This is a genomic window from Pseudonocardia sp. GCM10023141 (assembly GCF_042653605.1).
Map to the genome: position 1 here is coordinate 1 of NZ_JBHSIR010000038.1, position 56,384 is coordinate 56,384.

The window sequence follows — 56,384 nt, forward strand, 5'->3', positions numbered from 1 at the left end:
GGGAGAGTAGGTCGCCGCCGACATCAAATGTGATTAAGGGCCCCTCTGTCTTCGGACGGAGGGGCCCTTCTTGCGTTCAGGGCCCGAGTATCCCCGCCGGATCATGGCGGCGACGCAGCTGCTCGAGGTGCGCCCAGCGGGTGCCGAAATGGTCACGCCAGTCGCCGGGGGAGAACGCGACCGTCTCGATCGGATAGCGAACCCCGCCCCGCGAGCGGGCTCGTTCGAACAGCCGGCGATTGCGGCCGAGCATGTCGGCGGCGAACTGCGGGTCGGTTCCGGTGTGTGGCCCCGAGGTCATCAGCGTGAACAGGTACACCCACTCGCTGCCGTCGGGCGCCGGAAGTCGCAATGACGGTCGCGTCAGCGCGGCGCGCCGGTGGACGTAGAGCAGCACGAACCCGCCGGGTCCGACGTCTCGGGCCACCAGGCCGTCGACGACCTCACCGACGTAGCCGTCGACCTGCGAGTCCGGTAGCCAGACCGTCAGCCACGGCTTCATCCGCTCCGCCCAGCCCAGGCCGTCGCGAAGCCCGTCGACGGCGTCGTCGATGCGGGTGACGTGGTCGAGGTAGTCGTCATCGGTGACGGCGTCCGGTACGCCGCTCAGGCCGCGCAGCAGGTGTCCGTCCTCGGGAGGCGCGCTCGCGTCGTGGAAGGTGAAGGTGCTCAGGTGCGTTGTGCCGGTGGGCTCACCCGGCCGGCACCACTCGCCGTAGGCCTCGGTGATCTCGCAACGGTCGAGCAGTGTCCTGAGGTCGGCGAAGAAGGTGGCGCGGTCGGTATAGGTGCGGCTGTGGCCTCGCACCCGACCTGGTGCCGGGATGAGCGCCACCACCGCGCGCGTGATGACGCCGAGCCTGCCGAGACCGCCGAGCACCGCCTCGAACAGCGCGGGTTCCTGCGTGTCCGAGCACCGGTGCAGCTCGCCGTCTCCCGTGACGACGTCGAGCTCGAGCACATGGTCGATCTGGGCGCCGGCGCGGAATGCCGGCGGGACTCCGCCGACCGACAGCGTGCCTCCGATCGTCAGCGCCAGGTAGCCGGTGGCGGCCGGGATGGCGAGGTTGTGGGGACGGGCGGCGCGCGCCACGTCCAGCCAGGTGGCGCCGCTGCCGACGATCGCGCGGCCGGACTCGATCTCGACGGTATCGAGCGTTCGACAGTCGACCACGAGGCCGCTCGTGAGGCTCTGCCCTCCCGTGGTGTTGCCCAGCCCGCGGGCCACGACCGGGATCCTTCGCCGCCGGCAGAACCGCATCATGGCCTGCACATCAGCGACCGAGCCGGGACACAGCACGGCGGCCGGGGCCCGCACGACCACGTGTCCGGCGTCCTGGGTGTAGTCCGCGAGTGTCGCCGGGTCGCCGCGCACCGATCCGTCCAGCGGCGGGAGGTCGTCGAACGGGAACGTCGTGATCACCTCGCCACGGTAGGGCGTCAGCGCGGCGCGAGCAGGTCGAGCTGCTGCAGCACCCCGGCGACGTCCGGTGCCGCGATGCGCTGGACGACGTGCCGGGCCCCGGCCTTCGCGTAGGCGGCGAGCACCTCGGCGATGTGCTCGGCGGGTCCGGTCACGATCGTCTGCACCGTCTCCACCACCTCCAGGGGCAGCCCGTAGGACGCGCGGCAGAACGCGTCGACCTCGCGACGGCCGGCGGCGACGTCCCGGGCGACGCGCACCGTCACGAACAGCGCCGGCGTGATGGCGTCGACCGGCCGGTCGGCCGTACCGGCTGCGGCGTGCACGGTGGCGAGGCCGGCGGCGTAGTCGGCCGGGTCGGGCGGGTAGGGCAGCCACCCGTCGTAGAGCCTGCCGGCGCGGGCGAGCGCGGCGGGAGCACCGCCTGCCAGCCAGATCGGCGGCCCGCCCGGCCGGGCCGGTGGGGTGCCCAGCGGGACGTCGGCCAGCTGCAGCACGGCCCCGTCGAAGCTCACCGGCCCGTCGGCCGCCCACAGCTGTCGCCAGAGCGCGACCGTGTCGTCGAGACGGGCGAAGCGCCGCGCCCAACCCACCTCCGACGCTGCGTACTCCGGTTCGGACCGTCCCGGGAACCCGGCGCCCACGGCGAGGGTCAGCCGCCCGTCGGTGAGCTGGTCGAGGGAGGCGATGGCCTGGGCCGCGTGCACGGGCCTGCGCAGCGCGGGCAGCAAGGCGGCCGTGCCGAGCGTGACCCGCGACGTCGACGGTGCCACCGCCGCGAGCATCGTCAGCGGTTCGATCCGGGCCCCGATGAGGGTGTCGTTGGCCCACACCGAGTCGTAACCCAGCCGTTCCGCCCGCACCGCCACCTCGACGATGGCGCGGGCCGATCCGCTGTGAGCCGATCCGTTGCGAGCCGATCCGTTGCGGGACAGGGCCGTCGGCAACAGGACGCCGGTCTGCATGTCGTGATCCATGGTGGGAGAGCCTGGGCCGACACCGGTCGCGCGACAATTCCCCGGAGGGAATGGTGCACCCGCCCGCGGGCCCGTAGGAAGGTCACGTGGACTTTCCGGCAGCGCTGCGCGAACGACGTGCGCACAGCAGGATCAGCCAGCTCGATCTCGCCCTGCGCGTCGGTACGACCCAGCGCCACGTCAGCTTCATGGAGACCGGACGCTCCGCACCGGGCCGCGCCATGGTGGTGCGGCTCGCGGAGTCGCTCGGGCTGCCCCTGCGCGACCGCAACGGGCTGCTGCTGGCGGCCGGGTACGCCCCGGCCTATGCGGAGAGCGCGCTGGACGGCCCCGAGCTCGCACCGGTGCGTGACGCGCTGCGCGGCATCCTCGACGGGCACCAGCCCTACCCGGCGGTCGTCGTCGACCACCACGGTGGCGTCGTGGCCGCGAACGCCGCGTTCGGCGTGCTGACCCGGGGTGTGGCGCCCGCGCTGCTGGCGGCGCCGAACGCCTACCGGATCGCGCTGCACCCCGACGGGCTCGCGCCGCGGGTGCAGAACCTCGCACAGTGGGCGCGCCACGTCCTGGAACGGCTCGACCAGGCGCTCGCCCGGCGGCCCGACGATCGGCTCGCCGACCTGCGCGCCGAGCTGGGCTCCTTCGTCCCCGCTCCGGAGATCGGGCCCGATCACCTCGGGTTCGCGGTGCCGTTGCGGCTGGCGTCCCCGCACGGCGAGCTGCGGCTGATCACCACCGTGACGACGTTCGCGACGGCCGTGGACGTCACGCTGGCCGAGCTGAAGCTGGAGGCGTTCCTGCCCGCCGATGCGGCCACCGCCGTGGCGCTGGCCGCTGCTGCCGACAGCGCTGTCAGGTCACCAGAGCGCTGACGTCCGCGCGGAACTGCATCGACCGGTAGGGCCAGTTGGTGGCGGTGTTCCACTGGCTCACCACGAGGTTCAGCTCGGTGAGCGTGGACCCGGGCAGGATGTAGCCGCCGTAGAGCTGGGCCACCCGCCCGCGCGCGTGGTCCTCGTCGGGCCAGTTGCAGCCGTGCAGCACGGTGGCCCGCGGCGCGACGTGCAGGTCTGCGGTGGGGGAGTCCAGCGCGACGACGTCCATGCGGTAGTTGCCGTCGTCGAACGCGCAGAGCAGCAACCGGCCCTCGACGTGACGCAGCGACAGCTCCCCGAACCGACCGGGCAGCACAAGGGTGGGCGGCACGCCCCAGCTCCAGCGGCCGTCGCTCAGTCCCCAGCTCTCCCAGGCCCCGGTGTCGGTGACCTCGCCCTCCGGGACGCGGTGCAGGATCAGCCCGTGGGCGCGCTGGAAGCCCGTGGTGAACGCGTACACGTACCCGTCGCCGCCACGCTCCCAGGTGAGCATCTGGAACAGGCCGTCGTGGTGGTCACCCGGCCAGCGCGTGCCGGTGGGCTCCCACGTCACCCCGTTGTCGGTCGAGCAGTGCAGCTCCGTCCAGTGCACGGTGCCGAGCTCGCGGCACACCATGGCGTGCAGGTAGAGCGCCTCCCCGACGCGCAGGACGTCGGTGGGCAGCTTGGTGGTGACGCGCCTGCCCTCGTAGCGCAGGTTGTGCCGGTACCGGAGGAGCTGGGCCGCGTAGTCGCCTGGCCCGGCCGATCCGGTCCATTCCAGTCCGGTGTGGACGGTGTCGGGGTCGCCGAACAGCGCCACCGGGGAGCGCCAGCCGGGCCCCCCGACCGTCGGGCGGCGGAAGGTGTCGCCGAAGACGGAGACGAGCCGCCCGTCGGGCGCGGTGGTGGTGGCGCCCAGATCGGTGCCGCCGATGCCGAACCGGTCGGTGTGCCCGGGCCCGGTGAGGTCTTTGACCTTGAACCCCGGCTTCATGTGACGGGATCGCGCAGCACCGGGCAGCTCATGCAGCGCGGCCCGCCCCGGCCGCGGCCGAGCTCGCCGCCGGGGATGTCGAGCACCTCGATCCCGTTGCGGCGCAGGAAGGTGTTGGTGGTGACGTTGCGCTCGTAGGTCACGACGACGCCCGGCGCGACGGCGAGGGTGTTGCAGCCGTCGTCCCACTGCTCGCGCTCGGCCGCGTGGACGTCCTGCGCCGCGGTGAGCACCCGGATCGACGGCAGCCCGATCACCGCGGCGATGGCGGCGTGCATGTCGTCGGGCTCGTGGTCGGTGACGTGGAGTTCCTTGTCGTTGTCGCCGGGACGGATCGTGTACGCGGGGAGCACTCCCAGCCCGGCGTACTTCGTGAACGTCTCCGGGTCGACCATGGTCAGCACCGTGTCGAGGTGCATCAGAGCGCGGGTCTCGGGCATCCGCAGCGCGACGATCCGGTCGATGTCCGCGCCCGCGAACAGGCTGCGCGCCAACCGTTCCACGCCCGCGGCGGTGGTGCGCTCGCTGATCCCGACGAGCAGCGCGCCGCCGCCGAGCACCAGCATGTCGCCGCCCTCGGTGGTGGCCGCCCCGTTGGCGGCGCCGTCGGCCCACGTCGAGAACGCGGCGTCGGCGAACGCCGGGTGCCAGCGGTAGACGGCCTCGTAGTGCACGGTCTCGCGCATCCGCGCCTGCTTGCGCATGCTGTTGATCGTGACGCCCCGGCCGATCCAGGCCGACGTGTCGCGCGTGTAGAGGTGGTTCGGCAGCGGCTCGAGCACGAAGTCGTCGGGATCGAGCACGTGGAACGTGACCGAGCGCGGCTCGGGGATGCGGTCGAGCACCTCGCGCTTGGTGATGCCACCGATGAGGTGCTCGGTCAGCGTGGCGTCGTCCATCGCGTCGAAGCAGTTGCGCAGCGCGTCGATGGCCATCGGGCCGTACACGCGCTCGTCGAAGATGCCGTCGAGCACGTACTTCTTGGCCTCGGGAAGGCCGATCGTGGTCTGCAGCAGGTCCCCGAACAGGTGGACCCGCGCGCCGCGGGAGCGCAGCAGCGCGGCGAACGTGTCGTGCTCCTCCTGCGCGCGTTGCACCCAGAGCACGTCGTCGAAGAGCAGGCGGTCCTTGTTGCCGGGGGTGAGCCGCTTCAGCTCCAGGCCAGGGCGGTGCAGGATCACCTGGCGCAGCGGCCCGATCTCGGAATCGACGCGATACATGTGACCATCCTGCACCGGGGCAGGATGGCCGCGTGCAACTCGACCGACTCGACGGCGAACTCATCAGCCTGCTCGTCGCCGACGCCCGCCGCAGCTACGCCGATCTCGGCGGCGAGGTCGGCCTGTCGGCGTCGGCGGTGAAGCGGCGCGTCGACCGGCTGCGGGCGGGCGGCGCGATCACCGGTTTCACGGTGCGGCTCGACCCGGGCGCGCTGGGCTGGGCGGTGGAGGGCTACGTCGAGCTGTACTGCCGGATGAGCACGTCGCCTGCGACGATCCGCGCCGCCATCGAGCGCTTCCCGGAGATCGTCGACGCGAGCACCGTCTCGGGTGAGGCCGACGCGATCCTGCGCATACTGGCCGCCGACATGCACCACTTCGAGCAGGTGCTCGAGCAGATCGGGGCGCAGCCGTTCGTGGCGCGGACCAAGTCGGTGCTGGTGCTCAGCCCGTTGCTGCGACGGCCCGCCGCACCCACCCCGTAGGCGTCCGGGTGACACGCAACGATCAGCTGCCAAACCCCTGATCTGCGCAACACATCCCCGCCGGCGGGCAACAGTTGGCGATTGTCCGGCGTCGGAGCGGTTCCTACCGTTGACATCACCACGGCAACTGCGCCGCGGACATTCGCCCTGAGCTCTGGAGCGTGCCCGTGACCAGCGTTCTGTCCGACCCGAGCCCGCCCGTCGAGCGCCCCCGCCGCTCGGCCACCCGTCGCCGCTACCTCATGTGCCGGCCGGACCACTTCGCCGTCACCTATGCGATCAACCCCTGGATGGACCCCGCCGTCCCGGTCGACGTCGACCTCGCGGTGTCCCAGTGGGACGCACTGCGCCGGACCTACCTGGAGCTCGGCCACCAGGTCGACCTGCTGGAGCCGGTCGCCGGCCTGCCCGACATGGTCTATGCCGCCAACGGGGCCACGGTCGTCGGCGGCACCGTGCTCGGCGCCCGGTTCCGCCACCCCGAGCGCGCCGCGGAGGCCGCCGCCCACCTGGAGTGGTTCCGCGCCAACGACTTCTCCCGCGTGGTCGAGGCGGAGTTCGTCAACGAGGGCGAGGGTGACCTGCTCGTCGTCGGCGACCTCGTGCTGGCCGGTACCGGCTTCCGCACCGATCCCCGCGCGCACGGGGAGGCCGCCGCGGTGCTGGGACGTCCGGTGGTGCCGCTGGAGCTCGTCGACCCGCGCTACTACCACCTCGACACCGCCGTCGCGGTGCTCGACGCCACGACCATCGCCTGGCTGCCCGACGCGTTCACCCCCGCGTCGCAGCAGGCGCTGCGCGAGCGGTTCCCCGACGCGCTGGTCGCCGATCCCGTCGACGCCGCGGTGCTGGGGCTCAACGCCGTGAGCGACGGCCGCCACGTCGTCCTGCCCGCCGCGGCCACCGGGCTGGCCGCCGCGCTCACCGAGCGCGGCTTCACACCGATCCCCGTCGACCTGTCCGAGCTGCTCAAGGGCGGCGGCGGACCCAAGTGCTGCACCCTGGAGGTTCGGGCATGACGATCACCACCGCGCACGGCACGGGAACGGCGTTCCACGAGGGGCTCGTGCATGCCTACTCGGCCAACAACTACCACCCGCTACCGGTGGTCGTGGCGCGGGCCGAGGGCGCGTGGGTCACCGACGTCGAGGGGCGCCGCTTCCTCGACTGCCTCGCCGGGTACTCCGCGCTCAACTTCGGCCACGGCCACCCCGCGCTGGTGGCGGCCGCCCACGAGCAGCTCGACCGCGTGACGCTGACCAGCCGCGCGTTCGGCAACGACCAGCTCGGACCGTTCTGCGCCGAGCTGTCCGCGCTGCTCGGCACGCAGATGGTGCTGCCGATGAACACCGGTGCCGAGGCCGTCGAGTCCGGGCTGAAGGTGGCCCGCAAGTGGGGTTACGAGGTGAAGGGCGTGCCGGTCAACCGCGCCCGGATCGTCGTGGCGGGTGGTGGGTTCCACGGGCGCACCACCACGATCGTCGGCTTCTCCACCGACCCGGACGCACGCGGCGGCTTCGGCCCGTTCACACCGGGCTTCGACATCGTTGCCTACGGCGACACCGCGGCGTTGCGGGCGGCGATCACCCCCGACACCGTCGCTGTGCTGATCGAGCCCGTGCAGGGCGAGGCCGGCGTCGTCGTCCCGCCCGCGGGCTACCTGGCTGCGGTGCGCGAGATCTGCACGGCCGACCACGTGCTGTTCGTCGCCGACGAGGTGCAGTCCGGCCTCGGCCGCACCGGCCACCTGCTCGCGTCACGCGGTGCTGGCGTAGAGGCCGACGTCTACCTGCTCGGCAAGGCGCTCGGCGGCGGGATCATGCCGCTGTCGGCCGTGATCGCGAGCCGCGACGTGCTGGGCGTCCTGCAACCCGGCCAGCACGGCAGCACGTTCGGCGGCAACCCGCTCGCCTGCGCCGTCGGCCGGGCCGTGGTCCGGCTGATGTCCGACGACGGCCCCGGCGGCATGCTCGCCATGGCCCGCGCCCGCGGTGCGGTACTGGCCGAACGGCTGGGTGCGCTGGTGGGCCACGGCGTGGACGCGGTGCGTTGCGTCGGGCTCTGGGCGGGTGTCGACATCGACCCGCGGCTGGGGTCGGGCCGCGACGTCAGCGAGGCGCTGGCCGAGCGCGGGGTGCTCGTCAAGGACACCCACGGCTCGACGATCCGCTTCTCCCCGCCGCTCGTGATCACCCACGCCGAGATCGCGATGGCCGTCGACGCCCTGCGCCAGGTGCTGGCGGAGCTGCGCTGAGCCCGATGCTCATCGGTTCCGGGTGTCAGCCGAACGTCACGTCCAGGTGCGGCACCGTGGCGCTCTCGGCGGAGCCGAACCGCTTCCAGGCCAGCGTGTCGGTCTCGTCGGAGGCCCGCAGCGCGACGGTGCCGGTGGGGGCGCCGGTGTCCGACCAGCTCCGCACCAGGTCCGTGACGTCGACGGTGGTCCACCCCGCCGCGCAGGCCGGTTCGTGGCCACGGGTGTCGGTGCTGCTCGCCCACAGCTTCTGCAGCGCGGGCTGGTTGGTCCAGCGCGTCGCGGGCCCGGCCCCTGCCGCGGACCAGACCTCCCACGACCGCGCCTGGCACGACGAGGACCAGGTCTGGAACAGCGACAGCGTGGCCCGCGTGACCGGTCGCTTCGCGAGCCCGGACGCGTCGAACGTGAGGAAGCTGCGGGCGACGTCCTTGCCGTCGTAGGTGCCGACGCGCAGGTCGGGCTGGCCGGACGTGTCGCTGTACTGCACCGTCTCCTGCACGGTGGTGTCGAACGGCGCCGGTGTCGGCCCGGCGGGGGGTGCGGCGGCGACGACGTAGTCGACCGCCGACTCGCCGACGGCGGTGGGCATCCCCTCGGCGGTGGCGCCATCGACCTTCCCCCGCAGTGCCAGCGGCGGTACCGGAGCTGCCGGCGGCGCACCGGCGCGGCGCAGCGACGCCATGAACCCGGCACTCGTCGCCTCCACCACGAGGTCGTACCCGGGCGCGGCCTGCGCGTAGGTGGCGCGCGGCCCGTCGAGCGTCGGAGCGGGCAAGACGGTGGGCCAGTCCAGCGCGGTGCCCCCGCCGGTGGCGAAGCGCACCTGCGGGCCTGCGGGTGTCAGCAGCAGGTCCTGGGGCGACGCGAGCGGTCGCACCGTGCCGTCCCCGGCGGCGGTGAGGGTCAGGTTCACCGGCACCCACGCCGTGCCGCGGTGCAGCTGGACGGGGCCGGTGTAGAGGGTGAGGCCGGGCTTCCCGTCGGGAGCGACGACGGCCGTGGACGACTCGGTGAGTGGGCTTGCGGCGGAGGCTTCCGGCTGGGCTGCGTCCGCAGCAGGGGTGAGGGCGGGTGCCACGGTCAGCAGGGCTGCCGCGACCGCCGCGGCGACCATCGTTCGAGTCATGATCACTAGAGATAGAGGCAGTAGCACGCCGCTGACAAGGTCGCAGGGCGAGCCCACCACATCGGTGGCTCCCACTCACCTGATCGGGACGACCGCTGTCCGATGATCACCGCAAGTGGTCGAACGGTCACTCGTGCGTACGGGTTCACCGGGCTCCGCGGAACGGCCGCTCGCCGACATCCTCGTCCATGAGGAGCTCGGGCTTGAGTGATCCAAAAACTACGGTGAGTAACAACTCGGCTGCGGTCTCCGGAGGGTCGTCCGGGAAGTTCACGGCGCGCTGCATGAGGATGTTGACGGTCATGGCGCTGAGCTCGTCGGCGCCCGGATAGGTGCGCAGCTCCCCGGTCTGCTGGCCGCACTCGATGATCATGCGTAGCGAGTCGGGGATCGGGGCCAGCACGCGGGGGTCGATGTCGTCGTCGGGGTCGGCCGGACCGGCCACCCTGATCGTGTACTCCTGCACGGCTGCCCAGAACGCCGCCGTCAGCTTGCGGTTGCGGAAGGTGGTCCGGGACAGGGCCCTGAGCTGGTCGATCAGGGCGTCCACCATGGATCGGCCGGCGGCGATGTCGCGTTCTGCCTGCACGACGAGCGGGCGCACGAGCGGCCCGTAGACGGTGCCCAGCAGCGCGTGCTTGGTCGGGAAGTGGTTGTACGCCGTGGCGGGGCTGACCCCGGCCGTCGCGGCGATGTCCTCCATCCGCGTGCGCGCCCAGCCGCGCGACCCGAACGTCGAGTCGGCGGCGTCGAGCAGCGCCCGCCGGGTGCGGTCCCGCTTCGTCTGGGCCGCACGGGCTCGGGGATCTGCCGGTGGAGTGGCTTCGGAGGGAGACATCAAGCGCAGAGTAACCAATACAGCGCCGAACTGCTCTTGACTCCAACTTGGGTGTCACCCAAGATGACTACTTGAACGTCGAACGAGGTCCGATCACCTCAGGGCACGGGGGCGACCGGAACGCACGGCACGGCAATGCACGGAGGGGATCACCGCACGCGTCGACCTGCAGTCGGGGGACGAGCAGGTTGAACGGGTCTTGGCACTGGCGCGCGCCGTCCATCCTCTCAACACCATCGCAGTACGTACATCCCGCTCTGGCATGAATCGGGATGTGCGGTTCAGCGTGGCACCGGCGTCAGTTCGTCGGTGCAGGGGAGGGGAACCCGAGAATGTCCGTCAACGGCACCGACCGCACGGTCGCCATCAACTCCAAGCGGTTCCGATGAGCGCGCTCGCGCTCGCCGACATCCGCCCCGACGAGGTCATCACGACCGGGCTGACCGTCGAGCTGCCCGGTCCGCACGAGATCGTCACCGCTCCGGCCGCCGCGCCGGACGAGGTCGAGGACGTCACGTCCGAGGTCCTCGACGTCCCACCGGTGCTGGAGCGGCTCGTCGCCGCCGCGGTCGCCGGTGACGAACGCGCCAGGGCCGATCTGCTGGCCGAGATCCAACCGCTCGTCCTGCGCTACTGCCGCGGCCGCCTCGGCAGGCAGGAGACCGTCATCGGCTCGGCCGACGACGTCGCGCAGGAGGTCTGCCTCGCGGTCGTCAGCGCGCTGCCGAACTACACGATCAAGGGACTGTCGTTCCGCGCCTTCGTGTACGGCATCGCGGCACACAAGGTCACCGACGCGTTCCGCGCGATCGGTCGCAACAAGTGCGAGCCGATGGCCGACCTGCCCGACTCCCCGGTGCTGCACGACGGCCCCGAGGCGCGGCTGCTGGCAGGCGAGCTGCTCGAGCGCCTCGGTGGGCTCCTGCAGAACCTCACCCCGCGCCAGCGCGAGGTGCTCGTGCTGCGCATCGCGGTCGGACTCTCCGCCGAGGAGACGGCGCACGCCGTCGGTTCGACGCCGGGTGCGGTCCGCGTCACGCAGCACCGGGCGTTGAACCGGTTGCGCGGGGTGCTCGAGCCCGACGACCAGTGCGACGACGGTGTCGCCGAAACCGCCACGAACCTGGTCTAACCCGACGATCGCTCGGTACCGCCGGGGAGTAGCCTGATCGGCGATCATCTCCCGTCTGTGGCGGTACCGAGGAGGGCTTCGTGTCGGCTGGGCAGATCGCTGCGTTGATCGCGGCGGGGGCCTTCGTGGTCCTCGTGGTGCTGCTGGCCGTTCCGCTGCTGAAGCTCGGCCGCACGCTCGACGAGGCCACGATCGCCATCCGCAAGGCGCACGAGGGCAGCGCTCCGCTGCTCGACAACGCCCAGATGACGCTCACGTCGGTCAACACCCAGCTCGAGCGGGTCGACGGCATCACGTCCAACGCGCGCACGGTGAGCAGCAACGTCTCGGTGCTGACGTCGCTGTTCACCGCCACGCTGGGTGGGCCGCTGGTCCGCGCCGCCGCGTTCTCCTACGGCCTCAACAAGGCCATCAAGGCCCGCCGCGCCGGTAAGGACGCCGGGCAGCACTCCAAGCGCACCCGCAAGCAGCGCCGAGGCAAGAAGTGAAGCGCTTCTTCTGGCTCGGTGTCGGGCTCGCCGTGGGCGTCTACGCCTCGCGGCGCGCCGCCGACGCCGCCCACGCGGTCAGCCCGTCCGGGATCGGCGCCAACATCGCCGACGGCCTGCGCGAGCTCGGGGCCGGTCTGGGCGCCTTCGGGGCCGAGGTGCGCGCCGGCATGGACGCCCGCCAGCGCGAGCTCACCGATCTCGTCGAGCGCCGCACCGGCGCCGCACTGCCCAGCTTCAGCGACGCACTGGCCGAGGAGCCGGCCCCGCGTTCCGACGCGCGAGCGCGCCGGGCAGGGGCCAGGGGAGTTTCCTAGCTCTTCCCCGCTCCTGCCGTTGCCGCCTCCATCCGCACCCCGCATCGAAGGCAGTCCGCCGTGCAGACCCACGAGATCGCCCGCCGCTTCACCGACCACTTCCTCGAGGCCGGCCACACCCGCGTGCCCAGCGCCTCCCTGATACTCGACGACCCGACGTTGCTGTTCGTCAACGCGGGAATGGTGCAGTTCAAGCCGTACTTCCTGGGTGACGCCCCGCCCCCGTACCCGCGCGCCACGTCCATCCAGAAGTGCGTGCGCACCGGCGACATCGACGAGGTCGGCAAGACCACCCGCCACAACACGTTCTTCCAGATGGCCGGCAACTTCTCCTTCGGTGACTACTTCAAGGCCGGTGCCATCGAGCACGCCTGGAACCTCGTCACCGGCAGCCAGGACGCCGGCGGCTACGGGTTCGACCCCGATCGCATCTGGGTCACGGTCTACGAGACCGACGACGAGGCCATCGCGCTCTGGAAGAAGATCGCCGGGCTCCCCGAGGAGCGCATCCAGCGCCGCGACGGCCTGGATAACTACTGGGACATGGGCGTTCCCGGTCCCGGCGGCCCCTGCTCGGAGATCTACTACGACCGAGGACCCGAGCACGGCCGCGACGGCGGCCCGGTCGTCGACGAGGACCGGTACCTGGAGATCTGGAACCTGGTCTTCATGCAGGACATCCGCGGCGAGGACAGCCCCAAGTACGGGCACCTGCCGATCGGGGTGCTGCCGAACAAGAACATCGACACCGGCATGGGCATCGAGCGCGTCGCGTACCTGCTCCAGGGCGTCGACAACGTCTACGAGACCGACCTCGTCCGCCCGGTGATCGCGCGCGCCGAGGAGTTCTCCGGGCGCCGCTACGGCGCCTCGCACGAGGACGACATCCGGTTCCGGGTGATCGCCGACCACGCCCGCTCCGGCGTCATGATCATCGGTGACGGCGTGACGCCGTCCAACGAGGGTCGCGGCTACGTGCTGCGCAGGCTGCTGCGCCGCATCGTGCGCTCGTCGCGCCTGCTCGGCGTGCAGGAGCCGGTGCTCAACGCCTTCGCCGAGGTCGTGCGCGACGAGATGGCACCCACCTACCCGGAGCTGGCCAGCGACTTCGAGCGCATCTCCGCCGTGGTGGGGGCCGAGGAGGAGGCGTTCCTGCAGACGCTGACCTCCGGTTCGCGGATCTTCGATCTCGCCGCCGACTCGACGAAGCAGGCCGGTGGCACCCAGATCGGGGGCGACCAGGCGTTCCAGCTGCACGACACGTTCGGCTTCCCCATCGACCTCACCCTCGAGATGGCGGCCGAGGCCGGCCTCACCGTCGACGAGGAGCGCTTCCGCGCGCTCATGAACGAGCAGCGCACCCGGGCCAAGGCCGATGCCAAGGCGCGCAAGGTCGGCCACGGCGACGGGTCGGTCTACCGCACGGTCCTCGACAAGCACGGTTCCACCGAGTTCCTCGGCTACACCGAGCTGTCCGCCGAGGCCACGATCGTCGGGCTGCTCGTCGGCGGGCAGTCGGTGCCGGCCGCCCGCACTGGCGAGCAGGTCGAGATCGTGCTGGACCGCTCGCCCTTCTACGCCGAGGCGGGCGGCCAGCAGGCCGACACCGGGGTGCTGCGCGGCGCGTCGTTCACCGTCACGATCTCCGACGTGCAGGCGCCCGTTCCCGGGCTGCGGGTGCACCGTGGCGTCGTCAGCGACGGCGAGGTCTCCCTCGACGCCGCCGTGGTGGCCGAGGTCGACCGGAGCAGGCGCGCGGCGATCTCGCGTGCCCACACCGGCACGCACCTGGTGCATGCGGGCGTGCGGGGTGCGCTCGGTCCCGCTGCCGCCCAGGCGGGCTCGCTCAACGCGCCGGGCCGGTTGCGGTTCGACTTCACCTCCCCGACGGGGGCCGTCGGTGCCGCCTCGCTCGTCGAGATCGAGGACGAGATCAACGCGGTGCTGCAGGAGGACCGCGAGGTGCAGTCCTACGAGACGTCGATGGACGAGGCCCGCAAGCTCGGCGCGATGATGCTGTTCGGCGAGAAGTACGGCGACCGCGTCCGCGTGGTCGACATGGGTGACTACTCGCGCGAGCTGTGCGGTGGCACCCACGTCGGGCGCACCGGCGAGATCGGCATGATCAAGGTGTTGTCGGAGGGCTCCATCGGCTCCGGCGTGCGCCGGGTCGACGCGCTGGTCGGCCTCGACGCCTTCCGGTTCCTTTCCAAGGAGCACCTGCTGGTCTCCTCGCTCGCCGATCAGCTCAAGACGCCGCGCGAGGAACTGCCCGAGCGGATCAACAGCCTCGTCGAGCGGGTGCGCACGGCGGAGCGTGACCTGGAGAAGGTCCGGGCCGACGCCGTGCTCTCCTCGGCGGCCGCGCTGGCCGCCGGTGCCGAGGACGTCGACGGCGTCGCGCTCGTCGCCGTCGCCACGCCCGACGGCGTCGCGGGCAACGACCTGCGCGCGCTGGCCTCCGACGTCCGGGCCCGGCTCGGTTCGGCGGCCGGGGTCGTGGCGCTGTTCTCCGCGGACGCGGGCAAGGTCGCGTTCGTCGTGGCCACCACGTCGGCCGCGCGGGACCGCGGGCTGGCCGCCGGCAAGCTGGTGCCCTCGTTCGCTGCGGCCATCGGCGGGCGGGGCGGCGGCAAGCCGGACCTCGCCCAGGGCGGTGGCACCGACCCGGCCGGGGTCCCGGCCGCGATCACGGCGCTGCGGGCCGCGCTGCGCGCTTCGTGACCGGCGAGCCCGCACCGGTACCGACCGGGCCGGTGCGTGGCCGCCGCATCGGCGTCGACGTCGGCGCGGTGCGCGTCGGCGTCGCGCTGTCGGATCCCGACGGGCTGATCGCGACGCCGCTCGTGACGCTGGCCCGCGACGTCGCCGGCGGTGCGGACGTCCGCGCGCTCGCCGAGCTGGTGGCCGAGCACGAGGCCGTCGGGATCGTCGTCGGGCTGCCGCGCTCGCTGTCGGGGCAGGAAGGCCACGCCGCGGGGCTGGCCCGCGCCTTCGCCGACGCGCTCGGTGCCGCCGTCACGGTGCCGGTGGTGTTCTCCGACGAGCGGCTCACCACCGTGGTCGCCACCCGCCAGCTGCGGGAGAGCGGCCGCAAGGGCCGCAAGCAGCGCGCCGTGATCGACCAGGTCGCGGCCGTCGGCATCCTGCAGGGATGGCTGGACACGGCCCGTCCACGGTGAACCCAGACGATCACACAGACGATCACCTGGGTCGCCCGCTGGTGCCCGGGGCGCGACCGGTCGCGGTCTCGTCGCTACTGTGCTGGACCGTGGACGGCTCCGTGAGGCAGGCGCAGTGAGACAGGACGGGTGGGATCGCCCCCCTGCATCCGGCCCCCCTCCATCCGGCCCCCCTCCATCCGGCCCGCCAGAGCCCGGCCGCCCTGATGTCGGCCGACCAGTGTCCCCGCCTCGTCGCAGCCGGCCTTCCCACGCGAACCTGCCCGGCGCCCGCACCCCTGCCGGTGGTGACGCCGCCGCCCGCGCCCGCCGTCTGCGGCAGGCCCCGGCCGGTGCGAGCGACCCGACCGTGCGGTTGCAGGCCGTCCCGAACCGACGCGAGGCCCTCGGTGCCCGCCGGGCCGCCCAACGCAACCGCGCGCGGGCCCGGCGCCGCCGGTTCGTGGTGCTGGGCCTGACGCTGGTGGTGCTGCTGGGCGTCGTGATCGGCGGCGGGCTCTACGTCTACTCCACGGTCTTCACCAACCCCGACTTCGAGGGCACCGGCACGGGCGACGTGGTCGTTCAGGTGCATGACGGCGACTCCACCACCCAGATCGGCAATACCCTGGCCGACCGGGGCGTCGTGGCCAGCGTGGAGGCGTTCACGAAGGCCGCCTCCACCGATGAGCGGGTACGCGCCGTCCAACCCGGGTACTACCAGATGAAGGTGAAGATGTCGGCGGCGTCGGCCGTCACGCTGCTGCTGGCGCCGACCACCCGCGTCGGGCAGCTGGAGATCAAGGGCGGCGTCCAGCTCGACGACACCCGCGCCGGTGACGGCGCCGTGGTGCCCGGCGTGCTCAACCTGATCTCGCAGGCCACGTGCGCCACCATCGGCGGCGAGAAGAAGTGCGTGTCGGTGGACGAGCTGCGGGCCGCGATGGTCGGCACCGACCCGGCCGCGCTCGGCGTGCCGTCGTGGGCGCTCGAGGCCGTCGGCAAGGCCGATCCGGCGCGCCGCCTCGAGGGGTTGCTGGTGCCGGGCCGCTACGACGTCGCCCCGGGCACACCCGCCACGGAGGTGCTGCACGGACTGCTGACCACGTCCGCCGCGCGGTTGCAGGCGTCCGGGCTGGTGTCGGGGGCGCAGACCATCGGGTCCACGCCCTACCAGGTGCTCATCATCTCCTCGCTGGTGGAGAAGGAGGCGATCACGGCCGACATGCCGAAGGTCGCCCGCGTGATCTACAACCGGCTCGGCGTCGGGCAGCGCCTCGAGCTCGACTCGATGGTCAACTACCCGCTGGACCTGCAGGCGCTGCGCACCACGCCGGAGGACCGCGCGCGCCCCGGCCCGTACAACAGCTACGCCGAGGCCGGGCTGCCACCCACGCCGATCGCGGCCCCCGGCCGCGATGCGATCGCGGCGGCGATCGCGCCCGCGGAGGGGCCGTGGCTGTTCTTCGTGCGCTGCCGCACCGACGGCACGTCGTGCTTCGCCCAGACGCTGCCCGAGCACCAGGCCAATGTGGCGATGGCGGAGCAGAACGGCGCGATCTGACGCCTGCCGGGGCCGGAGCGAGTCCTCGGGTTGCAGGAAAGCCACTTTCCCGCAACGACGTTGCGGGAAAGTGGCTGTCGGGAGAATCCCCATCCGAAGGCGGCCTACCAGCGGGACCACCGGGAAACGCACCCGACACCCCCGCGCCGGCCCCGTTGCGAGAGCCCGCCGCGCCGGGCGAGTGATCAACGCCCACCGGTTCCGGTTCGATCATGAGCCAGTGCGCGCTCGACCACCGGCACGAAGATCAACGCCTACTGGGTCATGGTCAACACCGAACCAGTGGGCGTTGATCACCCCACCCGCACCGCAGCGCCCCACGCCGGGCCCTCCTGTGCGCCTCGGCGAGCATGATCCGCGCGAGCCGCACCGCAGCGTCGTCGACAGGGCCGTGGCGTGCGGCTCGCGCACCCCGGGAGGGCACGACCCCCTCGTGTTGAACTGCCGGCCCGGTGAGGGCGCCGTAGCGCGGGGCACGCCCCCCATCCGCAGCCGACGTCCCGGTTCTCGTCTTTCATGGCGGCCGCAGGCCATGACGGACTTTCCTGCAACGGCCCCGCGAAGGTGAGCCGGGCCGGCCGGCTGGGTGGAGCCGTTCAGTCCGCCGCCCGCCCGAAGAACCCCGGCGGCGGCATCGGGGAGGGGGTGGCCCCGCGATCGTGCGGTACCTGCGCCCGGCCCGCGAACTCCCGCGACTCGGCGTCGTCGAGCACCCGGGCCCGGAACGGGTCACCCGCCGCGCGGCGGGTGAGCGCGTCCACCGGCAGCTCGTCGTCCGAGGCGACGAGCACGAGGTTGCCGAAGCGGCGCCCGCCCAGCACGTCCGGCGCGGCGATCACGGCGATGTCGGCGAACGCGGCGGCGGCCGCCGCCACCTGCGTCCGGGCGAACGGCAGCACACCCCCGTCGGCGACGTTGGCGGCGTAGACACCGCCGGGGGCGAGCGCCCGGGCCGCCGTGGCGACGAACTCGGCCGTGGTCAGGTGCGCGGGCGTGCGGGCGCCGGCGAACACGTCGAGCACCAGCAGGTCGACGGCCGCGGGTGCGGCGCCGATCAGCGCCGCCCGCGCGTCCGACACGGTGACGGTGATGCCGCTGCCGTCGGCGGGCAGCCGGGATCGGACGAGGTCGGCGAGCGCGCCGTCGATCTCCACCACCCGCTGCGCCGAGCCGGGCCGTGTCGCCGCGACGTAGCGGGCCAGCGTCCAGGCACCCCCGCCGAGGTGCAGGGCGCGCAGCGGCCGCGACGGGACCCCCACGAGGTCGACGACGTGCGCGAGCCTGCGGATGTACTCGAACTCCAGGTGCAGCGGGTCGTCGAGGTCCACGTGGGACTGCGCGGTGCCGTCGATGAGCAGCGTCCAGCCGTGGGGACGGTCGGGGTCGCCGACGAGCTCGGCGTGACCGTGGTCGACCTCCGCCCGGATGACGGCGCGAGCGTCGCGGGGGGCGGGAACGTCGGGATCGGGCACAGCGTCATCCGGCACGGGGAACCATCATTCCCGGCGTAACAGCACCGTCATCGGCCGGGACTATCGTCGCGACGTCGTCGCCCGGAAGGATCTTCGATGTTGCTCTCCCCCCATGAGCAGGAGCGGTTGCTGCTGCACGTCGCGGCCGGGCTGGCGCAGCAACGCCGAGCTCGTGGCCTGCTCCTGAACTATCCCGAGGCCGTCGCCGTGATCAGTGACTGGGTGCTCGAGGGCGCCCGCGACGGCCGGACGGTCGCCGAGCTCATGACCGGCGGGCAGCAGGTGCTCACCCGCGCCGATGTGATGGAGGGCGTGCCGGAGATGGTCACGTCCGTGCAGGTCGAGGGCACGTTCCCGGACGGCACCAAGCTCGTCACCGTGCATCGGCCGATCCAGTGATCCCGGGGGAGTACGTGCTCGGGGCCGATCCGGTGGTGATCGAGCGGGAGCGCATCACGCTCGACGTCGTCAACTCGGGCGACCGACCGATCCAGGTCGGCTCGCACTACCACTTCGCACAGGCCAATCCGGCGCTGTTGTTCGACCGTGAGGTCGCCACCGGCAAGCGGCTCGCCGTCCCGGCAGGCACCGCCGTGCGGTTCGAGCCGGGTGTGGAGCGCACCGTCGAGCTCGTGGCGCTGGGCGGCACGGCCACCGTTCCGGGACTGAGGCTGCCGTGACGGGTCCGTGGATCATCGATCGGGCCCGCTACGCCGAGCTGTACGGCCCGACCACCGGCGACCGGGTGCGGCTGGCCGACACCGATCTCTGGATCGAGGTCGAGGAGGACCGCTGCCGCGGCCCGCAGGGCGGCGACGAGGTCGTCTTCGGCGGCGGCAAGGTGATTCGCGAGTCGATGGGCCAGGCGCGCACCACCCGCGCCGAGGGCGCCCCCGACCTCGTCATCACCGGCGCGCTCGTGCTCGACCACTGGGGTGTGGTCAAGGCCGACGTCGGCGTCCGGGACGGCCGGATCGTCGCGCTGGGCAAGGCAGGCAACCCCGACATCATGGACGGCGTCCACCCGGACCTGGTGATCGGTCCGTCCACCGAGATCATCGCCGGCAACGGGCTGATCATGACGGCCGGCGGCGTCGACTGCCACGTGCACCTGATCTCCCCGACGCAGATCCCCGAGGCGCTGGGGTCGGGCATCACCACGTGGATCGCGGGCGGTACCGGGCCTGCGGACGGCACGAAGGCCACCACCGTCACGCCCGGGTCCTGGTACGTGGCGCGGATGCTGGAGTCGCTCGACGAGCACCCGCTCAACATCGCGCTGCTGGGCAAGGGCAACACGGTGGGCGTCGACGCGCTGCGCGAGCAGGTCGAGGTCGGGATCTCCGGGTTCAAGCTGCACGAGGATTGGGGCTCGACGCCCGCGGCGATCGACGCGTGCCTGCGGGTGGCCGACGAGGCCGGCATCCAGGTGGCGATCCACACCGACACGCTCAACGAGGCCGGGTACGTGCAGGACACCCTCGCCGCGATCGCCGGGCGGGGTATCCACGCCTACCACACGGAAGGCGCCGGCGGCGGGCACGCGCCCGACATCATCACCGTTGCGGGGCAGCCGCACATCCTCCCGTCGTCGACGAACCCGACGCGCCCGCACACCGTCAACACCGTCGACGAGCACCTCGACATGCTGATGGTCTGCCACCACCTCAAGCCGACCGTGCCCGAGGACCTCGCCTTCGCCGAGAGCCGCATCCGGCCCTCGACGATCGCGGCCGAGGACCTGCTGCACGACCTCGGTGCGATCTCGATGATCGGGTCGGACTCGCAGGCGATGGGCCGGGTCGGCGAGGTGCCGCTGCGCACCTGGCAGACCGCGCACGTCGGCAAGAAGCGCTGGGGGTCGTTGCCCGGCGACGGTGCGGCCGACAACGTGCGCGCGAGGCGCTACGTCGCGAAGTACACGATCTGCCCGGCGATCGCCCACGGTCTCGACGGTGAGGTCGGGTCGGTCGAGCCCGGCAAGCTCGCCGACCTGGTGCTGTACGCGCCGGCGTTCTTCGGTGTCCGCCCGGCGCTGGTGATCAAGGGTGGGGTGATCGCCTACGCGGCGATGGGTGACGCCAACGCCTCGATCCCCACACCGCAGCCGGTGCTGCCGCGTCCGATGTTCGGGGCGGCTCCGGTCACCGCGGCGGCCACCTCCGTGCACTTCGTGGCACCCGCGGCGATCGAGAACGGGCTGGCGTCGCGGCTGGCGGTGCGACGCAGGCTGGTGGCCGTCCGCGACACCCGCGGGCTGACGAAGGCCGACATGCCGGGCAACGACGCGCTGCCGCGGATCGAGGTCGACCCCGACACGTTCACCGTGCGGATCGACGGTGACGTGGTCGAGCCGGCTCCGGCGGCCGTGCTGCCGATGGCGCAGCGGTACTTCCTGTTCTGATGATCTCCTCCGGACTGCTGCTGCTCGCCGACTCCCGGCTGCCCTCGGGCGGCCACGGGCACTCGGGTGGGGTGGAGGCGCTCGTCGACCGCGGGCTGCTGCGCACCGAGGCCGACCTGGCGCTGTTCCTGGACGGTCGGCTGCGCGCGGGAGCCGAGGTGCCGGCGGCGGCTGCGGCGGCCGCGTGTGCCCTCGCCGGATTGCAGGAAAGCCACTTTGCCGCAACGACGTTGCAGGAAAGTGGCTTTCCTGCAACGGGGTGCCCGGGAACGCCGTGGGCCCGCTGGGACGCCGCCCTCTCCGCCCGCATGCCGTCCGCCGCGCTGCGGGCGGCCTCCTGGGCCCAGGGTTCGGCGCTGCTGCGCACCGTCGCACTGGCGTGGCCCGGCCCGGCCGTCGACGCGCTCCGCGCCCTGCCGCACGTCCACCACCCGCTCGTGCTCGGCGTCGCCGCGGCCGGTGCGGCCGCGTCCCCGGCCGAGGCCGCCGCGCTCGCGCTGCACCACCTCGTCGGCGGCGCGTGCACGGCGGTGGTGCGGCTGCTGGGGCTCGACCCGATCGCCGTCGCCGCGGTGGCGGCCGCGGCCGGTCGCACGGCAGAACCCGTGGCGAGGCACGCCACCGCCGCGGCGCTGCTCGCCGTCACGGCCGACGACCCGGCGCTCCTGCCCACCGCGGGCAGCCCGCTCCACGACGTTCTCGCCCAACTGCACAGATCCTCGGAGGCGACTCTCTTTGCATCGTGACGACCTGATGACCGCCCACGTCCACGCACCACTCCCGGCGGGGCCGGCGGGGCCGCTCCGGATCGGCATCGGCGGGCCGGTGGGCGGCGGCAAGACCGCGCTCGTCGCGGCGCTGTGCCGCGCGCTGGCCGCCGAGATGTCGATCGTCGTGGTGACCAACGACATCTACACCACCGAGGACGCCGACTTCCTGCGCCGCCACGGCGTCCTCCCCGACGAGCGGATCCGCGCCGTGCGCACCGGCTGCTGCCCGCACACGGCCATCCGCGACGACATCACCGCCAACCTCGACGCCGTCGAGGACCTCGTCGCCCGTCACGACCCGGACCTGGTGCTCGTCGAGAGCGGCGGCGACAACCTCACCGCAACGTTCAGCTACGGCCTGATCCACGCGCAGATCTTCGTGCTCGACGTCGCGGGCGGTGACAAGGTGCCGCGCAAGGGCGGGCCCGGTGTCACCCGGTCGGACCTGCTGGTGATCAACAAGATCGACCTGGCTCCGCTCGTGGGTGCCGACCTCGACGTCATGCGCACCGACGCCGAGAAGGTGCGTGAAGGCAGGCCGACGGTCCTCGTCTCCCTGCGTGAGCAGCCCGACGCCGCGCCGATCGCGGAGTGGATCACCGGGCTGGTGCGGGCGCGCGGCCGGTGACGACCGGGGTCGCCGCAGCCGCGCAGCTGCGGGTCGACCGGGTCGACGGCAGGCAGCGGATCCGCTGGTCCCACGCGTGGCCGGTGGTGCTGCGTCCCACGGGCGAGGACCAGGTGCACCTCGTGCACGGCGCGGGCGGCCCGCTGGGCGGCGATGTGCTCGGGCTCGACGTCGAGGTGGGGGAGTGCGCGCGCCTGCGGGTCGGCAGCGCCGGTGCGACGCTCGCGCAGCCCGGGCCCGGCGCCGAGGCGGCGCGGTGGGACACGACGATCCGGCTCGCGCCGGGGGCGCGGCTCGGCTGGGCACCGGAGCCCACGATCGTCACCGACGGCGCCGCGATCGATGTGACACTGCGGCTCGACATGGCCGCCGGGGCCTCCGCAGCAGTGCGTGAGGTGGTGGTGCTCGGACGTCACGGCCACCGTGGTGGCCGCTACCACGGCTCGCTCGTCGCCACGTTCCGCGGCGAACCGCTGCTCGCTCACACCACCGTGCTCGACGGGGCCGACGCGGCACTGTCGGGCCCCGGCGGCGCCGCCGGGGCCCGCGCCGTGGGGACGTTGTTGCTGGCGGGCGATACCGCGGGCGATGCCCCGACCGATGATCGCGACACCTCCGGGGAGCGCCGCGGGGTGCGGTGGGCCTGGACCCCGCTCGCGGGCCCGGGTGCGCTGCTGCTGGCCGTGGGCGACCCCGGTCCGGTGATGGCGCTGCTCGCCGAGGCGACGAGCGCCACCTCCGGGGTCGGCCGCTCGCTCAACCCAGGTTCGCGCCGTAGATGCGGTCCAGCTTCAGGGTGAGCACGACCCGGTGATCGGCCACCATCGCGGCGCGGTACTCGTCCCAGTCGGGGTGCTCGCCCGCGATGGAGCGGTACAGCTCCACGAGCGCGTCGGCCGTCGCGTCGTCGGGGGCGGTCGCGGGCGGGGTGAGCTCGGCGAGCGCCTCGCCGACGGCGTACGTGCGCTGGTCCGTGCTGACCACGGAGTAGCTCGCACGGGGGTCACGGCGCAGGTTGCGGGTCTTCGCCCGGCCCTCGGTGATCGACACCCGCAACGTGCGGCTCGCCACGTCGAAGTGGTGGGTGACGACGGACGCCTGTGGCCGGCCATCGCGCTTGAGGGTGATCAGAGTGCCGTTGCGGCTGGCCGTGAACAGGTCCAGCAGAACGGGATCGACGTCGGACACGGGGTACTCCTCTTCGGTCGGTGGCGCTACCACAGCGCACCAACCATTCCGGGTCCACACGTCATCCCGGGCGCCGGTTGTCCCCATCGCGGCCGGCCATCCACAGATCGGGAACTCGACCCCCACGACGCCACCTCGTCGGCAAACATCGAGGAATGACGACAACGCACCCGACCACCCTCGCTCCCACCGCACTCGATGGCTGGGCGGTGGAGTTCCTCAGCTCAGGAGCCACGCGCTCGGGCCCGTGGCGGATCGCTGCGGTGTTCGACCTCCTCCGGGCGCGCCGCACCGACGGCACCCTCGCGCTACCCCCGCGGGCCGCGCATCCGGGCCATCCACCCTGCCCGCGGGCACCCGCAGCGCCGGTGCGCACTGTGCGGATCCCGGCGGAGCTCCTCTCGGCGCCCTGCTACGAGCCGGTGCTGGTTCCGGCGGCGATGATCCCGGCGGCGATGATCCCGGTGCCGACGACACCGGTTGCGATGACCCCGGCGGCCGGGCCGTGGGTGCGCGCGCCGCGTGACCCGGCCCTGGTCCCGATCGGGGTGGGAGCAGGCGATCCGACCGGCCACCGCGATGGGTGAGGTCGTTGCCGGGGCGCTGGGGGGCGCCGTGGCCGGAGCGGTTGCCGGCGCGGTGGCCCGGTTGTTGCTGGCCCGGCTGCGGCGGGGTACGCGGGTGCGGGCACCGGTCTGTGAGTGCGCGGTGGCGCTGCTCTGGGCCGCGACGGTCGGGGCGTGGGCAGGCGGCGGGCTCCCCGCGCCGTGGGTGCCGGTGCTGCTCGGCATGGCCTGGCTCGGTGTCACGGTCGCGGTGGTCGACCTGCACCACCGTCGCCTGCCCGATGCGCTGACGCTGCCGGCGTTGCCCGTGCTGCTCGTGCTGGTGGTCCCGCTCGGCTGGGCCGCCGTGGCGGGGTCGGCGATCGCCGCGGTGATCGCCACGGGGGCGCACGCCGCGGTGCACCTGGCGGCGCCGCGGGCGATGGGCGGGGGCGATGTGAAGCTGGCCGCGCCCGTCGGCGCGGTGCTGGGTGCGGCGTCGGGCGCCGCCGTGGTGCTCGGGATGGTGCTGGCGATGCTGTTCACCGCGGTGATCGCCACTCTCGCGGTCGCGTCGGGGCGGGCGGGTGTGGGTTTCGGGGTACCGCACGGGCCGTCGATGGTCGCGGCCGGATGGCTGGTCGCGGCGGGTGCGGCTGTCGCGGGAGGGGGGTGAGAGAATTGCGCTGTGCTGCGTTGGATCACCGCTGGGGAGTCCCACGGTCCCGCGCTGGTCGCTGTGCTCGAGGGCATGGTCGCCGGTGTGGAGATCACCACCAAGGAACTGGCCGCCGAGCTGGCCCGCCGGAGGCTCGGCCACGGCCGGGGCGCTCGGATGAAGTTCGAGGCCGACGAGCTGGAGGTGATCGGTGGGGTCCGCCACGGCATCACCCAGGGCGGTCCGGTGGCGGTCCGGATCGGCAACAGCGAGTGGCCCAAGTGGACCACGGTGATGGCGGCCGACCCGGTCGACGCCGAGCTCATCGCCAACCGCGCCCGCAATGCCCCGCTGACGCGCCCGCGCCCCGGCCACGCCGATCTCGCCGGCATGACGAAGTACGGGTTCGACGACGCCCGCCCGGTGCTCGAGCGCGCCAGTGCCCGCGAGACCGCGGCGCGGGTGGTGCTCGGCACCGTCGCCAGGGCGTTCCTCAAGCAGGCCTTCGACGTCGACATCGTCTCGCACGTGGTGGCACTGGGTTCGGTCGACGCCCCCGAGGACGAGCTGCCCGGCCCGCGTGACCTGGAGCGGATCGACGCCAGCCCGGTCCGGGCGTGGTCGGAGTCGGCCACCGCCGCCATGGTCGCCGAGGTCGACGCCGCCCAGCAGGACGGCGACACGCTCGGCGGTGTCGTCGAGGTCATCGCGTTCGGGCTGCCGGTGGGCCTGGGCAGCTACGTGCAGTCCGACCGCAGGCTCGACGCCCGCCTCGCGGCCGTCCTCATGGGCATCCAGGCGATGAAGGGTGTGGAGATCGGCGACGGCTTCCGCACCGCACACCGGCGGGGCAGCGAGGCCCACGACGAGATGATCCCCGGGGATCCCGTCAAGCGGCTGTCCAACCGCGCGGGCGGCATCGAGGGCGGCATGAGCAACGGTGAGCCGGTGCGGGTGCGGGCGGCGATGAAGCCGATCTCCACGGTGCCGCGGGCGCTGCAGACGGTCGACATGGCCACCGGCGAGCCGGCACAGGCCATCCACCAGCGTTCCGACGTGTGCGCGGTGCCGGCGGCAGGTGTGGTCGCCGAGGCGATGGTCGCACTCGTGCTGGCGGAGGCGGCGCTGGAGAAGTTCGGCGGCGACTCGATCGTGGAGACCCGCCGCAACTACCGGGCCTACCTGGAAGCGGTGCCGCCGCTGCCCGGCGGACCCGAGGCCTGATCGCGGCCGCAGGGGCGCCGCGGGCGGGAACCCTGCGCCGGACGGGCCGGCCGCCACGGCAGCGGTGGGGTCGCTGCGGCGTCGGCGGCGCGGCGGCTGCCCTCCACGAAGGCGGCTGCTGGGAACGCTGCTGTCGGGAACGACTCGTCATTCGGTTCGCAGCCCTCGGCCCCGCTGCTGTCGACCCCGCTGCGGCGAGCGTGACGGCCGGATGCGGTGGAGGCGTCGTCGGGTTCGCCCGCGTCACCGGTCGCGCCGGACTCCTCGGACTCGAACGCGGCGAACGGGGTGCCGTCGCCGGAGCTGTGCGGCGTGCGCAGCTGCGGTTCCAGGTGGGTGAGGCGCTCGCGCTGCGGCAACGGGAGCTGCTCTCGCCGGGGCGGTGGCGGGTCGCCGTCGACGCCCTGGAGGGGATGGGCAGGCGGATCGTTGCGGGTCACCGGCCACTCCGCGGGGCCGGCACCACGGAACCGTCGGGGGACGTCGCGTCCCGGACCGGCGCCGTCGGCGCTACGTCGACCCGGCGCAGCTGTGCCGGCACCGCAGCCACCGCTGCGGGATCCGGTGCCGCCGGATCCGGACGGGTCGAGGGCCTGGGTGCAGGAACCCGGGCAACTGCTGCGTCGTCATCCGGCCCCGGCACCGCGGTGGCACCCGCGTTGTCGTCGTTCACCCGGAACTCCCGATCGTGTGACAGAAAGCGGTGACGTCACGGTCCGATAGACATCACGTCTCGGCGACAGTAGCGGATCACTCCAACGGTCCAGTGGAGGCGAGCGCTGTACGGGGCCGTGTCAGCGACGAAGACCGTCATCGATCGGGTTCAGCGGTTCGGATCCCGCAGTCCCCGGGCGGAGGAACCGGCCGCGGGGCGGCTCACTAAGCTGCTCTCGGTGAGCGCAGACAGACGTCCCGTCCTGGTGCTGGTCGGCCCGCCCGGTGCCGGCAAGACCACGGTCGGGCGCGTGCTGGCCCGGCGGCTCGAGGTCGGTTTCACCGACGTCGACGAGCTGATCGTGGCCCGTGCCGGCAAGGCGATCGCCGACATGTTCCTCGAGGACGGCGAGGATGCCTTCCGCGCACTCGAACGCGAGGTCGTCGCCGAGGCGCTGACAACCGTCGACGGGGTGCTCGCGCTCGGTGGCGGTTCCGTGCTGGCCCCGGACACGCGGGAGCGGTTGCGCGGGCACCGCGTCGTGCACCTGTCGGTCGGGCTGGCCGACGGGATCCGCCGCACCGGGATGTCCACCGCCCGCCCGCTGCTGGCCGGGGTCAACCCCCGTGCCACGTTCAAGGCCCTGCTCGACGCGCGGGCACCGCTGTACCGGGAGGTGGCCACCGCCGAGGTCGACACGGTGCGTCGCAGCGCCAACCAGGTGGCGCGCGCGGTGCTGGTGGCGATCGGGGAGCTGCCGTCCGACACTCCGGAGGAGCCGGTCGACCCGGCCGATCCGCTCGACCGGCCCACCCCCCACGACGGCGCGCTGCTGCCCAACCCGACCGTCGCGCCGGGTGCGGGCACGAGCTGTCAGTAGGGTCTGGCCCGTGAACGAGACGGTCCGTATCGAGGTCGCCACGCAGCGGCCGTACCCGGTGCTCGTCGGACGCGGCGTGCGTGCGCAGCTCACGGAGACCATCACGGGGCTGGGTGCCGGGGCTGCGCTGATCGTGCACCAGCCCGCGCTGGCCGATGTCGCCGAACAGGTGCGCGTGGAACTCGAGTCGGCGGGTGTGGATGCCCACCGCGTCGAGGTCCCCGACGCCGAGGACGGCAAGTCGCTGGCGGTCGCGGGCTTCTGCTGGGGGATCTGCGGCCAGATCGGGCTCACCCGCAACGACGTGGTGATCTCGCTGGGCGGGGGAGCGGTCACCGACCTCGCCGGATTCGTGGCTGCCACCTGGATGCGCGGCGTGCGGGTGGTGCACGTGCCCACCACCCTGCTCGCAATGGTCGACGCCGCGGTCGGCGGCAAGACCGGCATCAACACCGAGGCCGGCAAGAACCTGGTGGGTGCGTTCCACGAGCCGTCGGCGGTGCTGGTCGACCTGGCCACGCTCGACACGCTCCCGATGGCGGAGCTCGTCGCCGGCAGCGCGGAGATCATCAAGGCCGGCTTCATCGCCGACCCGGTGATCCTCGACCTCGTCGAGGCCGGTCCCGCGGCCGCGCTCGCCCCGACCGGGACGGTGCTGCCGGAGCTGGTGCGCCGGGCCATCCAGGTCAAGGCCGACGTCGTGGCCGCCGATCTGCGCGAGTCACACCTGCGCGAGATCCTCAACTACGGTCACACGCTCGCACACGCAATCGAGCGTCGCGAGGAGTACCGCTGGCGCCACGGCTCAGCCGTCAGCGTCGGGCTGGTGTTCGCCGCGGAGCTGGCGCGCGCCGCCGGCAGGCTCGACGACGCCACGGCCGACCGGCACCGTGCCGTGCTGACGTCGGTCGGGCTCCCCGTCTCCTACGAGCCGGGCGTGCTGCCCGAGCTGACGGAGACGATGCGTGGTGACAAGAAGAGCCGCGCCGGCATGCTGCGGTTCGTCGTGCTCGACGGGCTGGCGAAGCCCGGACGGCTCGAGGGGCCGGAGCCGGAGCTGCTCGAACGGGCCTACGCGGCGGTCACGGCATGACCGGGCGGCCGGTGCTCGTCCTGAACGGGCCCAACCTCGGTCGGCTCGGCACCCGCGAGCCGTCGGTCTACGGCGCCACCACCCATGCCGACCTCGTCACGCTGTGCGAGAAGGCCGGGGCCGAATTGGGCCTGCACGTGGAGGTCCGGCAGACCGATGCCGAGTCCGAGCTGCTGGGCTGGCTGCACGGGGCAGCCGATGCCGGCACCCCGGTGGTGCTGAACGCCGCGGCCTGGACCCACACGTCGGTGGCGGTGCGCGACGCGTGCGCGCAGCTCACCGCGCCGCTGGTGGAGGTCCACATCAGCAACGTGCACAAGCGCGAGGAGTTCCGGCACCACTCCTTCATCTCGGCGGTGGCGAGCGGCGTGATCGTCGGGCTCGGCGTGGAGGGCTACGCGCTCGCGCTGCGCTGGATCGCCGGCCAGTAGCCGATCACCGGGCGCGTCGTAGGGTGGCGCCATGCCCCCCACCCCTTCCGCCACGGCGGCGCGCCGCGCCGCCCTGCGGGGCCTGCTGGCCACCGCGGAGCTCGACGCGCTGCTGGTCACCGACCTGGTCAACGTCCGCTACCTGACGGGGTTCACCGGGTCGCAGGCCGCCCTGCTGGTCCACGCGGACGGCGACGAGCGCAGCCGCTTCTCCACCGACGGGCGCTACCTCACCCAGTCGGCAGGTGAGGTTCCCGGGCTGGAGCGGGTGATCGACCGGAGCAGCGCCACCGCACTGGCCGCGCTGGCGCCCGGCGCCGGGGTGCGACGGATGGGCTTCGAGTCCGACCTCGTCAGCGTCGACGCCCACGCGGCGCTCGCCGCGGCCGCCGCGGGCGTCGCGCTGGAGCGGGCACCGGGTCTGGTGCAGCTGCTCCGGCTGGTGAAGGACGACGCCGAGGTTGCGGCGCTGCTCGCGGCGGCAGCGGCCGCCGATGCCGCGCTCGCCGAGGTCCTCGCAGAGGGTGGTCTGGTCGCCGGTCGCTCGGAGCGCGATGTGGCGCTGGACCTGGAGATCAGGATGCGTCGCCACGGTGCCGACGGCCCGTCGTTCGACACGATCGTCGCGGCCGGCGCCCACTCGGCCGTGCCGCACCACCGGCCCACCGACGCCGTGCTGCAGCGCGGGGACCTCGTCAAGGTGGACTTCGGGGCGCTCGTCGACGGCTACCACTCCGACATGACCCGCACGGTCGTGCTCGGGCGGGCCGCCGACTGGCAGCGCGAGCTCTACGACCTGGTGGCGACGTCGCAGCGGGCCGGCTGCGCCGCGCTCGCCCCCGGCACCGACGTCGCCGCCGTGGACGCGGCGGCGCGGTCGGTGATCGTCGACGCCGGCCGGGGCGATGAGTTCCTGCACGGGCTCGGCCACGGTGTCGGCCTGGAGATCCACGAGGCGCCCGCGCTGGGCAAGACCGGGGTCGGAACACTGGCCGCGGGAATGGCCGTCACCGTGGAACCCGGCGTCTACCTGGCGGGCCGCGGCGGGGTGCGGATCGAGGACACGCTGGTGGTGCGCGACGGCGATCCCGACCTCCTCACCCGCCACCCCAAAGAGCTGATCGAGGTCTGAGATGACGACACGCACCGCGGTACTCGGCGCCGGCGCGGTCGGCGGCATGCTCGGACTGATGCTCGCCGACGCCGGCCATGACGTCACCCTGCTGGCGTCCGACACCACCAGCACTGCCGTCAACACCGCCGGCCTGACGCTGCGCAGCGCGCGTTACGGCGAGCGCACCGCCCCGGTCGTGGCGCGGCCGTGGCTGGCGGCACCGGTGGACCGGCTGTTCGTGGCGGTGAAGGCGCCCGACCTGCTCGCCGCGCTCGCGCGCGTGCCCGCCGGGTTGCTGGCGGGTGCGGTCGTGGCGCCGCTGCTCAACGGGATCGACCACGTCCCGCTGCTGCGTGCGGTGTTCCCGCAGTCGCGGGTGGTGCCGATGACGGTGGCCGTGGAGGCCACCCGGGTGGCACCCGGCGTCATCGAGCACCTGTCTCCCTTCGCCGACTACGCCGTCACCACCGCCGACACCGATGTCGCCGAACTGCTGGCGGCCGCCGGCCTGGATGCCGTGGCGACCGCCCCCGACGAGAGCACGCTGCTGTGGCGCAAGCTGTCGTTCCTGGCGCCGTTCGCGCTGCTCACCACGCACGCGATGGCTCCTGCGGGCGCGGCGCGGGAGGCCCGTCCCGACCTCGTGGAGGGGCTCGTCGGCGAGGCCGTGGCGGCAGCAGCGGCCGGTGGGGCAGCGATCGTGGGTGCTGCGGTGCTCGAGCGGCTGCGTGGCCTGCCCGCGACGATGAAGTCCTCGATGCTCAAGGACGCCGAGGTCGGCGCGACGCTCGAGCTCGACGCCATCGCCGGCCCGATCCTGCGGGCGGTCGACGCGCCGGTCACCCGTGCCGTGGTCGCGGAGATCGCCGAACGACCGCGGCGCGGTGCGGCGCAGGCCAGCCGGTAGGATGGTCGGCGGACGACGGCGCCGAATCGCGGCGTCGCCTCGACGCACACCCGGCGCGTGCCGGCGGTCCCGGAGTTCTCCGGCCACCCAGCCGATCACCACGCAGCCCAGCACAGACGCAGGAGATACGCGCACGTGGCCTCCACGAACGACCTGAAGAACGGCTTGGTGCTCAACCTTGACGGCCAGCTGTGGTCGGTCACGGCGTTCCAGCACGTCAAACCCGGCAAGGGGGGCGCCTTCGTGCGCACCACCCTGAAGAACGTGATGACCGGCAAGGTCGTCGACCGGACGTTCAACGCCGGTCTGAAGGTCGAGACCGCCACCGTCGACCGCCGGGACATGACCTACCTGTACCGCGACGGCGCCGACTTCGTGTTCATGGACGGCGACACGTTCGACCAGATCCCGATCCCGGAGAACACCGTCGGGTCGGCTGCGGGCTACCTGCTCGAGAACCAGGTCGCGATGGTGGCGCTGCACGAGAACGTGCCGCTCTACATCGAGCTGCCCACGTCGGTGGAGATCGTCATCTCCCACACCGACCCGGGCCTGCAGGGCGATCGCTCCACCGGCGGCACCAAGCCGGCCACCCTGGAGACGGGCGCCGAGATCCAGGTGCCGCTGTTCGTCACCACCGGCGAGAAGGTCAAGGTGGACACCCGCGACGGGCGCTACCTCGGCCGCGTATCCAGCTGATGTTGCGCGCCCGTACGAAGGCCCGCAAGCGGGCGCTCGACATTCTCTTCGAGTCCGAGGCGCGCGGCGACGACCCGCTGGCCGTGCTCGAGCAGCGCCGCGAGACCGACGACGCCCCGCCGGTGTCGGACTACGCCGGCATGCTCGTCGAGGGCGTTGTCGCCCATCGCGAGCGCATCGACCAGCTGCTCTCGGAGCACGCCGAGGGCTGGTCGGTGGCGCGGATGCCCGCCGTCGACCGCACGCTGCTGCGGATCGGTGTCTTCGAGCTGCTGTGGGTCGACGAGATCGACGACCCGGTGGCCATCACCGAGGCCGTGGAGCTGGCGCGCACGCTGTCCACCGACGACAGCCCCCGGTTCCTCAACGGCGTGCTCGGCCGCATCGCCGACATCGCGGAGCACCTGCGCGCCTCGCGTTAGCCGGACCAGGAGCGCCAGGCCGGACGTTCGCAACGTCGGCCGGTTCCGCACCACGGCCGGACGGTTGGCCTACGTGGATGCCTACACCGAAGCGCTGAACCGCATGCCGGCACCCAGCGGCACACACGACGTCGTCACGAGCTTCGGCACGGTCCGCGCCTACGCCTGGACGCACGAGCTGCATCCTGACGCCACCCCCGTTGCGCTGCTGCCGGGGTCGATCGGCGGGCGGCCCCCATGTGGTCGAGAACCTGGCCGACATCTTCGCCAACCGCACGGTCCACGCGATGGACGCGCTCGGCGAAACCGGTCTGTCGGAGCAGACGGTGCCGATGCGTGACATGGCCGACCAGGCGATGTGGGTCGACGAGCTCTTCTGGACGGCCCATCCCTGATCGGTGTGGGGCGGCCTGTTCCGTCGAGAACGACGTTGCCATGATCGAACAGCTCTTTTGATCATGGCAACGTCGTTCTCGACGGTGAGGGCTGGGACACATCGAATCGATTCGACATCGAGGTCCTGCCGGACGTAGCGTTTCCGTGGGCCAGCGCAACGACGAGTCGGCCACCACCCGTCCGCCGTTCTGCAGGAGTACTGCCATGCCGTTCGCGATACTCGCGATGGCCTTGGGCGCCTTCGCCATCGGGCTCACCGAGTTCGCCGTGATGGGGCTGCTGCCCCAGATCGCCGGCGAGACGGCGGTGTCCATCCCCGTCGCGGGCAACCTGATCACCGCCTACGCGATCGGCGTCGTGGTCGGGGCCCCGCTGCTCACGGCCGCGGCCGTGCGGCTGTCGCGGCGGACGATGCTGGTGCTGTTCATGGCCCTGTTCGCCGCCGGGAACGCCCTCGCCGCCGTCGCACCCTCGTTCGGTGTGCTCGTGGCCGCCCGGTTCCTGTCCGGGCTCCCGCACGGGGCCTTCTTCGGCGTCGCCTCGCTCGTCGCGGCCTCGCTCGTGCCACCGCATCGCCGAGCGTCCGCCATCGCGTCGATGGTCCTCGGGCTGACGGTGGCCAACCTCGTGGGCGTGCCGGCCGCCGCGCTGCTCGGTGGGCTGGCCGGCTGGCGGCTCGCGTTCGTCGTGATCGCCGCGCTCGCGCTGCTCTGCGTCGCAGGCGTGCTCGTGTTCGTCCCGCGCGGCCGGGTGGAGGTCGCACCCGGCCTGCGCGCCGAACTGGCCGTGCTCCGCTCGCCCGCGGTGCTCCTGGTGCTGGGCGTCGTGGCGGTGGGCACCGGGGGCCTGTTCGCGTTCTACAGCTACATCGCGCCGATGATGATCGAGCTCACCGGATACGGCGCGGGGGCCATCCCGGCGCTGCTGGCGGTCTTCGGTCTCGGCATGACGGTGGGCACCGTGCTCGGTGGGCGGCTGGCCGACCGGTTCGACCACCGCAAGCTGCTGGTCGTCCTGCTGGGCGGCCAGACGGCGCTGCTGGTCGCCGCCGTGCCCGCGGTGCGGTCCCCGGTGCTCGCGCCGATCGTGATCTTCGGCGTCGGGGTGCTGGGACTGGCGCTGATCCCGGCGGTCCAGTCGGTGGTGATGGACGCTGCGAGCGCGGCGCCCGCGCTCGCCTCGGCTGCGATCCAGTCCGGGTTCAACACGGCCAACGCACTGGGTGCGGCGCTGGGCGGGATGGTGATCGCCGCCGGCTTCGGCCTGGCCGCACCCGCCGCCGTGGGCGCCGTGCTGGCCGCGCTGGGGATGGGGCTCGCGCTGCTGATGCTGCGCCACTCCCGGCGCGCCTCGGCGGCAACGCCGGCGCGACCGGAGGCGGTCACAGCAGCGGGATGATCGCCCCCACCGCGAGCCCGAGCACGAGCAGCGCCCCGGCCTGGCGCACGTGCACCCAGGCCAGCGCGGCGTACCAGAGCGGCCAGACGGGGAACCCCGGCGGCGGCTCGTCGGGCGGTGGCCTCCGGAACCGCGGCCACACCTTCAGCAGCCGGGGGATCGCCAGCACCACCACGAGCGCTGCCCACGGCATGGCGCCGAGCAGCACCGCGACGCCGACGAGCACGTAGAACGCCACCATCAGCCCCAGCGTCGTGGCCCGGGCCCGGCGCTCGCCGAGCAGCACCGGCAGCGTCCGGATCCCGAGCGGCTCGTCGAAGGGGATCTTGTCGATGTGCTTGCCCATGAGCACGGTGGTGCACAGCAGGCCGTAGGGCAGCGACGCGAGCAGGACGGCCCAGCCGATCGTGCCGGTGGCGCTGAAGTAGGTGCCGCCGACCATCAGCGGGCCCCACACGACGAGGACGTCCGGCTCGCCCAGCCCGCGCTTCTTCAGCCGCAGCGGCGGCGCGGTGTAGGCGACGCTGAGCACGAAACCGGCCACCGCGAACGCGACCACGGGCCACCCGCGGGCGATCGCCAGCACGACGAGTATCGCCAGGTCGGCCGCGTTCACCACGACGATGGCCACGAGCAGCGTCCGCTTCGTGACCAGCCCGGACAGCACCGGGTGCGGCGCGTAGAGCGCACGCGGGTACGTGGCGGTGTCGCTGCCCGACGTGGTGTCGTACAGGTCGTTCATGAGGTTGTTGGCCACGTGCGCGAGCGTGATGCCGGCGACGGCGAGCACCAGCAGCAGCAGGTCGAAGCCGGGAACGTGCACGGCCAGCAGCGCCGCGACGAGCCCGGACACGACGGTCATCGGCAGCACGGCGGCGCGGCTCACCACGATCCAGCGCGTGCCGGCGTCGACGCGGCCGGCCTCGACGGCCCCCGGTGGCGGGTTGGTGGTGCGCAGCGCGTAGGTCCAGGAGCGCAGCCGCGAGTGCGGGGTGGCCTCGGTCACATCCCGAGCGTAGGCGCGTTCGCGCGCATCGGCGCGCCACCGCGGAACGACGAACGGCGGTGGAGGGCGGTGCATCCTTCCCCAGATGCCTCGCGCGCCACCGCCGTTCGGTTCGGTTGTGCAGCTGCTACTGCGCCGGGCGTGCCTCCGGCGGCAGGACACCCCAGCTGATGAGCTGATCGGTCAGCTCGCCAGGGGTCATGTCGTAGATGATCGACAGCGACCGCAGGTCCTCGGCGCGGATGGAGAGCACCTTGCCGTTGTAGTCGCCACGCTGGCTCTGGATGGCGGCGGCGTAGCGCGCCAGCGGCCCGACCTTGTCGGCGGGAAGCTGCTGCAACCGTTCCAGGTTGATCACGATCTTCGTGGCGGGCTCGGAACCGGACGGGACCCGGCCCTCCGGGAGCAGCTCGGCCACGGGCACGCCGTAGAAATCGGCCAGCTCGGCCAGTTTCTGCACGGTGACGGCACGGTCGCCGCGCTCGTACGAGCCGACCACGACCGCCTTCCAGCGGCCGCCCGACTTCTGCTCGACCCCGTGCAGCGACAACCCCTGCTGCTGCCGGATGGCTCGGAGCTTGCCGCCGAGCGCCTTGGCGTAGTCGCCCATCGTGGCGACCTCCTCACTTGCTGGTCCGTCGGCCCCACCGCGGGGGTTGGGATACCGACCTGGTGCTGACGTGGTTGGAGCGAGCGGTGGCGCCGGTGCTCGGGAGTGCACCGGCCACTGGTTCCCGAGGCGGTGCCCCCCGCTCCCGCGGCCACCCTGAGAGCAGTGAATCAATACGGAGAGTAATCATGCGCGTGCTCGGCCGATCGGTCAAGCTGCGTTACCCCTCCTGGTGGCGTAGCGGGCCGAGATCACTCGAACGGCTGATCGACAGGGCTCGGCCAGGCGTTACGCGGAAACTCGACGTGCGTCCGTCACTCGATGATGGTGACACTGCCGTAACCGGTGGGGTACGAGTGGGTGGCCCCGGTGCATCGAGCGACCCCAACCCGGTGTGACTCTCGCGATGTGCAGCCCCGTCGAGCACGGGTTGTGGTCACCCTCGCTGGTACGGTCGAGCGGACCGGTTCACGTCCTTTAAGGCCCGTCCGGTGAGGCGGGGAAGGAGAGACTCGTGGCGGAGATCCGCCGCGGGGACCCGGCAGGAGCGAGCACTCCCGTGAGGGAGCTGCTCAGCGCCGCCGACGTCACCCGCACCATCGCGCGCATCGCGCACCAGATCATCGAGAAGACCGCGGGGAGCCTGGACGACACCGTCCTGATCGGCATCCCCACCCGCGGCGCCGTGCTCGCGAGGCGGCTCGCCGCCGCCATCGCCGAGTTCGCCGGCACCGCGCCCGCCGTGGGGATCGTGGACCCCACGCTGCACCGGGACGACCTGCGCCGCCGCCCGGCACGCGCGCTCGAGGACACCGAGATGCCCGACGGTGGTCTCGACGACCGCCTCGTCGTGCTCGTCGACGACGTCCTGATGTCGGGCCGCACGGTGCGCGCCACGCTGGACGCGCTCGCCGACCACGGACGGCCGCGTGCCGTGCAGCTCGCCGTCCTCGTCGACCGCGGCCACCGGGAGCTCCCGATCCGCGCCGACTACGTCGGCAAGAACGTGCCCACCGGCCGCGACGAGCAGATCCTCGTGCAGCTCGCCGAGATCGACGGCATCGACGCGGTGCAGCTGCGCCGCGCACCCGATGCCGCCGCCCCGGTCGAGAACGCGCCGGTCGAGGACGCCCCGGCCGGGAACGGAGACGACGCGTGAAGCACCTGCTCTCGGTCACCGATTTGGACGCCGCGGCGGCCACCGGCCTGCTCGACACGTCCGACCGCCTGAAGCAGGCGCTGCTGGGTCGCGAGGTCCGCAAGCTGCCGACGCTGCGCGGCCGCACGGTGATCACGATGTTCTACGAGAACTCCACGCGTACGCGCGTGTCGTTCGAGATCGCCGGCAAGTGGATGAGCGCCGACACCGTCAACGTGAGCGCGTCGGGTTCGTCGGTGGCGAAGGGGGAGTCGCTGCGCGACACCTCGCTGACGCTCTCGGCGATGGGCGCCGACTGCGTGATCGTCCGGCATCCGGCGTCGGGCTCCGCCCACCGGATGGCGGCGTGGTCGGACCGCGACCACGCCGCCACCGGCACGCACACCTCGATCGTCAACGCCGGCGACGGCACGCACGAGCACCCCACCCAGGCGCTGCTCGACGCGGCCACGCTGCGGGACCGGCTCGGCTCGGTCGCCGGGCGCCGGATCGCGATCGTCGGCGACGTCCTGCACAGCCGGGTCGCGCGCTCCAACGTGTTCCTGCTCGCCACGCTGGGCGCGGAGGTGGTGCTCATCGCGCCGCCGACGCTGCTGCCCGTCGGCGTCGAGCAGTGGCCGTGTCGCGTCGGGTCCGAACTGGACGCCGAGCTCCCGGCCCTGGACGCCGTGATGATGTTGCGCGTGCAGGCCGAGCGGATGCACGGCTCGTTCTTCCCCTCCTCGCGTGAGTACGCAGTCGGGTTCGGCCTGTCGGAGGCCCGCGCGGCGTTGCTGCCCGAGCATGCGGTCGTGCTGCACCCCGGCCCGATGGTGCGGGGCATGGAGATCGCGCCCAGCGTCGCCGACGCCCCCTCCTCAGCGGTGCTCGCACAGGTGCGCAACGGCGTGCACGTGCGGATGGCCGTCCTCTACCACCTGCTTGCCGGAGCTCCAGCATGAACGAACAGCGCAGCACGACCGACCTGCTGATCACCAACGTCCGGCCCTACGGGGAGGGTGAGCCCGTCGACGTCGTCGTCCGGGACGGCGTGATCACCGAGATCGGCGCCGGGCTCACCGCGCCCGAGGGTGCCGAGTCGATCGACGCCGAGGGCGCGATCCTGCTGCCCGGCTTCGTCGACCTGCACACCCACCTGCGCGAGCCCGGGGGTGAGGAGTCCGAGACCATCGAGACCGGCTCCGCCGCGGCCGCGCTCGGTGGCTTCACCGCGCTGTTCGCGATGCCCAACACCGACCCCGTCGCCGACACCGCGGTGGTCGTCGAGCACGTGCGTCGCCGCGGCGATGAGGTCGGGCTCGTCGACGTCCACCCGGTCGGCGCGGTCACCGTCGGGCTCGGGGGCACGAAGATGGCCGAGCTCGGCACCATGGCGCGCAGCCGGGCGCGCGTGCGGATGTTCAGCGACGACGGCCGCTGCGTCAACGATCCGCTGATCATGCGCCGGGCACTGGAGTACGCGTCCTCGCTCGACGCGGTGATCGCCCAGCACGCCGAGGACCACCGGCTCACCGAGGGCGCGCAGGCCCACGAGGGCGTGGTGGCCTCCCGGCTCGGGCTGGCCGGCTGGCCCGCCACCGCCGAGGAGACGATCGTGGCGCGCGACTGCGCGCTGGCCCGCGAGGCCGGCGCCGCGCTGCACATCTGTCACGTCAGCTCGGTGCACACCCTGGAGGTGATCCGTGCCGCCAAGGCGGCAGGCGTCCGGGTCACCGCCGAGGTCACCCCGCACCACCTGCTGCTCACCGATGCGGCGCTGACCAGCTACGACCCGGTGAACAAGGTCAACCCGCCGCTGCGCACCGGCGTCGACACGGCCGCGATGCGCGCCGCGCTCGCCGAGGGCGTGATCGATGTGGTCGCCACCGACCACGCCCCGCACGCCTCGCAGTACAAGGACACCGAGTGGGCTGCGGCGAAGCCGGGCATGCTCGGCCTGCAGACGGCCCTGTCGGTGCTGGTGCTGGCGTGTGTGGAGTCGGGGCAGCTCGACTGGCGCGGCGTCGCGCGCGTGCTCTCGGAGCGTCCCGCCGAGATCGGTGGGCTGCCCGATCACGGGCGACCCATCGCCGTGGGCGAACCGGCCAACCTCACGATCGTCGACCCCGAAGGGGCCTGGACGGTGCGAGGTGCCAACCTCGTGAGCAAGGCGTCCAACACGCCTTACGAGGGGATGCGGCTGCCGGCGACGGTGGTGGCGACGGTGCTGCGCGGCACGGTGACCGCGCGGGACGGAAAGGTGGCGTCATGACCGCGGTACTGGTGCTCGAGGACGGCCGGATCTTCCGCGGTACGGCCTACGGGGCCCGCGGTGCGGGTTTCGGCGAGGCCGTGTTCACCACCGGCATGACCGGCTACCAGGAGACGCTGACCGACCCGTCCTACCACCGCCAGATCGTGGTGCAGACCGCGCCGCAGATCGGCAACACCGGGTGGAACGACGAGGACGGCGAGTCCGCGCGCATCCAGGTGGCGGGGTACGTCGTGCGTGACCCGAGCCGGACGTCGTCGAACTGGCGCTCCACGCGCGAGCTCGCCGACGTGCTGACCGAACAGGGCATCGTCGGCATCGCGGGGATCGACACCCGCGCGCTGGTGCGTCACCTGCGCGAACGCGGGTCGATGCGCGCCGGGGTGTTCTCCGGTACCCGGATCGGCGCCGCCGTCGACCTCGTCAAGCAGGTGCAGGACAGCCCGCAGATGGCCGGTGCCGATCTCTACGGAGCCGTCACCACCCGTGAGCCCTACATCGTGCCCGCCACGGGCGCGAAGCGCTTCACGGTGGCCGCGCTGGACGTCGGGATCAAGGCGAACACGCCACGCATGATGGCCGCGCGGGGCATCGAGACCCACGTGCTGCCGGCCGACTCGACGATCGAGCAGGTACTGGCGCTCAACCCCGACGGGTTCTTCCTGGCCAACGGTCCCGGAGACCCGGCAACGGCCGACGGCCCGGTCGCGCTGACGCGGCAGATCCTCGAGCGACGGATCCCGCTGTTCGGCATCTGCTTCGGCAACCAGATCCTCGCCAGGGCACTCGGGCGCGGCACCTACAAGCTGCGCTACGGCCACCGCGGCATCAACATCCCCGTGATCGAGCACGCCACCGGGCGGGTCTCGATCACCTCGCAGAACCACGGGTTCGCCGTGGAGGGGGAGGCGGGGGAGCGGTTCGACACCCCGTTCGGGGCGGCCGAGATCACCCACACCTGCCCCAACGACGGGTGCGTCGAGGGACTCGCCGCGCTCGACGTGCCGGCGTTCAGCGTGCAGTACCACCCCGAGGCCGCAGCCGGCCCGCACGACGCCGCAGACCTGTTCGACCGGTTCGTCGCGCTGATGGTGCAGGGCTCTGCCGTCGGCCTGCCGACCGCGCCCCCGACCGGTGGCCGCCACACGCTGCGCGCCGAAGAGGGTGCCGAGAGCACCGAGGAACCGGCCGCCGACCCCGCCACGTACGGAGAGGGCGCCTGATGCCCAAGCGCGAGGACATCCGCCACGTCATGGTGATCGGCTCCGGGCCGATCGTCATCGGCCAGGCGTGCGAGTTCGACTACTCCGGCACCCAGGCCTGCCGGGTGCTGCAGGAGGAGGGGATCCGCGTCTCGCTGGTCAACTCCAACCCGGCCACGATCATGACCGACCCCGAGTTCGCCGACGCCACCTACATCGAGCCGATCACGCCGGAGTTCGTGGAGCAGGTGATCGCCGCGGAACGCCCGGACGCGATCCTCGCCACCCTCGGCGGGCAGACCGCGCTCAACACGGCGGTCGCCCTGCACGAGAACGGCGTGCTCGAGCGCTACGGCATCGAGCTGATCGGCGCCGACTTCGAGTCGATCCAGCGCGGTGAGGACCGGCTCAAGTTCAAGGAGATCGTGCAGGCGGTCGGTGGCGACGTGCCGCGCAGCGCCGTCTGCCACTCCATGGACGAGGTGCGGGCCGCCGTCGCCGAGCTGGGCCTGCCGGTCGTCATCCGGCCGTCGTTCACGATGGGCGGGCTCGGCTCGGGCATGGCCCACAACGACGCCGACCTGGAGCGCCTCGCGGGCGGCGGGCTCGACGCCTCGCCCGTCACCGAGGTGCTCATCGAGGAGTCGGTGCTGGGCTGGAAGGAGTTCGAGCTCGAGCTGATGCGCGACCACGCCGACAACGTGGTGGTGATCTGCTCGATCGAGAACATCGACCCGATGGGCGTGCACACCGGCGACTCGATCACGGTGGCGCCGGTCATGACGCTCACCGACCGCGAGTACCAGCACATGCGCGACGTCGGGATCGCCGTGCTGCGAGCCGTCGGCGTCGACACCGGCGGGTGCAACATCCAGTTCGCGGTGCACCCCGACACCGGGCGCCTCGTCGTGATCGAGATGAACCCGCGCGTGTCGCGCTCGTCGGCGCTCGCGTCGAAGGCCACCGGGTTCCCGATCGCGAAGATCGCGGCGAAGCTGGCCGTGGGCTACACCCTCGACGAGATCCGCAACGACATCACCGGCGAGACGCCCGCGGCGTTCGAGCCGACGCTGGACTACGTCGTGGTGAAGATCCCGCGGTTCGCGTTCGAGAAGTTCCCCGGCGCCGACCCCGAGCTCACCACCACGATGAAGAGCGTCGGCGAGGCGATGGCGATCGGGCGCTCGTTCCCCGAGGCACTGAGCAAGGCGCTGCGGTCGATGGAGACCACCGCTGCCGGGTTCTGGACCACGCCGGACCCCGACGGGTACCCCGCGGTCGACGAGGACATCACCACACCCACCGACGGGCGCATCTACGCCATCGAGCGCGCGCTGCGCGGCGGCGCGAGCATCGCGGAGGTGGCCGCCCGCTCCGGGCTCGACCCGTGGTTCCTCGACCAGATCCTGCTGCTCGTCGAGCTGCGCCAGGAGATCCTCGACGCCGCCGTGCTCGACGCCGCGCTGCTGCGCCGCGCGAAGCGGGCCGGGATCTCCGACCGCCAGCTCGCCGCGCTGCGCCCGGAGTTCGCGGGTGAGGACGGCGTGCGGCTGCTGCGCCACCGACTGGGCGTCCGCCCGGTCTACAAGACGGTGGACACGTGCGCGGCCGAGTTCGCCGCCACCACGCCGTACCACTACAGCGCCTACGAGACCGACCCCGACGCCGAGTCGGAGGTCGCCCCGCAGACCGAGAAGCCCAAGGTGCTCATCCTGGGCTCCGGGCCCAACCGCATCGGGCAGGGCATCGAGTTCGACTACTCGTGCGTGCACGCGGTGATGGCGCTGCGCGCGGCCGGGTTCGAGACGGTGATGGTCAACTGCAACCCGGAGACCGTCTCCACCGACTACGACACGGCCGACCGGCTCTACTTCGAGCCGCTCACGTTCGAGGACGTCCTCGAGGTGGTGCACTCCGAGCAGGCCTCCGGCACGGTGGTGGGCGTCATCGTGCAGCTCGGCGGGCAGACCCCGCTCGGGCTCGCCGCCCGGCTCACGGCTGCGGGGGTGCCCGTGGTGGGCACCAGCGCGGCCGCCATCGACCTCGCCGAGGACCGCGGCGCGTTCGGTGAGGTGCTGCGCAAGGCGGGGCTGCCGGCGCCCGTGTTCGGCATGGCCACCTCCTACCCGGAGGCACAGGAGATCGCGGCCCGCATCGGCTACCCGGTGCTCGTGCGGCCCTCCTACGTGCTGGGCGGGCGCGGCATGGAGATCGTCTACGACGACGAGACGCTGCGCGGCTACATCGCGCGCGCCACCACGATCAGCGACGAGCGTCCCGTGCTGGTCGACCGGTTCCTCGACGACGCGATCGAGATCGACGTCGACGCGCTGTGCGACGGCGAGGAGGTGTTCCTCGGCGGTGTCATGGAGCACATCGAGGAGGCCGGGGTGCACTCCGGCGACTCGTCCTGCACGCTGCCGCCCATCACGCTGGGCAGCTCCGTGCTGGAGTCGGTGCGCCGTTCCACCGAGGCGATCGCGCACGGGGTGGGCGTCAAGGGCCTGCTCAACGTCCAGTACGCGCTGCACAACGACACGCTCTACGTGCTGGAGGCCAACCCGCGGGCGTCGCGCACGGTGCCGTTCGTGTCCAAGGCCACGGCGGTGCCGCTGGCCAAGGCCGCCGCCCGGATCATGCTGGGCGCCACGATCGCGGAGCTGCGCACCGAGGGGCTGCTGCCCGCCGAGGGCGACGGCGGCGAGCTGCCGCCCGACGCACCGATCGCGGTCAAGGAGGCGGTGCTGCCGTTCCACCGCTTCCGCACCCGCGAGGGCAAGGGCGTCGACCCGTTGCTGGGCCCGGAGATGAAGTCCACCGGCGAGGTCATGGGCTTCGACGCGTCGTTCGGTGCGGCGTTCGCGAAGTCGCAGGCCGGTGCGTACGGCTCGCTGCCGACCACGGGCAAGGTGTTCGTGTCGATCGCCGACCGCGACAAGCGGGCGATGGTCTTCCCGGTGCTGCGGCTCGCCGACCTCGGGTTCCAGATCCTCGCCACCGCCGGCACCGCCGACGTGCTGCGCCGCCACGGTCTCGACGTCGCGGTGGTGCGCAAGCACTACGAGGGCGGCGAGACGATCGTCGAGAGGATATTGGCCGGTGACGTCGACATGATCATCAACACCCCGTACGGCAACTCGGGCCCCCGCGTGGACGGCTACGAGATCCGCGCGGCGGCGGTCAGCCGCGGCATCCCGTGCATCACCACGATGCAGGGCGCCGCTGCGGCGGTGCAGGGGATCGAGGCGATGAAGGCGGGCAAGATCGGCGTCAGATCGCTGCAGGACGCGCACGCCGCGATCAGGAAGTCGCGGCCGTGAGCGCCCGGTCGTTCGGGCAGCGGCTCACCGCGGCCGTCGCCGCCCACGGTCGGCTCTGCGTGGGGATCGACCCCCATCCCGCGCTGCTCGCCCAGTGGGAGCTGACCGACGACGCCGATGGTCTCGAGGCCTTCGCCATGACGTGCGTGGAGGCGCTGGCCGGGCACGTGGCCGTCGTCAAGCCGCAGTCGGCGTTCTTCGAGCGGCACGGCTCGGCGGGGATCGCGGTGCTGGAGCGCGTGCTGGCGGCGTTCGACGGCGGGCCGACCGTGACGATCCTCGACGCCAAGCGCGGCGACATCGGCTCCACGATGGACGGTTACGCCGATGCGTACCTGGGCGTCAAGGCCCCGCTGGGGGCGGACGCGATCACGCTGTCGCCCTACCTCGGCTTCGGCTCGCTGCTCCCGGCGCTGGACACGGCGGCCGACGCCGGCCGCGGGGTGTTCGTGCTGGCCCGCACGTCCAATCCGGACGGTGTGGCGGTGCAGCTCGCCGAGTTCGGCGGCCGCGGCACGGCCCAGTCCATCGTGGACGACGCGGCGGCGCGCAACGCCGGGATCGAGCCCCTCGGTGACGTCGGCGTCGTCGTCGGAGCCACGCGCGACCACGGGCTGGACCTCTCGGCGCTCAACGGCCCGGTGCTCGCACCGGGACTGGGGGCGCAGGGTGCCCGACCCGCCGACGTCGCGGAGTACTTCGCGGACGTCAACGGGCTGGTGCTGCCCAGCGCCTCCCGCTCGGTGCTGAAGGCGGGCCCGGACATGGCGACGCTGCGGGCGGCCGCCGAGGCACTGCGCGACGAGCTGGTGGCGCTGGGCTGAGGCCCGGCCCCGCCCGGCCCCTGCAACCCGGAGTGGCCGCGCTGCTTCCCGTTCCGCCGCAACGATCTCGACGCTCGATCCTCCGATGTGGACGGTCCCGGCGGCGGCCAGGCGCCGGACCGTCGAGCGCGTAGTCGCGCTTGAACACCCCGGCCCGTGCCGGAAGCGTTCCAGCTGCCGGCGGTAGCCGGTTCCCGCTGATCGCCACCACCTGGGGCAGGTGAGGTCGAGCAGCGCGACCGGGGCGCGGGGCAGCTCGCTGAGATCCCGCACCCGCCACCCGGTCACGATCTCCGCACCCAGACCGCGCAACCGCGCCAGCAGGCCGTCAGCGAGCGACTGGGAGCCGCCACGGACCACCGGCCAGCCGGTGGAGTGCGCGAGCGCGGCCAGCCACCGGCCGGCGTCGGCACCGAAGCCGCCGCGGTCGCGGCGAGGTCGCGCCGCACGAGCGCCGCGGGCGCGTCGTCGAACGGATGTGCGGCTGCGGTGGGCGGCCGGTCGAACACGACGCCCTCCCGTCCGGGATCCAGCGCGCGCATCGCCGGGGACGCCGTCGCCAGCGGGACGACCGTGGCGCACAGGTCGTGGCGGAAGCCCGGCAGCGTCACCTCCTCGGTGCGCAGCCCGCCGCCGAGCGTGTCCGCGGCCTCGACGAGCAGGACCCGGCGACCGGATGTGGCGAGCCGAACGGCCCCGACGAGACCGTTGGTGCCGCATCCGACGACGACGGCATCGATGCCCTGATCGTCGGCCGATGGTGCCCGCGCTCTCCACCCCCGCGTCAGATCCCGTCCACCCCGCGTCGGGCCATGAGACACAGGATCGCCGCCCGCCCGTCATGTCACCGATCCTGGGGACGGTCATTCCAGTGCGCCCAACGGGCGCGTCGAGGCGCAGAACGATCGCCCGTCCGTGGTATCACCCTTCCGGGTGGCGCGGCAGAGAACGCACTGGTGGCACCCCCGATTACCTGTTCCGAACGGGGCCTGAGTACGTTCGATGTGACCGAGCGGGCAGTCCCGCCAGGCAGTGACGATGCACTCCGAAACCGGGGTGCATGACGAAAGACGGAGGAGACCGTGGCCCTTCCCCAGCTGACCGAGGAACAGCGTGCTGCCGCGTTGGAGAAGGCGGCAGCGGCACGCCGTGTTCGGGCCGAGCTGAAGGACCGTCTCAAGCGCGGTGGTACCACCATCGGCGAGGTCTTGAAGCAGTCCGACTCCGACGAGATCCTGGGCAAGATGAAGGTGTCGGCATTGCTCGAGGCGATGCCGGGCGTCGGCAAGGTCCGCGCGGCGCAGATCATGGAACGGCTCGAGATCGCGCCGTCCCGCCGTCTGCGTGGGCTCGGCGACCGGCAGCGGAAAGCGCTGCTGGCAGACTTCGAGGGGTGACAACCCCGCACGACGCCCGGAGGGGCCGGCTGATCGTTCTGGCCGGCCCCTCCGGCGTCGGTAAGAGCAGCGTCGTCCAGGCGCTCCGCGAGCGCCTGCCCGAGCTGTACTTCAGCGTCTCGGCCACCACCCGCGATCCGCGGCCCGGTGAGGTCGACGGCGTCCACTACCGGTTCGTGGGCCCCGACGGCTTCGACAAGCTGATCGACGGCGGCGAGCTGCTCGAGTGGGCCGAGATCCACGGCGGGCTGCAGCGTTCCGGCACCCCGCGTGAACCCGTCGTCGAGGCGCTCGACGCCGGGCGGCCGGTGCTCGTCGAGGTGGATCTGCACGGCGCGCGCTCGGTGAAGCGGACCATGCCGGAGTCGACGACGGTGTTCCTCGCGCCGCCGTCGTTCGAGGAGCTGGTGCGCCGGTTGCGCGATCGCGGCACCGAGTCGGAGGCCCAGTTCGAACGCCGGCTGGAGACGGCGCGCGAGGAGATGGCGTCCACCGGCGAGTACGACGTGGTGCTGATCAACGACGACGTGCAGGTTGTTGCGGCGCGGTTGGTAGAGTTGGCACTCGGCCGGGCTTGACCGAACGGCCGTGCATCCCCTATAGGAGTAACTGAGTGAGCATGCCGCTGACCGGCCCCGTTGCCGGCGCACTTCCCGAGGGCATCACCAACCCGCCCATCGATGACCTGCTGGCCCAGGTGAGCTCCAAGTACGCCCTGGTCATCTACGCCGCCAAGCGCGCGCGCCAGATCAACGACTACTACTCGCAGCTGGGCGAGGGCCTGCTCGAATACGTCGGCCCGCTCGTCGAGCCGGGCCCGCGCGAGAAGCCGCTGTCGATCGCGATGCGGGAGATCCAGGCCGGAATGCTGGAGCACACCGAGGGCGAGCAGTAGGGGCCTCGGCCGAGCTTGCGAGGTCGTCATCAACGCTGTTGCTCCGCCACCCCGGGTCCTGCTCGGAGTGGCGGGTGGCATCGCCGCTTACAAGAGCGCCGAGCTGCTCCGCCGGTTCACCGAGAGCGGGCACTCGGTTCGCGTGCTGCCCACCGCCGCCGCGCTGGAGTTCGTCGGCGCCGCCACGTTCGAGGCGCTGTCGGGCCAGCCGGTCCACACGGGCGTCTTCCACGACGTCCCGGCGGTGCCGCACGTCAAGCTGGGCCAGGAGGCCGACCTCGTCGTCGTCGCGCCGGCCACGGCCGACCTGCTGGCCCGCGCCGCGCAGGGCCGCGCCGACGACCTGCTGACGGCAGCGCTGCTCACCGCGCGCTGCCCGGTGCTGTTCGCGCCCGCGATGCACACCGAGATGTGGGAGCACCCCGCCACGCGCGCCAACGTGGAGCTGCTGCGCAGCCGCGGTGCCGTGGTGCTGGAGCCCGCGTCGGGCCGGCTCACCGGCAAGGACACCGGCCCCGGCAGGCTGCCCGACCCCGCGGAGATCGCCGAGCTGGCCCGGCTGCTGCTCGAACGCGCGTCCGCGCTGCCCCGTGACCTCGTCGGGCGGCGCGTCGTCGTCTCGGCGGGTGGCACGCGGGAGGCGCTCGACCCCGTCCGGTTCCTGGGCAACCGCTCCTCGGGGCGGCAGGGCTACGCGCTGGCGCGGGTCGCCGCCCAGCGGGGGGCCCACGTCACGCTCGTCGCCGGGCACACCGCCGATCTGGCGGACCCGGCCGCCGTCGACGTCGTGCACGTCGGGTCGGCACTGCAGATGCGCGAGGCGATGCATGCGGCCGTCAAGGGGGCCGACGCCGTCGTGATGGCCGCGGCCGTCGCCGACTTCCGCCCGGTGTCACTGGTCGGCCACAAGATCAAGAAGGGCGCCGGGGATCCTGCCCCGCTCGTCCTCACCCAGAACCCCGACATCCTCATCGAGCTCGTCGGGGCGCGCGAGACGGGGCAGGTCGTGGTGGGCTTCGCCGCCGAGACGGGTGACGACACCGGCGACCCGTTGCACCACGGCCGGCAGAAGCTGGCTCGCAAGGGCGTCGACCTGCTGGTCGTCAACGCGGTGGGCGATGGTTTGGCCTTCGAGGTGGCCGACAACGCGGGCTGGCTGCTCGGGGCCGACGGCTCCGAGACGGTGCTCGGCTCCGGCTCCAAGGCGCTGCTCGCGTCGCACCTGTGGGACGCGGTGGCGGCCCGCCTGTCCTGAGCTCGGTCACTCTGTCCTGAGCTCGTTCACTGCGGAAGGGTCGGCCCGCGGGGCGGGCGCAGCTGCGGGCAATGCCGGGGTGCCCGGCGCAGCACGCCCCGCGGGCTCGATCAGCGGGCTCGACCCCCGTGTGGGGGTCGAGCGACCGGCTGGATCGGGGCCACGCGTGCGGCGTCAGCCCCCGAGCAGCCCGCCCAGCGGCGACGGCGCCGCGGCCGGCTCCGGGTCCGGTGTCGGGGTCGCCGTCGGGGCCGGGGTCGAGGTCGAGCGCGGGTAGTGCTGCTGCTGCCCGGCCCGGTTGCCGTCGGCCGCGGACTGGCTGGGCACCACGCGGTCACCTGCGCTCGGGGCGGGTGGCACGGTCGGCCGGTCGGCCGGTGCGGGTGCCGGGGCGGCGCCGTTCACCGAGACGTACTCCTGGGCGGCCCAGCCGCTCAGGTCGGTGAGCTTCACGAAACCGTTGCGGGTCTCGCCGACCTTCACCTGCTTGCCGGCCTCGCAGACCGCGACGATGCGCGAGGCGATGTCGGGCTCGGAACGGACGTTGACGCTCTGCGTGCAGCGGCCGGGCTCGGCCGGTGCGGTCGGTGCGGCGGTTGCGGTGCCGGCGATCAGGGCCATCATCGTGGTGGCGCTGACGGCGACCACGGCGCCGACCACCGCTACGGCACGGCCAGGTCGGCGAATCGTCAGTCGGGTGTTCATCTCAGCGGTCCTCCGGAAGGCATCGGGTTCTCGCTGGGTCCAACGACTGTCTCCGTTACCGATTCGCTACCAGGCGTGACATCATCCGAAGGGCTGACGGATCGGCGGCGTGTCGGGCCCGCTGTCACCGTCTGTGATCGACGTGAGCTTGGCGGCACGCGATGACCGCCGGGTGGGTGTCGACTACGCTCGCTGGCTGGGATCTCTGCAGCGGACACCTTCGCCGCTGCGTTCAGTGGGCCTCTGCGTTCAATGGGTACGAGATCAGGCGATGACGGATGGAGTGCGGCGTGGCGAACGCAGGCCGGCGGTTGTTCACCAGCGAGTCGGTGACCGAAGGTCACCCGGACAAGATGTGCGATGCCATCAGCGACACGATCCTCGATGCGCTGCTGGCCGACGACCCGCGCAGCCGCGTCGCGGTCGAGACGATGGTGACCACCGGGCAGGTCCACGTCGCGGGTGAGGTCACCACCAGCACCTACGCCGACATCCCCGGCCTGGTCCGGGCCAAGATCCTCGAGATCGGCTACGACTCGTCGTCCAAGGGCTTCGACGGCGCCTCGTGCGGTGTCAACGTCGCGATCGGTGCGCAGTCGGCCGACATCGCCCAGGGTGTCGACAAGGCCTACGAGAGCCGCGTGGAGCTGTCCGAGGACGAGATCGCCGGTCAGGGCGCGGGCGATCAGGGCCTGATGTTCGGCTACGCCAACACCGACACCCCGGAGCTGCTGCCGCTGCCGATCGCGCTCGCGCACCGGCTCGCCCGCCGCCTCGCCGAGGTCCGCAAGTCGGGTGTGCTGCCCTACCTGCGTCCGGACGGCAAGACCCAGGTCACCATCGAGTACGACGGTGACAAGGCCGTGCGGCTCGACACGGTGGTGGTCTCCAGCCAGCACGCTGCCGACATCGACCTCGACGGGATGCTCGCCCCCGACGTGCTGCAGCACGTCGTCACGCCGGAGCTCCAGGGTCTCGGCATCGACGTCTCCGATGTGAAGCTGCTGGTCAACCCCACCGGCCGGTTCGTCATCGGCGGTCCGATGGGCGACGCGGGCCTCACCGGCCGCAAGATCATCGTCGACACCTACGGCGGCTTCGCCCGCCACGGTGGCGGCGCGTTCTCCGGCAAGGACCCGTCGAAGGTCGACCGCTCGGCCGCCTACGCCATGCGCTGGGTCGCGAAGAACGCCATCGCGGCGGGTCTCGCGGAGCGCATCGAGGTCCAGGTGGCCTACGCCATCGGCAAGGCGGCGCCGGTCGGTCTGTTCGTCGAGACGTTCGGCACCGAGAACGTCGACCCCGCGAAGATCCAGGCCGCCATCTCGGAGGTCTTCGACCTGCGCCCGGCCGCGATCATCCGCGACCTCGACCTGCTGCGCCCGATCTACGCGCAGACCGCCGCGTACGGCCACTTCGGCCGCACCGACGTCGAGCTGCCGTGGGAGAGCACGGACCGCGCCGACGCGCTGAAGGCCGCCGCCGGGGCCTGATCCCCGACTCCCGGTTGCAGGAAAGCCACTTTCCCGCAAGCACGTTGCAGCAAAGTGGCTTTGCTGCCATCGCTGCAATACCTCACTCACAGCATCACCGGCAGCCCCGTGCGCCCGGCGTACGGGGCTGTCGGCCGCTTCGGGCATGCTGATCACGCCGCCGCCCGGCGCGCCGCAGGACGAGGGGAGGGCCCGTGGCACCGACGCGAACGGCCCGGCCCCGCAGCGCTGCCGCCGCCCAGCGGGGGGAGTGGCAGCCGGCCACCGCGCTGCCGGTCGCGCGGGTGGCCGTCGACGTCCCGCTCGCCCACCTGGACCGGCTCTTCGACTACCGCGTGCCGAGCCGGTTCGACGCCGTGGCGGTGCCGGGCGTGCGGCTGCGGGTGCGGTTCGCCGGGCGCCTGGTCGACGGGTACCTGCTGGAGCGGGCCGCCGAGTCCGAGCACGTCGGCAAGCTGGCGTGGGTCGAGAAGGTGGTGTCGCCCGAGCCCGCGCTCACCCCCGAGGTCGCGCGGCTGTGCCGGGCCGTGGCCGATCGCTGCTCCGGCGTGCTCGCCGACGTGCTGCGCCTCGCGGTGCCGCCCCGCCACGCCAAGGTCGAGGCCGAGGCGGTGGCGCAGCTCCCGATGCCGGCCCCGGCGCCGGTGGGCCCGGGCTGGCACCGCTACGGGCGCGGGCAGGCCTTCGTCGACGCGCTGGCGGGCGGGCGCGCGGCCCACGCCGTCTGGCAGGCGCTGCCGGGGGAGGCGTGGGCGCACCGGCTCGCCGACGCCGCGGCCGCCACGGCCATCGCCGGGCGCGGGGCCCTGCTCGTGGTGCCCGACGTGCGTGACGTCACCGCGTTGCACGCCGCCTGCGTCGAACGGCTCGGCGCAGGCGCCGTGGTGGCGCTCACCGCCGACCTGGGCCCGGCCGAGCGGTACCGCCGCTGGCTCGCGGTGCGCCGCGGTCAGGTGCGGGTGGTGGTCGGCACCCGGTCGGCCGCGTTCGCGCCCGTCCACGAGCTCGGGCTGGTTGCCGTCTGGGACGACGGCGACGACCTGCACGCCGAGCCGCGCGCGCCCTATCCGCACGTCCGCGACGTGCTGGTGCTGCGCGCCCACACCGCCGGTGCAGCGCTGCTCGTCGCCGGGTTCGCGCGCACCGCAGAGGGGCAGGTGCTGGTGGAGTCGGGGTGGGCCCGGGAGATCATCGCTGACCGGGCCGTGGTGCGCGCCGCGATGCCGCGCATCGGTGCCGCCGGGGAGTCGACACACCAGCTCGTCCGCGATCCGCATGCCCAGGCCGCGCGGCTGCCGGGGGTGGCCTTCGAGGCGGCCCGTGCCGCGCTCACGGCGGGACGCCCGGTGCTGGTACAGGTGCCGCGAGCAGGCTACGTGCCGTGGCTGTCGTGCGCGCAGTGCCGGGAGACGGCCCGGTGTCGCCACTGCGCGGGGCCGCTCGGGCTGCCCGCCCGCACGGCCGGTGGCGACGGGGCCGCGGCCGCACCACCGCAGTGCCGCTGGTGCGGCCGCCCGGAGACCGCGTTCCGCTGCCCCGCCTGCGCGTCGCGACGGCTGCGGGCCGGTGTCGTCGGGTCGGGACGCACGGCCGAGGAGCTCGGCCGTGCCTTCACCGGCGTCACCGTCCGAGCGTCGGGTGGCGGCGCGCCGGTGCTCGAGTCGGTGGCGGGCCGCCCGGAGATCATCGTGTCCACACCGGGCGCCGAACCACCCGCCGCAAGCGGCTACGGCGCGGCGCTGCTCGTCGACGGCTGGGCCCTGCTCGCCCGCCCCGACCTGCGGGTGGCCGAGGAGACGCTGCGCCGCTGGATGGCCGCGGCCGCGCTCGTCGTCCCGCACACCGACGGCGGCCGGGTCGTCGTGATGGCGGAGCCGAGCCTGCCCGTCGTCCAGTCGCTGGTGCGCTGGGATCCGGCCGGTCACGCCGCCGACGAGCTGGCCGCCCGCGCCGAGGTCGGGTTCCCGCCCGCCGTGCGGATGGCGTCGGTCGAGGGCACCCCGGCCGCGCTGGAGGACGTGATCGCGCAGGTCGAGGCGCAGGCGGGCACCGGTGTCGAGGTGCTCGGTCCGGTGGAGGTCGAGCCGGTGCCGGGCGCCCCCGCCACCGCCGACGGGCCGAAGGAACGGGCGCTGCTGCGGGTCCCGCGAGCCGAAGGTCGCACGCTGGCCACGCTGCTGCACGCCGCGCAGGCCGCACGCACCGCGCGCAAGGCGGCCGACCCGGTGCGCGTGCGGATGGACCCGACCGAGATCGGCTGACCGGGCCGCGTGCCAGAATTGGGGGCCTTCCACCCGCGTACTGCCGTCAGGAGATCCGTGCCCGTCCAGCCCATCCGGCTCTTCGGCGATCCGGTGCTGCGCACACCGGCCGTCGAGGTCACCGCGTTCGACGCCGAGCTGCGCAAGCTCGTCGTCGACCTCACCGACACCATGCACGACGAGGGCGGCGCCGGCCTCGCCGCACCACAGCTCGGCGTCGGCCTGCGGGTGTTCAGCTACGACTGCGACGGCTTCGCCGGGCACCTGATCAACCCCACGTTCGACGTGGTGGGCGACGAGGAGCAGACCGGTCCGGAGGGGTGCCTGTCGATCCCGGGCCTGCGCTGGGAGTGCACGCGGCACCTGCACGTCGTCGCGCACGGGTGGGACGAGCACGGCGAACCGGTCACCGTCGAGGGCAGCGAGATGCTGGCGCGCTGCATCCAGCACGAGACCGACCACCTCGACGGCGTGCTGTTCGTCGACCGGCTCGACGCGGCCACCCGGAAGATCGCCATGGCCGAGATCCGGGGCTCGGAGTGGTTCGGCGAGCAGTTCCCTGAGGTCCGCGTGAGCCCGCACCCGCTGTTCGGGAAGGTGCGGTAGATGCGCCTCGTGTTCGCCGGCACCCCCGATCCCGCGGTGGCGTCGCTGCAGGCGCTGCTCGACGCTCCGCAGCACGATGTCGTGGCCGTCGTCACGCGCCCGGACGCACCGTCGGGGCGTGGCCGCAAGGTCTCCCGATCGCCGGTGGGTGCGCTCGCCGACGCCGCCGGCATCCCCGTGCTGACCCCGGCGCGGCCCCGCGAGCCGGAGTTCCTCGACGCGCTGCGCGAGCTCGCCCCGGACTGCTGCCCGGTGGTGGCCTACGGAGCGCTCATCCCGCGGGTTGCGCTGGACGTTCCCGCGCACGGCTGGGTCAACCTGCACTTCTCGCTGCTGCCCGCCTGGCGCGGTGCGGCGCCGGTGCAGGCCGCGCTGCGTGCGGGCGACGAGGTCACCGGCGCCACCACCTTCCAGATCGAGGAGGGGCTCGACACCGGGCCCACCTACGGCGTGGTCACCGAGGCGGTGGGTCCCGACGACACCACGGGTGCGCTGCTGGGGCGGCTCGCCGTCTCGGGCGCCGCGCTGCTGCTGGCCACCATGAACGGCATCTCCGACGGCTCGCTGCGGGCCGTGCCCCAGCCCACCGACGGGGTGTCGCAGGCACCGAAGGTGACCCCGGCCGACACGCAGGTCGACTGGTCGGCGCCCGCCGCCGCCGTCGACCGGCTGGTGCGCGCCGCCACCCCGGAACCCGGCGCGTGGACGACGTTCCGCGGGGAGCGCCTCGGCCTCGGCCCGGTCCGGCTCACCAGCGGTGACGACCTGCCGGTGCTCAAGCCGGGTGAGCTGCACGTGGAGAAGCGTCGGGTCCTCGCAGGCACGGCGACGGGGCCGGTGCAGCTCGGTGAGGTGCGGCCGGTGGGCAAGCGCGCGATGCCGGCGCCCGACTGGGCGCGCGGCGTGCGCATCGATGCAGGGGAGTTGCTCGGATGACGGCGCTGAACTCGCGGGAGCGCCGATGACGGCGCCGCGACGCGGTGGAGCTCGGCGCGACGGTGGCCGCGGCCGCCCGGCCGGGCCCCGGGGTGCCGGCCCGCCCCGTGGGCGCAGCGGCCCGCCGCGCCCACCGGAGCTCGACCCGTCCCGGCAGGCCGCGCTGGAGCTGCTCACGTCCGTGCGCGTGCGCGACGCGTACGCCAACCTGGCGCTGCCCGCGATCCTGCGCCGCTACCGGCTCCACGACCGCGACGCCGGGCTCGCCACCGAGCTGGGCTACGGCACGCTGCGCGCCAAGGGCCTGCTCGACGCCGTGATCGAGGCGTGCACCGACCGTCCGATGATCCGGGTGGAGCCCACGCTGCTCGACGCGCTGCGGCTGGGCGCCTACCAGCTGCTGCGCACCCGCATCCCGTCGCACGCCGCCGTGGACACCACCGTCGAGCTGGTGCGGGTGGAGGCCGGCAGCCGCGCGGCGGGGTTCGTCAACGCGATCCTGCGCAAGGTGGGCGCGCAGGACGAGGCCGCCTGGGTGGCGCAGCTCGCGCCGTCGCTGGAGGAGGATCCGCTCGGTCACGCCGCGTTCGCCCACGCGCACCCGCGCTGGATCGCGCAGGCCTTCTCCGACGCGCTCGGCCCCGCCGGACCCACCGAGATCGACGCGGCGCTGGCCGCCGACGACGCGCGTCCCACCGTGCACCTGCTCGCCCGGCCCGGCGAGATCACCGCGGCCGAACTGGCGCTGGTCACCGGTGGGGAGGAGGCGCCGTACTCGCCCTACGGCGTGCACCTCGAGCCGGGCAGCGGCGACATCGGCGACCTGGACGTCATCTCCGAGGGGCTCGCCGTCGTCCAGGACGAGGGCAGTCAGCTCGTGGCACTCGCGCTGGCCAAGGCGCCCCTGCTGGGCGCGGACGCGGGCCGGTGGCTCGACCTGTGCGCCGGACCGGGCGGCAAGGCCGTGTTGTTGGGCGGACTCGCGCAGCTCGACGGCGCGCACCTCGACGCCGTGGAGTCCAGCGAGCACCGGGCCGACCTGGTGCGCCGCGTCGTCGACGGGCTGCCGGTCGAGGTCCACACGGCCGACGGCCGGGAGGCCCCGCTTCCCGACGCCGCGTACGACCGCGTGCTCGTCGACGCGCCGTGCACCGGGCTCGGTGCGCTGCGCCGCCGCCCGGAGGCCCGCTGGCGTCGTCGTCCCGAGGACGTCTCGGGTCTGTCGAAGCTGCAGCGCGAGCTGCTCACCGCGGCGCTGCGCCACGTCCGGCCCGGCGGTGTGGTGGCCTACGTGACGTGCTCGCCGCACCTCGCCGAGACCCTCGGCGTGCTCACCGGCGTGGTGCGCAAGCACCCCGATGTCGAGCAGCTCGACGCCCGCGAGCTGCTGCCGGGCGTCCCCGACCTCGGCGACGGCCCCACCGTGCAGCTGTGGCCGCACCGCCACGGCACCGACGCGATGTTCCTGGGGCTGCTGCGCAAGACGGCGTGACCGCAGGCTCTGCCCGGTCAGGTGGCGCGGGTACGCCGGACCTTCGCGGCCTTGTGCGCGGCCCGGTCGATGGCCACGTCCACGGCGATGTCGAGGTAGTCCAGGACGATCTCGTCCTCGTCGGGCCCTGCGTCCACCTCGATCCGCACGTCGCGGGTGCGGCCGCGGCCGGTGAGCCGCCCGTGCGGATCGTGCAGCACGCCGCCCTGCTCGAACCCGACGTTGACGCCGCCCCGGCGCGGGAACAGCGCGCAGATGTAGCCGGCGCGGGGGTGGTGGAAGGCGAGGCCGTACCAGCTCGTGTTGACCCGTTCCTGCAGGTCGGGATGGGCCTCGGTCACCGCCCGGCGCAGCCGCTGCACCAGCGCCACCACCGCGGGTGGTTCGCCGCGCAACATCCCGTCGAGCGCGGCGTCGGTCGAGCTCGGGTCGGCGGGAGCGGAATCACCGGAAGGCACGCGAGGAGTGAACCTCACCCGGCGAATACCGACGATGGGGGACCGGTCGACCGGGTCCCGCGGAGTAATCTGCCCAGGTGCAACCCATGATCGCTCCCAGCATCCTGTCGGCCGATTTCGCCCGTCTCGCCGACGAGGCGGCGGCGGTGTCGGGGGAGGAGGGTGCCGACTGGCTGCACGTCGACGTCATGGACGCGCACTTCGTGCCGAATCTGACGCTGGGCCTGCCGGTCGTCGAGTCGCTGCTCAAGGCCACCTCCATCCCGATCGACTGCCACCTCATGATCGACGACCCGGATCGGTGGGCCATCGGCTACGCCGAGGCGGGCGCCCACAACGTCACGGTGCACGTCGAGGCCGCCCGCGACCCGGTGGCGCTGGCCGCGAACCTGCACGCGGCAGGCGCGAGGGCCGGGCTGTCGATCAAGCCGGGCACGCCCCTCGAGCCCCACCTCGAGACGCTGCGCCACTACGACACGCTGCTGGTGATGAGCGTGGAGCCCGGGTTCGGCGGCCAGAGCTTCATCGCCGACGTGCTCGACAAGGTCCGCACCGCCCGCCGCCTCGTCGACACCGGGCACCTGACGCTGCTCGTGGAGATCGACGGCGGCATCAACGCCGCCACCATTGAACAGGCGGCAGAGGCGGGCGTCGACTGCTTCGTCGCCGGCTCCGCGGTCTACGGTGCGGCTGACCCCGGACGCGCCGTGCGCGCGCTGCGTGAGCAGGTGCTCGCGCGGACCGCGCACCGCAGCTGGGGCGGCTGAGGCCCGGGAACACCCGGGACCCGG

Annotated in this window: 58 protein-coding genes; 44 read left to right on the forward strand and 14 right to left on the reverse strand. The window is 73.0% G+C overall.

The features are described 5' to 3' along the window. Nucleotides 1-76: 76 nt before the first annotated feature. Nucleotides 77-1,423 (reverse strand): FAD-binding protein, encoded by a 1,347-nt coding sequence (locus ACFPFQ_RS23275; protein ID WP_379622244.1) that lies wholly within the window; start codon nt 1,421-1,423, stop codon nt 77-79. A gap of 17 nt (nt 1,424-1,440) precedes the next feature. Continuing rightward, nucleotides 1,441-2,388 carry an LLM class flavin-dependent oxidoreductase gene (locus tag ACFPFQ_RS23280; protein ID WP_379622246.1) on the reverse strand — a complete coding sequence of 316 codons (948 nt, stop codon included), beginning with the start codon at nt 2,386-2,388 and terminating at the stop codon, nt 1,441-1,443. 98 nt (nt 2,389-2,486) lie between these two features. On the opposite strand from ACFPFQ_RS23280, the gene ACFPFQ_RS23285 reads away from it, so the two are divergent. Further along, nucleotides 2,487-3,272 carry a helix-turn-helix domain-containing protein gene (locus ACFPFQ_RS23285; protein WP_379622248.1) on the forward strand — a complete coding sequence of 262 codons (786 nt, stop codon included), beginning with the start codon at nt 2,487-2,489 and terminating at the stop codon, nt 3,270-3,272. Here ACFPFQ_RS23285 and ACFPFQ_RS23290 read toward each other — a convergent pair. Both ACFPFQ_RS23290 and ACFPFQ_RS23295 read right to left on the reverse strand, forming a co-directional pair. Then, nucleotides 3,253-4,251: a DUF4185 domain-containing protein gene (locus ACFPFQ_RS23290; protein WP_379622250.1), complete on the reverse strand. Its 999-nt coding sequence runs from the start codon at nt 4,249-4,251 to the stop codon at nt 3,253-3,255. The genes ACFPFQ_RS23285 and ACFPFQ_RS23290 overlap by 20 nt on opposite strands. Then, entirely contained in the window at nt 4,248-5,471 is a 1,224-nt protein-coding gene (locus ACFPFQ_RS23295) for an arginine deiminase (protein ID WP_379622252.1), read from the reverse strand. The genes ACFPFQ_RS23290 and ACFPFQ_RS23295 overlap by 4 nt, the downstream gene beginning before the upstream one ends. A gap of 32 nt (nt 5,472-5,503) precedes the next feature. Here ACFPFQ_RS23295 and ACFPFQ_RS23300 point away from each other — a divergent pair, with 32 nt between their 5' ends. The 3 genes from ACFPFQ_RS23300 to rocD all read left to right on the forward strand — a co-directional run bounded on the left by ACFPFQ_RS23300 (nt 5,504) and on the right by rocD (nt 8,210). Then, nucleotides 5,504-5,956, forward strand: a complete 453-nt coding sequence (locus ACFPFQ_RS23300; RefSeq protein WP_379622254.1) for an Lrp/AsnC family transcriptional regulator — start codon at nt 5,504-5,506, stop codon at nt 5,954-5,956. A 167-nt stretch (nt 5,957-6,123) separates the two neighbouring features. Next, nucleotides 6,124-6,975, forward strand: a complete 852-nt coding sequence (gene ddaH, locus ACFPFQ_RS23305) for a dimethylargininase (RefSeq protein ID WP_379622255.1) — start codon at nt 6,124-6,126, stop codon at nt 6,973-6,975. Then, nucleotides 6,972-8,210 (forward strand): ornithine--oxo-acid transaminase, encoded by a 1,239-nt coding sequence (gene rocD / locus ACFPFQ_RS23310; protein WP_379622257.1) that lies wholly within the window; start codon nt 6,972-6,974, stop codon nt 8,208-8,210. Before ddaH ends, rocD begins: the two co-directional genes overlap by 4 nt. A gap of 25 nt (nt 8,211-8,235) precedes the next feature. Here the strand turns inward: rocD and ACFPFQ_RS23315 are convergent, their stop codons facing one another. Beyond that, the gene (locus tag ACFPFQ_RS23315) at nt 8,236-9,339 is read right to left on the reverse strand and encodes a DNRLRE domain-containing protein (RefSeq protein ID WP_379622259.1); all 1,104 of its coding nucleotides are present in this window, start codon (nt 9,337-9,339) and stop codon (nt 8,236-8,238) included. A gap of 145 nt (nt 9,340-9,484) precedes the next feature. After that, nucleotides 9,485-10,177 (reverse strand): TetR/AcrR family transcriptional regulator, encoded by a 693-nt coding sequence (locus ACFPFQ_RS23320; RefSeq protein ID WP_379622261.1) that lies wholly within the window; start codon nt 10,175-10,177, stop codon nt 9,485-9,487. 385 nt (nt 10,178-10,562) lie between these two features. Between ACFPFQ_RS23320 and shbA the strand changes: the two genes are divergently transcribed. The 6 genes from shbA to ACFPFQ_RS23350 all read left to right on the forward strand — a co-directional run bounded on the left by shbA (nt 10,563) and on the right by ACFPFQ_RS23350 (nt 16,839). Next, nucleotides 10,563-11,309 (forward strand): RNA polymerase sigma factor ShbA, encoded by a 747-nt coding sequence (gene shbA / locus ACFPFQ_RS23325; protein WP_379622263.1) that lies wholly within the window; start codon nt 10,563-10,565, stop codon nt 11,307-11,309. An 80-nt stretch (nt 11,310-11,389) separates the two neighbouring features. Further along, nucleotides 11,390-11,797 carry a DUF948 domain-containing protein gene (locus ACFPFQ_RS23330; RefSeq protein ID WP_379622265.1) on the forward strand — a complete coding sequence of 136 codons (408 nt, stop codon included), beginning with the start codon at nt 11,390-11,392 and terminating at the stop codon, nt 11,795-11,797. Next, the gene (locus ACFPFQ_RS23335) at nt 11,794-12,114 is read left to right on the forward strand and encodes a hypothetical protein (RefSeq protein ID WP_379622267.1); all 321 of its coding nucleotides are present in this window, start codon (nt 11,794-11,796) and stop codon (nt 12,112-12,114) included. Before ACFPFQ_RS23330 ends, ACFPFQ_RS23335 begins: the two co-directional genes overlap by 4 nt. A 60-nt stretch (nt 12,115-12,174) precedes the next feature. Next, nucleotides 12,175-14,838 carry an alanine--tRNA ligase gene (alaS, locus tag ACFPFQ_RS23340; protein WP_379622269.1) on the forward strand — a complete coding sequence of 888 codons (2,664 nt, stop codon included), beginning with the start codon at nt 12,175-12,177 and terminating at the stop codon, nt 14,836-14,838. Next, entirely contained in the window at nt 14,835-15,296 is a 462-nt protein-coding gene (ruvX, locus tag ACFPFQ_RS23345) for a Holliday junction resolvase RuvX (RefSeq protein ID WP_379622271.1), read from the forward strand. The genes alaS and ruvX overlap by 4 nt, the downstream gene beginning before the upstream one ends. 220 nt (nt 15,297-15,516) lie before the next feature. Beyond that, a complete protein-coding gene (locus ACFPFQ_RS23350; RefSeq protein WP_379622273.1) occupies nt 15,517-16,839 on the forward strand; it encodes an endolytic transglycosylase MltG in 1,323 nt (440 codons plus the stop codon). 596 nt (nt 16,840-17,435) lie between these two features. Here the strand turns inward: ACFPFQ_RS23350 and ACFPFQ_RS23355 are convergent. Next, nucleotides 17,436-18,326: a spermidine synthase gene (locus tag ACFPFQ_RS23355; protein WP_379622275.1), complete on the reverse strand. Its 891-nt coding sequence runs from the start codon at nt 18,324-18,326 to the stop codon at nt 17,436-17,438. A gap of 81 nt (nt 18,327-18,407) precedes the next feature. On the opposite strand from ACFPFQ_RS23355, the gene ACFPFQ_RS23360 reads away from it, so the two are divergent. The 6 genes from ACFPFQ_RS23360 to ACFPFQ_RS23385 are packed head-to-tail and all read left to right on the forward strand — an operon-like array spanning nt 18,408 to nt 22,913. Beyond that, nucleotides 18,408-18,710: an urease subunit gamma gene (locus tag ACFPFQ_RS23360; RefSeq protein WP_379622277.1), complete on the forward strand. Its 303-nt coding sequence runs from the start codon at nt 18,408-18,410 to the stop codon at nt 18,708-18,710. Beyond that, nucleotides 18,707-18,991, forward strand: coding sequence for an urease subunit beta (locus ACFPFQ_RS23365; RefSeq protein WP_379622279.1), 285 nt, complete (start codon nt 18,707-18,709; stop codon nt 18,989-18,991). Before ACFPFQ_RS23360 ends, ACFPFQ_RS23365 begins: the two co-directional genes overlap by 4 nt. After that, a complete protein-coding gene (locus ACFPFQ_RS23370) occupies nt 18,988-20,715 on the forward strand; it encodes an urease subunit alpha (protein WP_379622281.1) in 1,728 nt (575 codons plus the stop codon). Before ACFPFQ_RS23365 ends, ACFPFQ_RS23370 begins: the two co-directional genes overlap by 4 nt. Further along, a complete protein-coding gene (locus ACFPFQ_RS23375) occupies nt 20,715-21,461 on the forward strand; it encodes an urease accessory UreF family protein (protein ID WP_379622283.1) in 747 nt (248 codons plus the stop codon). The genes ACFPFQ_RS23370 and ACFPFQ_RS23375 overlap by 1 nt, the downstream gene beginning before the upstream one ends. Before the next feature lie 7 nt (nt 21,462-21,468). Beyond that, nucleotides 21,469-22,113, forward strand: a complete 645-nt coding sequence (ureG, locus tag ACFPFQ_RS23380) for an urease accessory protein UreG (RefSeq protein ID WP_379622285.1) — start codon at nt 21,469-21,471, stop codon at nt 22,111-22,113. Continuing rightward, the gene (locus ACFPFQ_RS23385; RefSeq protein WP_379622287.1) at nt 22,110-22,913 is read left to right on the forward strand and encodes an urease accessory protein UreD; all 804 of its coding nucleotides are present in this window, start codon (nt 22,110-22,112) and stop codon (nt 22,911-22,913) included. The genes ureG and ACFPFQ_RS23385 overlap by 4 nt, the downstream gene beginning before the upstream one ends. Here the strand turns inward: ACFPFQ_RS23385 and ACFPFQ_RS23390 are convergent. Further along, nucleotides 22,870-23,301, reverse strand: coding sequence for a PPOX class F420-dependent oxidoreductase (locus tag ACFPFQ_RS23390; protein ID WP_379622289.1), 432 nt, complete (start codon nt 23,299-23,301; stop codon nt 22,870-22,872). The genes ACFPFQ_RS23385 and ACFPFQ_RS23390 overlap by 44 nt on opposite strands. 155 nt (nt 23,302-23,456) lie before the next feature. On the opposite strand from ACFPFQ_RS23390, the gene ACFPFQ_RS23395 reads away from it, so the two are divergent. Genes ACFPFQ_RS23395 through aroC form a run of 3 tightly spaced genes read left to right on the forward strand, consistent with a single transcriptional unit; the run spans nt 23,457 to nt 25,728 of the window. Beyond that, nucleotides 23,457-23,888 (forward strand): hypothetical protein, encoded by a 432-nt coding sequence (locus ACFPFQ_RS23395; protein WP_379622291.1) that lies wholly within the window; start codon nt 23,457-23,459, stop codon nt 23,886-23,888. Further along, on the forward strand, nt 23,881-24,522 hold the full coding sequence (locus ACFPFQ_RS23400) for a prepilin peptidase (RefSeq protein ID WP_379622293.1): 642 nt from the start codon (nt 23,881-23,883) through the stop codon (nt 24,520-24,522). Before ACFPFQ_RS23395 ends, ACFPFQ_RS23400 begins: the two co-directional genes overlap by 8 nt. Before the next feature lie 12 nt (nt 24,523-24,534). Further along, nucleotides 24,535-25,728, forward strand: a complete 1,194-nt coding sequence (gene aroC / locus ACFPFQ_RS23405) for a chorismate synthase (RefSeq protein ID WP_379622295.1) — start codon at nt 24,535-24,537, stop codon at nt 25,726-25,728. Here aroC and ACFPFQ_RS23410 read toward each other — a convergent pair. Beyond that, nucleotides 25,683-26,168 (reverse strand): hypothetical protein, encoded by a 486-nt coding sequence (locus tag ACFPFQ_RS23410; protein WP_379622297.1) that lies wholly within the window; start codon nt 26,166-26,168, stop codon nt 25,683-25,685. The two genes, aroC and ACFPFQ_RS23410, sit on opposite strands and share 46 nt — an antisense overlap. Before the next feature lie 453 nt (nt 26,169-26,621). On the opposite strand from ACFPFQ_RS23410, the gene ACFPFQ_RS23415 reads away from it, so the two are divergent. The 9 genes from ACFPFQ_RS23415 (at nt 26,622) to ACFPFQ_RS23455 (ending at nt 33,723) form a co-directional block, all read left to right on the forward strand. Beyond that, complete coding sequence (locus tag ACFPFQ_RS23415; RefSeq protein WP_379622299.1) at nt 26,622-27,263, forward strand: shikimate kinase; 642 nt, start codon at nt 26,622-26,624, stop codon at nt 27,261-27,263. Nucleotides 27,264-27,273: 10 nt separating this feature from the next. Beyond that, the gene (gene aroB / locus ACFPFQ_RS23420) at nt 27,274-28,356 is read left to right on the forward strand and encodes a 3-dehydroquinate synthase (protein WP_379622301.1); all 1,083 of its coding nucleotides are present in this window, start codon (nt 27,274-27,276) and stop codon (nt 28,354-28,356) included. After that, nucleotides 28,353-28,787: a type II 3-dehydroquinate dehydratase gene (gene aroQ / locus ACFPFQ_RS23425; protein WP_379622303.1), complete on the forward strand. Its 435-nt coding sequence runs from the start codon at nt 28,353-28,355 to the stop codon at nt 28,785-28,787. Before aroB ends, aroQ begins: the two co-directional genes overlap by 4 nt. Nucleotides 28,788-28,818: 31 nt before the next feature. After that, entirely contained in the window at nt 28,819-29,919 is a 1,101-nt protein-coding gene (locus ACFPFQ_RS23430; protein WP_379622305.1) for an aminopeptidase P family protein, read from the forward strand. Between the two features lies 1 nt (nt 29,920). Next, complete coding sequence (locus ACFPFQ_RS23435; RefSeq protein ID WP_379622307.1) at nt 29,921-30,808, forward strand: ketopantoate reductase family protein; 888 nt, start codon at nt 29,921-29,923, stop codon at nt 30,806-30,808. Nucleotides 30,809-30,943: 135 nt separating this feature from the next. Continuing rightward, nucleotides 30,944-31,507, forward strand: a complete 564-nt coding sequence (gene efp / locus ACFPFQ_RS23440) for an elongation factor P (RefSeq protein WP_379622309.1) — start codon at nt 30,944-30,946, stop codon at nt 31,505-31,507. Nucleotides 31,508-31,509: 2 nt separating this feature from the next. Further along, the gene (nusB, locus tag ACFPFQ_RS23445) at nt 31,510-31,929 is read left to right on the forward strand and encodes a transcription antitermination factor NusB (protein WP_379622440.1); all 420 of its coding nucleotides are present in this window, start codon (nt 31,510-31,512) and stop codon (nt 31,927-31,929) included. 239 nt (nt 31,930-32,168) lie between these two features. Continuing rightward, complete coding sequence (locus tag ACFPFQ_RS23450) at nt 32,169-32,324, forward strand: hypothetical protein (RefSeq protein WP_379622311.1); 156 nt, start codon at nt 32,169-32,171, stop codon at nt 32,322-32,324. A 205-nt stretch (nt 32,325-32,529) separates the two neighbouring features. Further along, the gene (locus tag ACFPFQ_RS23455) at nt 32,530-33,723 is read left to right on the forward strand and encodes an MFS transporter (protein ID WP_379622313.1); all 1,194 of its coding nucleotides are present in this window, start codon (nt 32,530-32,532) and stop codon (nt 33,721-33,723) included. Here the strand turns inward: ACFPFQ_RS23455 and ACFPFQ_RS23460 are convergent. Continuing rightward, complete coding sequence (locus tag ACFPFQ_RS23460; RefSeq protein ID WP_379622315.1) at nt 33,707-34,729, reverse strand: prenyltransferase; 1,023 nt, start codon at nt 34,727-34,729, stop codon at nt 33,707-33,709. The two genes, ACFPFQ_RS23455 and ACFPFQ_RS23460, sit on opposite strands and share 17 nt — an antisense overlap. A 127-nt stretch (nt 34,730-34,856) precedes the next feature. Further along, entirely contained in the window at nt 34,857-35,339 is a 483-nt protein-coding gene (locus ACFPFQ_RS23465) for a transcriptional regulator (RefSeq protein ID WP_379622317.1), read from the reverse strand. A 514-nt stretch (nt 35,340-35,853) separates the two neighbouring features. On the opposite strand from ACFPFQ_RS23465, the gene pyrR reads away from it, so the two are divergent. Genes pyrR through pyrF form a run of 6 tightly spaced genes read left to right on the forward strand, consistent with a single transcriptional unit; the run spans nt 35,854 to nt 44,095 of the window. After that, nucleotides 35,854-36,498, forward strand: coding sequence for a bifunctional pyr operon transcriptional regulator/uracil phosphoribosyltransferase PyrR (pyrR, locus tag ACFPFQ_RS23470; protein ID WP_379622319.1), 645 nt, complete (start codon nt 35,854-35,856; stop codon nt 36,496-36,498). Continuing rightward, the gene (locus ACFPFQ_RS23475; RefSeq protein WP_379622321.1) at nt 36,495-37,439 is read left to right on the forward strand and encodes an aspartate carbamoyltransferase catalytic subunit; all 945 of its coding nucleotides are present in this window, start codon (nt 36,495-36,497) and stop codon (nt 37,437-37,439) included. Before pyrR ends, ACFPFQ_RS23475 begins: the two co-directional genes overlap by 4 nt. Then, the gene (locus ACFPFQ_RS23480; RefSeq protein ID WP_379622323.1) at nt 37,436-38,749 is read left to right on the forward strand and encodes a dihydroorotase; all 1,314 of its coding nucleotides are present in this window, start codon (nt 37,436-37,438) and stop codon (nt 38,747-38,749) included. Before ACFPFQ_RS23475 ends, ACFPFQ_RS23480 begins: the two co-directional genes overlap by 4 nt. Further along, entirely contained in the window at nt 38,746-39,972 is a 1,227-nt protein-coding gene (gene carA / locus ACFPFQ_RS23485) for a glutamine-hydrolyzing carbamoyl-phosphate synthase small subunit (RefSeq protein WP_379622325.1), read from the forward strand. Before ACFPFQ_RS23480 ends, carA begins: the two co-directional genes overlap by 4 nt. Continuing rightward, complete coding sequence (gene carB / locus ACFPFQ_RS23490; protein WP_379622327.1) at nt 39,972-43,271, forward strand: carbamoyl-phosphate synthase large subunit; 3,300 nt, start codon at nt 39,972-39,974, stop codon at nt 43,269-43,271. The genes carA and carB overlap by 1 nt, the downstream gene beginning before the upstream one ends. Next, entirely contained in the window at nt 43,268-44,095 is an 828-nt protein-coding gene (pyrF, locus tag ACFPFQ_RS23495) for an orotidine-5'-phosphate decarboxylase (RefSeq protein WP_379622329.1), read from the forward strand. Before carB ends, pyrF begins: the two co-directional genes overlap by 4 nt. A 284-nt stretch (nt 44,096-44,379) precedes the next feature. Here pyrF and ACFPFQ_RS23500 read toward each other — a convergent pair whose 3' ends face one another. Beyond that, nucleotides 44,380-44,916 (reverse strand): NAD(P)-binding protein, encoded by a 537-nt coding sequence (locus ACFPFQ_RS23500; protein WP_379622331.1) that lies wholly within the window; start codon nt 44,914-44,916, stop codon nt 44,380-44,382. Nucleotides 44,917-45,177: 261 nt separating this feature from the next. Here ACFPFQ_RS23500 and mihF point away from each other — a divergent pair, with 261 nt between their 5' ends. Genes mihF through coaBC form a run of 4 tightly spaced genes read left to right on the forward strand, consistent with a single transcriptional unit; the run spans nt 45,178 to nt 47,642 of the window. Continuing rightward, nucleotides 45,178-45,492 carry an integration host factor, actinobacterial type gene (gene mihF, locus ACFPFQ_RS23505; RefSeq protein ID WP_379622333.1) on the forward strand — a complete coding sequence of 105 codons (315 nt, stop codon included), beginning with the start codon at nt 45,178-45,180 and terminating at the stop codon, nt 45,490-45,492. Then, the gene (gene gmk, locus ACFPFQ_RS23510) at nt 45,489-46,070 is read left to right on the forward strand and encodes a guanylate kinase (protein ID WP_379622335.1); all 582 of its coding nucleotides are present in this window, start codon (nt 45,489-45,491) and stop codon (nt 46,068-46,070) included. The genes mihF and gmk overlap by 4 nt, the downstream gene beginning before the upstream one ends. 41 nt (nt 46,071-46,111) lie before the next feature. Further along, the gene (gene rpoZ / locus ACFPFQ_RS23515) at nt 46,112-46,387 is read left to right on the forward strand and encodes a DNA-directed RNA polymerase subunit omega (RefSeq protein WP_379622442.1); all 276 of its coding nucleotides are present in this window, start codon (nt 46,112-46,114) and stop codon (nt 46,385-46,387) included. 58 nt (nt 46,388-46,445) lie between these two features. Further along, complete coding sequence (coaBC, locus tag ACFPFQ_RS23520) at nt 46,446-47,642, forward strand: bifunctional phosphopantothenoylcysteine decarboxylase/phosphopantothenate--cysteine ligase CoaBC (RefSeq protein WP_379622444.1); 1,197 nt, start codon at nt 46,446-46,448, stop codon at nt 47,640-47,642. A 174-nt stretch (nt 47,643-47,816) separates the two neighbouring features. On the opposite strand, the gene ACFPFQ_RS23525 is transcribed toward coaBC, so the two are convergent. Beyond that, nucleotides 47,817-48,347 carry an SH3 domain-containing protein gene (locus ACFPFQ_RS23525; RefSeq protein ID WP_379622337.1) on the reverse strand — a complete coding sequence of 177 codons (531 nt, stop codon included), beginning with the start codon at nt 48,345-48,347 and terminating at the stop codon, nt 47,817-47,819. 278 nt (nt 48,348-48,625) lie between these two features. Here ACFPFQ_RS23525 and metK point away from each other — a divergent pair, with 278 nt between their 5' ends. The 5 genes from metK to ACFPFQ_RS23550 all read left to right on the forward strand — a co-directional run bounded on the left by metK (nt 48,626) and on the right by ACFPFQ_RS23550 (nt 55,135). Then, complete coding sequence (metK, locus tag ACFPFQ_RS23530) at nt 48,626-49,840, forward strand: methionine adenosyltransferase (RefSeq protein WP_379622339.1); 1,215 nt, start codon at nt 48,626-48,628, stop codon at nt 49,838-49,840. 194 nt (nt 49,841-50,034) lie between these two features. Next, nucleotides 50,035-52,101, forward strand: a complete 2,067-nt coding sequence (locus ACFPFQ_RS23535; protein ID WP_379622341.1) for a primosomal protein N' — start codon at nt 50,035-50,037, stop codon at nt 52,099-52,101. Nucleotides 52,102-52,158: 57 nt separating this feature from the next. Next, complete coding sequence (gene def, locus ACFPFQ_RS23540; RefSeq protein WP_379622343.1) at nt 52,159-52,707, forward strand: peptide deformylase; 549 nt, start codon at nt 52,159-52,161, stop codon at nt 52,705-52,707. Then, nucleotides 52,708-53,643 (forward strand): methionyl-tRNA formyltransferase, encoded by a 936-nt coding sequence (gene fmt, locus ACFPFQ_RS23545; protein ID WP_379622345.1) that lies wholly within the window; start codon nt 52,708-52,710, stop codon nt 53,641-53,643. It abuts the gene before it with no gap. Between the two features lie 25 nt (nt 53,644-53,668). After that, nucleotides 53,669-55,135, forward strand: coding sequence for an RsmB/NOP family class I SAM-dependent RNA methyltransferase (locus ACFPFQ_RS23550; protein WP_379622347.1), 1,467 nt, complete (start codon nt 53,669-53,671; stop codon nt 55,133-55,135). Nucleotides 55,136-55,152: 17 nt separating this feature from the next. Here ACFPFQ_RS23550 and ACFPFQ_RS23555 read toward each other — a convergent pair whose 3' ends face one another. Next, nucleotides 55,153-55,593, reverse strand: coding sequence for a hypothetical protein (locus tag ACFPFQ_RS23555; RefSeq protein WP_379622349.1), 441 nt, complete (start codon nt 55,591-55,593; stop codon nt 55,153-55,155). Nucleotides 55,594-55,679: 86 nt separating this feature from the next. Between ACFPFQ_RS23555 and rpe the strand changes: the two genes are divergently transcribed. After that, on the forward strand, nt 55,680-56,360 hold the full coding sequence (gene rpe / locus ACFPFQ_RS23560) for a ribulose-phosphate 3-epimerase (protein WP_379622351.1): 681 nt from the start codon (nt 55,680-55,682) through the stop codon (nt 56,358-56,360). The last annotated feature ends 24 nt before the right edge of the window (nt 56,361-56,384 follow it).

Coding starts and splice junctions, on each gene's coding strand:
- ACFPFQ_RS23280 (WP_379622246.1), bottom strand. CDS start 2,388: ATGCAGACCGGCGTCCTGTTGCCGACGGCCCTGTCCCGCAACGGATCG.
- ACFPFQ_RS23290 (WP_379622250.1), bottom strand. CDS start 4,251: ATGAAGCCGGGGTTCAAGGTCAAAGACCTCACCGGGCCCGGGCACACC.
- ACFPFQ_RS23295 (WP_379622252.1), bottom strand. CDS start 5,471: ATGTATCGCGTCGATTCCGAGATCGGGCCGCTGCGCCAGGTGATCCTG.
- rocD (WP_379622257.1), top strand. CDS start 6,972: ATGACGATCACCACCGCGCACGGCACGGGAACGGCGTTCCACGAGGGG.
- ACFPFQ_RS23315 (WP_379622259.1), bottom strand. CDS start 9,339: ATGACTCGAACGATGGTCGCCGCGGCGGTCGCGGCAGCCCTGCTGACC.
- ACFPFQ_RS23320 (WP_379622261.1), bottom strand. CDS start 10,177: ATGTCTCCCTCCGAAGCCACTCCACCGGCAGATCCCCGAGCCCGTGCG.
- shbA (WP_379622263.1), top strand. CDS start 10,563: ATGAGCGCGCTCGCGCTCGCCGACATCCGCCCCGACGAGGTCATCACG.
- ACFPFQ_RS23360 (WP_379622277.1), top strand. CDS start 18,408: ATGTTGCTCTCCCCCCATGAGCAGGAGCGGTTGCTGCTGCACGTCGCG.
- ACFPFQ_RS23375 (WP_379622283.1), top strand. CDS start 20,715: ATGATCTCCTCCGGACTGCTGCTGCTCGCCGACTCCCGGCTGCCCTCG.
- ureG (WP_379622285.1), top strand. CDS start 21,469: ATGACCGCCCACGTCCACGCACCACTCCCGGCGGGGCCGGCGGGGCCG.
- ACFPFQ_RS23395 (WP_379622291.1), top strand. CDS start 23,457: ATGACGACAACGCACCCGACCACCCTCGCTCCCACCGCACTCGATGGC.
- ACFPFQ_RS23400 (WP_379622293.1), top strand. CDS start 23,881: ATGGGTGAGGTCGTTGCCGGGGCGCTGGGGGGCGCCGTGGCCGGAGCG.
- aroQ (WP_379622303.1), top strand. CDS start 28,353: ATGACCGGGCGGCCGGTGCTCGTCCTGAACGGGCCCAACCTCGGTCGG.
- ACFPFQ_RS23430 (WP_379622305.1), top strand. CDS start 28,819: ATGCCCCCCACCCCTTCCGCCACGGCGGCGCGCCGCGCCGCCCTGCGG.
- ACFPFQ_RS23435 (WP_379622307.1), top strand. CDS start 29,921: ATGACGACACGCACCGCGGTACTCGGCGCCGGCGCGGTCGGCGGCATG.
- ACFPFQ_RS23455 (WP_379622313.1), top strand. CDS start 32,530: ATGCCGTTCGCGATACTCGCGATGGCCTTGGGCGCCTTCGCCATCGGG.
- ACFPFQ_RS23465 (WP_379622317.1), bottom strand. CDS start 35,339: ATGGGCGACTACGCCAAGGCGCTCGGCGGCAAGCTCCGAGCCATCCGG.
- ACFPFQ_RS23480 (WP_379622323.1), top strand. CDS start 37,436: ATGAACGAACAGCGCAGCACGACCGACCTGCTGATCACCAACGTCCGG.
- carA (WP_379622325.1), top strand. CDS start 38,746: ATGACCGCGGTACTGGTGCTCGAGGACGGCCGGATCTTCCGCGGTACG.
- carB (WP_379622327.1), top strand. CDS start 39,972: ATGCCCAAGCGCGAGGACATCCGCCACGTCATGGTGATCGGCTCCGGG.
- rpoZ (WP_379622442.1), top strand. CDS start 46,112: ATGCCGCTGACCGGCCCCGTTGCCGGCGCACTTCCCGAGGGCATCACC.
- ACFPFQ_RS23525 (WP_379622337.1), bottom strand. CDS start 48,347: ATGAACACCCGACTGACGATTCGCCGACCTGGCCGTGCCGTAGCGGTG.
- metK (WP_379622339.1), top strand. CDS start 48,626: ATGGAGTGCGGCGTGGCGAACGCAGGCCGGCGGTTGTTCACCAGCGAG.
- fmt (WP_379622345.1), top strand. CDS start 52,708: ATGCGCCTCGTGTTCGCCGGCACCCCCGATCCCGCGGTGGCGTCGCTG.
- ACFPFQ_RS23550 (WP_379622347.1), top strand. CDS start 53,669: ATGACGGCGCCGCGACGCGGTGGAGCTCGGCGCGACGGTGGCCGCGGC.
- rpe (WP_379622351.1), top strand. CDS start 55,680: ATGATCGCTCCCAGCATCCTGTCGGCCGATTTCGCCCGTCTCGCCGAC.